The sequence below is a fragment of the Arthrobacter sunyaminii genome (assembly GCF_018866305.1).
GTDB lineage: Bacteria > Actinomycetota > Actinomycetes > Actinomycetales > Micrococcaceae > Arthrobacter_B > Arthrobacter_B sunyaminii.
Genome location: NZ_CP076456.1, coordinates 1,605,550 through 1,663,220 on the forward strand (window position 1 = coordinate 1,605,550; position 57,671 = coordinate 1,663,220).

A 57,671-nucleotide genomic window follows, 5' to 3' on the forward strand; every position below is an offset into this window, starting at 1 on the left:
GCGTTGCGAGGTCCATCCGGGGGATGGTTTCCAGGGTGCCCTCACTCATGCGGATGACGAGCCGCGCCGCCTCCTCGGCCATCTCAGTGAGCGGCTGATGCACGGTTGTGAGGGCAGGGCTGGACCACTGGGCGAGCTGCAGATCGTCATAACCGACGATGGACAAATCAAGAGGCACCCGCAGCCCGAGGGTTCTGGCCGCCTCGATGACGCCAAGTGCCTGGAGGTCGCTTCCCGCGAAGATCGCTGTGGGTCGGTCGGGCAGCGTCAGGAGCTCAAGGGCGATGCGGCGGCCGCCGTCCACCCGGAAGTTGCCGAATCGAACGAAGCGTTCATCGATCTCAAGACCGGCCGAGTTCATGGCGGACCGGTATCCGTCGACGCGGGCGAAGGAGCACATCATGTCGTCGCGGCCGGTGATCGCGGCAATCCTGGTGTGTCCCAGTTCGATGAGATGGCGGGTGGCAACGAGGCCGCCGGACCAGTTCGCCGAGCCGACCGCGGGAACATCGGGGGCCGGATCGCCGGCCGGGTCGATGATGACGAACGGAATGGCGCGGGATTTCAGGGCCGCCTTGGCTTCCGCCGCGAGATCGGCGAAGAGGAGCACCACCCCAACCGGGCGCCGGCGGAGAACCCCGGTGATCCAGGCCGGGGACGGGGAATGGCGGTCACCTGACTCGGTAAGTACAACGCTCAAATCGTTGGCACGGGCGACATTTTCGACTCCCCGAATTATCTCCATGGCCCAGGCTGTCTCGAGTTCGGGGAAAACGAGCTCGATCAGGGTGTCTCTGTTCGGCAGGCCGGGGCGCCGCTGATATCCGTGCTTGCCGAGGAGCTCCTCGACTTTTGCCCGCGTCTGTGCGGACACATCTGATCGTCCGTTGAGGACTTTCGAAACCGTGGAGAGTGAAACTCCCGCCTCAACGGCCAATTCATTGAGTTTGACCTTGCCGCCTGAGTCGGCCATTAGGGTCCAATCTGTATTAGTTAGGGGAAACCCTTGCGTTTAACTGTGCCGCTGCTAGGCTCACACCACATTAGGTGCTTTCGACGCAAATGTCGAAACTTTCGAGAGGCGTTCAAAGATGAACAAGCACGGTATCAGGAAGCTGCTGACAGTTGGGGCGGCGACCGCAATCGCGCTCGGCGGTCTGTCAGCGTGTGGCTCCGGCAGCGGAGGAACAGAAGACGGCGACGTCACCATGACGTTCTGGCATAACTCGACGACGGGCGCCGGCAAGGCGCACTGGGAGAAGACGGTTGCAGCGTTCGAGGAGGCAAACCCCGGCGTAAAGATCGACATCCAGTCCATCCAGAACGAGGAAATGGACGGGAAGCTGCAGACAGCGCTGAACTCCGGCGATGCGCCCGACATCTTCATGGCGCGGGGCGGTGGCAAGCTTGCGGATGTGGTTGCGGCCGGACAGGCCATGGATATTACCGATTCCATCGACGATGCCACCAGGGCCGCTGTGCCCGAAGGCGTGCTGAACGCCTTCGAGGTTGACGGCAAAATTTACGGCATGCCGACCGCCGTGCTGCCCGGCGGCATCTTCTTCAGCCAGGACCTCTTGGCCGAAGCGGGCGTCGACGCGGCGCCGACGACAATGGACGAGCTCGGTTCCGCCGTCGACAAACTCAAGACTGCCGGTATCGCCCCCATCGCCGTCGGCGCCAAGGACGCGTGGCCCGCTGCCCACTGGTACTACTTCTTCGCGTTGCGCTCATGCTCGCAGGACACGATGGACGAAGCGGCCGAGTCGAAGAAGTTTGACGACCCGTGCTGGCTTGAGGCCGGAAAAGAGATGGAAGCGTTCGTGGAAACGGAACCGTTCAATAACGGATTCCTCACCACCTCGGCACAGCAGGGCGCCGGAAGCTCTGCAGGTCTGCTGGCGAACCACAAAGCAGCCATGGAACTCATGGGTGCCTGGAACCCGGGTGTCATCGCATCGCTGACCCCCGACCAGGAACCGCTGGAAGACCTGGACTGGTTCCCGTTCCCCGCCGTTGACGGAGGCGACGGCGCCGAAGGCGCCATGATGGGCGGCGTCGACGGATTCACCTGCTCCGCCCAGGCGCCGCAGGAAGAGTGCACTGCATTCCTGAACTTCTTCATGCAGCAGGAATACCAGGAGGACTACGCGGACGCGTTCCAGACTCTTCCGGCCAATCAGGACGCCCAGGCAGCTGTTACCGACCCGGCGCTTCAGTCGATCCTCCAGGCATACAACGACGCACCGTACGTGACGGTGTGGCTGGACACCCTGTTCGGCCAGAACGTCGGTAACGCGCTGAATAAGGGGGTTGTCGATATGCTCGCCGGTCAGGGCTCCGCCGAAGATATCGTCTCCGCTGTGAACGACGCAGCGGCCAAGGGATAGCAGCAGACAATGACTGAACCTGCAGGCGGCGCTCCGTTGATGACGGACGCTCAGCCGCCGCGGGGCACGGTTAAGGCAGGGGACGGCGCCCGCGCGTCGTCCCCTGCCGCACCGCGGCCCAGGCGGCGTGCAACGGACTGGCGCAAACGCCTCGAGATCACGCTTCTGGCCGGGCCGGCCATCTTCGTTTTTGTCGGCTTCGTCATCTTCCCGGTGGTCCTGGCCGGCTACTACGGCTTCTTCCGTTGGAAGGGCTTTGGGCCGGCCACAGACTTCGTCGGCTTCGACAACTATAAGATCATCTTCCAGGACAGCGCGTTTCACGACGTGCTGCTGCACAACGGGTTCATCCTGGTGCTCTCCCTGGTCATTCAGGGCCCCATTGCGGTTGTCCTCGCGCTCCTGCTCAACCGGAGCATCCGGGGCCGCTCGCTCATCCGGGTCCTCATCTTCGTCCCGTACATCATTTCCGAGGTCATAGTCGGGATCGGCTGGGGCCTCATGCTGCAGACATCCGGTGCCGTCAACGGGCTGCTGGACAGCATCGGGCTGGGAGCGTTCAAGGCAGACTGGCTCTCTGATCCGAAGATCGCCATCTGGTCCCTGATGGTGATCATCTCGTGGAAGTACATCGGATTTGCCGTCATTCTTTTCCTCGCCGGGCTGCAAAGCATTCCCAGCGAATTGTTCGAGGCAGCCGCGATCGACGGCGCCAGCTACTGGCAGACCCAGCGCACCATTACGCTGCCCCTTCTCGGGCCGACCGTGCGGATCTGGGCGTTCCTGTCCATCATCGGCTCGCTGCAGCTGTTCGACCTGGTCTTCATCATCTGGGGACAGTACGTCGCCTCGACAGCCGGGACCTCGACCATGGCCACCTACATGGTTGCCAACGGACGCACATCGGGCAACTTCGGCTACGGCAGCGCTGTCGCCGTCGTCATGTTCCTGATCTCCCTCGTCATCGCATTGATCTACCAGCGGTTCGTTCTTCGGCGGGACACCGCCGGTGCCCTCACGTCAGGAAAGAAGTGATGACTGCTATCGAAACTCCCACGCGCCCGCGCAAAAAGCGTCCGCCAAGGGAGCGCCAGCCATGGGGCAGCCCCGCGACCTACTTCGTCGCGTTTGTCTTCATCTCACTCTGCCTCGGACCCGTCATCTACATTATTCTCGGCGGCTTCCGCGACAACTCGCAGATCACCAATTCGCCCGCGGGACTCCCAAACCCGTGGAATTTCGACAACTACGCGGAGGTGCTTGCGAGCCCGACCTTCTGGCAGCAGGTCGGCAACTCGGCAATTGCCGCGATTGCCACGACCGTTGGTGTGGTGGTGCTCGGGCTGATGGCCAGCTTCATTCTTGCGCGGTACAACTTTGCCGGCCGCGGGGCGATGTATTCGCTCTTCGCCGCCGGGCTCATGTTCCCGATGACCGTGGCGATCACGCCGCTCTACATCCTCGTCAGGGACCTGGGCTTGATGAACAGCCTGGGCGGCGTGATTCTCCCGCAGATTGCCTTCGGCCTGCCGGTGACGATCATCATCCTGGTGCCGTTCCTCAAAGCCATCCCCGACGAAATCGAAGAGGCAGCGGCGATTGACGGTACCAGCCGCCTGGGCTTCTTCTTCCGGATGGTGGTTCCGCTGTCCCTGCCGGGCGTCGTGACGACGGGCATTCTTGCCTTCGTGGCGAGCTGGAACAGCTACCTTCTGCCGCTGTTCATCCTCAGCGACCAGGCGTCCTACACCCTCCCGCTCGGAGTCCAGGCGTTCGCTTCGCAGTATTCGGTGGACACGGCAAAGGTACTCGCCTTCACTTCGCTGTCCATGATTCCAGCACTCATCTTCTTCACGCTGTTTGAGCGCCGCATCGTCGGCGGACTCACCGGCGCGGTCAAAGGATAGGACTTTCCTTGAGCAACACAACATCCACGACGACGGCGCCGGCATGGCGCGACGTCAGCGCATCCGCTTCGGACCGCGTCGAAGCACTCCTCGCCGAGCTCACACTCGAGGAGAAGACTGCCCAGCTGTTCGGCGTCTGGGTTGGCGCGTCCAATGAGGGCGGTGACGTTGCCCCGCATCAGAACGACATGGACGACCTCGTTGACCTCGACGCGCTCCTGCCGAGCGGGCTCGGCCAGCTGACCCGGCCGTTCGGCTCGGCTCCTGTTGACCCGGCACTCGGCGCGCTGTCCCTCCTGCGCAGCCAGCGCCGGATTGCGGCATCCAACCGGTTCGGAATCCCGGCCGTTGCGCATGAAGAATGCCTGGCCGGCTTCGCCACCTGGGGAGCGACAGCCTATCCGGTGCCCCTCGCCTGGGGAGCTTCCTTCAATCCCGGACTCATTGAGCGGATGTCCCGCCGCATCGGGTCAGACATGCGCTCGGTCGGCATCCACCAGGGCCTTGCCCCGGTACTCGACGTGGTTCGGGATGCCCGCTGGGGACGCGTCGAGGAAACCATCGGTGAGGACCCGTATCTCATCGGCAGCATCGGAACGGCGTACGTCCGCGGCCTCGAGTCCGCAGGGATAGTCGCAACCCTCAAGCACTTCGTCGGATACTCGGCGTCGAAGGCCGGCCGTAACCTCGCGCCGGTCTCGGTCGGTCCGCGTGAACTCGCTGACGTGCTGCTCGTTCCATTCGAGATGGTCATGCGCGAAGGAAAGCCGCGTTCGGTCATGCACTCCTATACCGACCTCGACGGCGTGCCGTCGGCGGCTGACGAGTCGCTGCTCACCGGTATCCTGCGCGACACCTGGGGTTTCGACGGCACCGTCGTTGCCGACTACTTCGGGATCGCCTTCCTGAAACTGCTTCACGGCGTCGCAGGTTCGTGGGGCGAGGCGGCCGCTCTGGCGCTCACTGCCGGCGTGGACGTAGAGCTGCCGACGGTGAAGACCTTCGGTGCGCCGCTGATTGAAGCGGTCCGGTCAGGAGCCCTGTCCGAGGAGATTATCGATCGTGCCCTCCGGCGTGTGCTGCGCCAGAAGGTAGAACTCGGACTGCTTGATCCTGACTGGGATGCCACGCCCGGAGCGCTGCGGGACGTCGACGTCGACAATCCGGAAGGCATCCGCGGCACCATCGACCTGGACAACGCCGGTAATCGGGCGGTCGCCCGCGAGATCGCCGAACAGTCCATCGTGCTTTTGAGCAACGACGGGATCCTTCCGCTCGCCGCCCCGCGCCGGATTGCGGTCGTCGGGCCGACGACCGACGACCCCTTCGCCGTTCTCGGCTGCTACTCGTTCCCTGCGCATGTCGGCGTGCAGCACCCTGACACGCCCCTCGGTATCGAACTGCCCACGCTGCTGGACAGCCTCCGCACCGAGTTTCCCGAAGCCGACATCGAATACGTTCCCGGGACGACGATCGACGGAGGAGAAACCGCCGGGATCTCCGCAGCGGTGGATGCTGCAGCGCGGGCCGACGTCGTCATCGTCGCCCTCGGCGACCGGGCCGGGCTCTTCGGCCGCGGCACGAGCGGTGAGGGCTGCGACGTCGAGTCGCTCCGTCTGCCCGGTGCCCAACAGAACCTTCTCGACGCCGTCCTGGCAACATCGACTCCTGCCGTCGTCACCCTGCTCGCCGGACGACCGTACGCGCTGGGATCCGCTGTCACGGGCGCCGGCGCGATCCTGCAAGCGTTCTTCGCAGGAGAAGAAGGAACCGCCGCGCTTGCCGGCATCCTCTCCGGCCGGGTCAATCCGAGCGGACGCCTGCCTGTCAGCATCCCGGCCTCAGAGGGGACGCAGCCGTCCACATACCTGGCCGCTCCTCTGGGGCGCTCCAACGGAGTGTCCAGCATTGACCCGACCGCCGTCTTCCCGTTCGGACACGGGATCGGGTATACGACCTTTGACTGGAGCGCCGGCCAGCACGGGCCGGGAACGATCGGAGTCGACGGCACGGCGACCCTCGGTCTCCGTCTGCGCAACACCGGGGACCGTTCCGGGACAGAAATCGTCCAGGTTTACGTCCACGATCCTGTCGCGTCAGTGGTGCGCCCGGTGCAGCGTCTGGTCGGTTTTCATCGCGTTGACCTGTTGCCGGGCGAATCCGTCGAGCTCTCGATACACATTCCCGCAGATGTCACCAGCTTCACCGGCCGAAACGGGGAGCGGGTGGTCGAACCGGGGGAGATCGTCCTTGGTCTCGGAGCATCCAGCACCGACATGCGCGTCACACAGTCGGTGCAGCTCTCCGGTGAAGCACGTGTCGTGGGCTTTGACCGGGCCTTCCACCCGAGTTTCAAGGAGACCGCACGGGTCGCCCCGTGAGTGTCGATCACCGGCGGATGACTGCGCAGGTCACCGTGCTGGACTCCGCCGGCAACCCTGTGCCCAACGCGGAGGTGACTGTCGAACAGCAGCGTCATCACTTCGCGTTCGGCAACATCGGTTTCGACTTCATCCCGCTTGCCAACAGGGAGACCGGGCAGGAGGCGGCCGCGGAGCCCGTTTTCGGCGGGGCTGCGGCCGCCGCGCTGCCGGATCTCCAGACGTTGTGGCTCGACCTTTTCAACACTGCGACCCTTCCGTTCTACTGGCGGGGATTTGAGCCGACCCCCGGCAAGCCGGACACCCGAAGACTTCTCCGGACCGCCTCGTGGTTCGCTGAGCACGGAGTGACAGTGAAGGGGCATCCGCTTACCTGGCACACGCTCGCGCCCGAGTGGCTCACCGGTTTACCGGTAGCGGAGATCGAGCGGCTGCAACGCGAGAGGATCCGACGCGAGGTGACCGACTTTTCCGGGGTCATCGACACGTGGGACGCCATCAATGAAGCCGTCATCATGCCCGTGTTCACTGCAGAGGAAAACGGTATCACCCGGCTTGCACAGAGCATTGGCCGCTTGCCCATGATTCAACTCGCGTTCGAGGAAGCTCGCGCCTCGAACCCTTCGGCGACGCTCGTCTTGAACGACTTCGATTTGTCGAGCGACTACGAAGCTCTGATCGAGCGCGTGCTTGAAGCGGGGATCACCGTGGACGCGATCGGCCTGCAGACGCACATGCACCAGGGATATTGGGGAGAAGAGGCCATGCTGGCGATGGTCGACCGATTCGCCCGCTTCGGGCTGCCCCTCCATCTGACGGAGACGACTCTGCTGTCGGGGGACCTCATGCCGCCGGAGGTCACCGACCTCAACGACTATCAGATCCCATCCTGGCCGTCGACACCCGGGGGAGAGGCCAGGCAAGCGGACGAGATCGTCCGCCACTACCGCTCACTCGTTGGCCACCCGGCGGTGCAGGCCATCACCTACTGGGGGCTCACCGACGACGGAGCGTGGCTCGGTGCGCCGGGCGGGTTTGTTCGCGCCGACGGCACGCCGAAGCCCTCATTTTACGCGCTGCAGTCCCTGATTAAGGGCGAATGGTGGCTGCCGCGAACGCCGATGCGCACGGATTATGACGCACGCTTGTCGATCACGGGTTTCTTCGGTGACTACGTGATTAAGCGCGACGGGCAGAGCGCACCGGTCTCGCTCTCGCGGGGGAGTGAAACGGCCACCGTCCGATTCCGCTGATGCACGCTTAGGGGCGCTTGGCTGCCGGAATGTAGTAGGCGATCACCAGGAACACCCAGGTGGTGAGGATGTACGGCCAGGTGTAGGTGGGAGCGTCAAGGCGGTGCATCACCACCGTGACCACAGCGGTCACCACGGTTCCAATGATGGCGAGCACCCAGGACACTGAGTTGCTGCGCAGAAAGACCACGGCGAGCGCAATGGCCGTAAGCACGCCGGAGTATCCGGCCAGACCGTTTGCGGTCTCAGTGAGGGACTCGCCCATTGCCAGCGCACACAGGCTCCCCACCACGCTTCCCAGCAGTCCTGCCAGGCCAACTTTCCAGCTGGCCAGGAACAGCCCGAGCAGAATGAGGGCGCCGGACCACTCGTTGTTGATGAGCACCACCTCAGAGACATTCGTCAGCAGCGAGCGTGCGAACGCGAGTGCTTCCGAGTCGATGGTGGCCGACGGCGCTGCGCTCACTCGCAGCGCCTGAGTACTGAGCAGTATCCCGGTTGCCACGATGCAGAACGGTGCCGTGGTGGAGGGCAGGGCATAGATCTTCAGCGGTGTCTTCGTGAACAGGGCAACCACCAGCCACGTCACCGGAGCGCAGAGCAAACCGCCGACGAGCGCAATCGGATAGGCGGCCCACTGACCGCCGATGGCCGAATACGTCCCGGCACCAACGAGGGCGCCGCAGAAGCCCTGCATTCCTGTTGTCACCGAGGCGGGATCGGCCTTGAGCAGGCGTCCTCCCACGGTGTTTCCCGCACAGCCGATCAACACGAGAAGTGCCATGCGCCAATCCGATACGGCGAAGGCAACCAGGATCAGCAGGGCCGTGTAAATGTTGCTCTGGAAGAAAATTTGCGAGAGTCCCTCGCACCAGCCCTTGAGCCAGCCTGTGCCTGAGATAGCCGGGCTCGGTGTGGCTGCTGCTGCGCTGCTCATGTCATGTCCTTGCCCGGGGCGTCATTGCGGCGCTCCTGTTTCTGTTTCCGGCTTCGGCTGTGGGCCTGGATCGGATCCGCCCCGTGCAGCTGCGTCGCCGCCGGCGCCCGCCCCGCTTTTCGCCAGCGCCCATCGCTGCTCCACATGGCCGAAACGCCAGTAGGCGGTGGAGGTGAACCAGACCAGGATCAGCGTGCCCACGACGATGTAGCCCACATTCTCAAGGTCGATGCTGGCCACCCACCCGGTGAGCGGGTCGCGCAGGCCGAGCTTCTCGTTCAGCAGTCCGATCAGCTCAATGCCGCCGATCATGACGGCAATCACCACCGAGAGTCCGGTGATGGTGAGGTTGTAGTACAGCTTGCGAACCGCATTGACGCTCGCCCAGCCGTAGGCCTTCACCATGACGGCGGAATCCAACGTATCGAACAGGCTCATGCCGGCAGCAAAGATCAGCGGCAGGCAGAGGATGGCGTACCAGGGCAGCCCGGTCGCCGCCCCCGTCCCGGCCAGCACCAGGAGGGCGATCTCGCTGGCAGTGTCGAAGCCGAGCCCGAACAGGAACCCGACAGCGTACATCTTCCCCGGTCTATCGATCGTTTTCAGCATCGGGCGGATGAGGCGGGTGATGAAGCCGCGTCCCTCCAAATGCCGTTCCAGCGCCAGCTCGTCGAGGTCGCCGTTGCGCGAAGCCCGCCAGACTTTGAGGATCCCCAGGAACGCGACGGCGTTGATGAGCCCGATCAGCAGCAGAAACACACCGGAAACCAGCGTGCCGAAAACGCCCAGGCCGTTGCGCACCTCATTTCCGTCGTCGCTCAGCCCAACGGCCCAGCTCACCCCCAGCGCCAGCAGCGCTGCCATCAGGAAGACGATGGTGGAGTGGCCCAGAGAGAAGAACAGACCGACCCCTGCGGCCGGCCTGCGCAGGTCCACGAGTTTACGGGTGGTGTTGTCAATCGCCGCGATGTGGTCAGCGTCGAAGGCGTGTCGTACCCCCAGCACATAGGCCACCATGGCAATGCCCACCCCAAAGACGGAGGACCCCAGTTGCAGGTGCAGCGGCTCGACCAGAAAGAAGAACAGGCCGAAACCCGCGATGTGCAGGAGCACCACCGGGATGAACGCGAATACCACCTGTGCCCGGTAGGAGCGCGCCGGCCCCTGCACCTTTGACTGCTTGTCCACCGTCAGACCCCCTCTAGCTCTTTCGGATGATGGGTGCCTGCTGCCCTGTCAACAGTTCGTGCACGGCCGCCGCCGCGGCCGTGTTGGCCGCCGCCACTGCCACGGTGTCATTGCCCACCAGCCGCATCCACACGCCTGCATCTGTGGGCAGCGTGCTCACTCCGAAGATCAGGTCACCCCCGCTGTCGCTGATGGCCCGGTGCAGGGTGTCTGCGAGCAGCGCAGGGGGGACAAGAGGGGTGAAGACATAGAGCATTGCCAGCACATCGTGGTCAGCGAGCACGCCGAGACCCCGCACTCCGGCATCGGCCCCCGGTTCTCCCGTCCCGGGACTGAGCCGCAGGCGGTCCAGGGCAACCAGGCGGCCATCCGGCCGCCGGACCTCGAGATCGGAGGCATACACGTCGTAGGCGTGCCGCTCACCGCGCGCGAGCCGGCCGGCGTACACGGTCTCGCCCAGCAGGAGGGTGGCCGACTCATCGATGACCACCGCCGTCTGCTGGTAAAAGCGTGAGTCAGCGAAGGGCACAACGGGTTCGGGCAGGTATTCCACATACGCGTCCTCTTCGACCGTGATGTTCATGATCGCGGACGCATAGTCGTGCTCCATGCGGTAGACGCGTGTTTGGGTTTGGCTGGTCACATGCGCCGATGTACCGGAACCGAAGCTCAAATCTGTGCGCAGCCGGTCACCGTGCAGAACGCCGCCGCCCGATGACATCATATAGGTATAGGGCATGTCCGGGCGCAGCTGGTTGAAGTACAGCGGGTGCATGATCTGAAGCGGCGATTTCTGGTAGTGCTGCACCAGCTCGGTGCGCCCGCGGTTGCGGGCAAACCCAAGCTGCAGAACGCCAACTTTGCCCGGGCTGCCCACGGGCAGGGTTGGCACCCCGGCATGCCGCAGCACCTCCTCGGGTACCCTCGCCGGCTCGTAGAACGCCGGCTGGAGGCGATATCCGCCCGGGTATGGTGCCCGAAGCCCGTCCTGACCGGCTTGGTCAGCCGCCCGGCGGGGCAGGGGACTTGCAGGGGTGAGCCCGTCATCACCGCTACGGGCATCCCCGGGGGCTTCAGGCAGGGCTCGGGGTTCCGTTGCTCTGAGCGTCATCCGATGAGCTCGGTTCTGGCACCGTTCCACTGGGTCATGATCTCCCGGTGGAGTTCGTCGACGCCGAACCCGGTAAGCGAGTTGGTCAGCACCACGGGCCTGTCCTCACGCACCCGGTGTGCATCGGACTCCATCACGTTGAGGTCGGTGCGCACGTACTGCGCAATATCGATCTTGTTAATCACCAGGATGTCGCTGTCGGTGATGCCGGGACCGCGCTTGCGCGGCATCTTCTCGCCCTCGGCGGTGTCCAGCACGAACACGAAGACGTCGGCAAGCGCCGGCGAGAAGGTAAGCGTCAGATTGTCCCCGCCCGACTCGTAAATGAGGGTGTCAATGTCAGGGAACCGTTCCAGCATTTCGGCACCGACGGCCAGATTCATGGTGGGGTCATCACGCACCGCCGTATGGGGGCAGGACCCGGTCTCCACGCCAACAACGCGTTCGGGATCAAGGATGCCTGCGAGCTCCCGGCGTACGTGGTGGGCGTCCTCCTGGGTGTAGATGTCGTTCGTGATGACGCCGGGAGTGCGTCCGGCCTCGATCAGCAGCGGCACCAGCGCCTCCGTCAGCGCCGTTTTGCCGCTGCCAACAGGCCCGCCGATCCCGATCCTCAATACGTTCTCGCTCATACGTTCCTCAATTCCTTCAAATCCGTTGTTGTATGTCTGCGTTCTCAGCTGGCAAACAGCCGTGCCTCGGCCCGCTCATGCTGGGCGGACATGACGTCGGCCATGGGCGCGCAGCCGCCAAGGTCCGCGAGGTCGCGTTCAAGGGCGGCCTCCGTTGCCTGTTCAATCACGCCGGCCGTTTCCCGCAGGATGCCCTGCGCGTGCCGGTGATCGGTCAGCCGAAGCCGCAGGGCGGCACCGACAAAGCTCGCACAAAAAGCAAACAGGTCCGATGCCACTGCTTCCCGAGTGGCCACTCCGTTGGCTGCATACACCACCGCCGTCACCACCGGCTGGCAGCCGGGCGTCCTGCGCAGCCGCACCCGCTCGGCGTACTCAGCGAGCAGCGGGTGGTCAATTAGCTCCGCGCCAAGGTCGATCAGCTGGTGCCCGCTGCGCACGGAAACCGTGCGCAGCTCGGTGTTCAGCTTCGACGCGAACAACCGCTGATCGACCTCCTGGACGAGCTCGACGTCGTCGTTCACCGCAGCGCGGTGCGCTGCGGCGAGCGCCGTTGCGTCCCCTGGTCCGACGGAGTGCAGCAGCAGGTCGGCGAGCAGCGGCTGCACTCCGTCGCGGGACACAAGCCGTGCCTGGCTAAAGGCCTCGAGCCCGTGGGACATCGTGTAGAAGCCGCTGGGAAATGCCGAGTCCGTGAACTGGAGGCTGGTCAGCAACTGTTGTACATCCGACATGGGCGCCCCTACGCGAGGAAGAACAGCTGGGTCAGCGGCAGGGTCTGCGCCGGTGGAATCGTGGCCAGCGTGCCGTCATAGGTCACGTCGTAGGTCTCAGGGTCAACCTCGATGTGCGGCGTCGCGCTGTTGCGTACCATGTTCTCCTTGCCGAGGCCGCGGCAGCCGTGAACCGGAAGTATCTGGCTCTCCAGCCCGAGCCGCTCGGGAACACCCTTGTCGATGGCCGCCTTCGACATGAACGTCGCCCGCGTGCTCTGCAGCGTCTTGCCCTGGGCGCCGAACATGGGCCGGTAAAACACCGGCTGCGGTGTTGGCAGCGAGGCGTTCGGGTCGCCCATCAAAGCCCAGTTGATCAGGCCTCCCTTGACGATCAGCTTGGGCTTGGCGCCGAAGGAACCCACAGGCCAGAGCACGATATCGGCCATCTTGCCCGTTTCCAGCGAGCCGATGTAGTCGGACACACCCTGTGTAATGGCCGGGTTGATCGTGATCTTGGCGAGATAGCGCAGTACCCGGAAGTTGTCGTTGTCCGCACTGTCTTCCGGAAGAGTTCCGCGCTGGTCCTTGCAGTGGTGGGCAATCTGGAAGGTTCGCATGAACGACTCTCCGATGCGCCCCATGGCCTGGGAATCGGAGGAAACCATCGAAATGATCCCCTCGTCATGGAAAACCGTCTCGGCCGAGATCGTCTCGGCCCGCACGCGGGAGTCGGCGAAGGCTACGTCTTCGGGGATGTCATGCGAGAGGTGGTGGCAGACCATCACCATGTCCAGCAGCTCGTCAACGGAGTTGGCGGTGTAGGGCAGGGTGGGGTTCGTCGAGGACGGGAGTACGTTGGGGTGGCCGGCCACCTTGATGATGTCCGGTGCGTGCCCGCCGCCGGCACCCTCGGTGTGGAAGGTGTGGATGGTGCGGCCGTCGATGGCATCGAGGGTGTTCTCGACATAACCGGCCTCGTTGAGGCTGTCAGTGTGCACCGAAATCTGCACGTCGTAGGCGTCGGCGACGGAGAGCGCGTTGCTGAGGGCGGCGGGTGTGGAACCGTAGTCCTCATGCACCTTGAGTCCGCATGCCCCGCCCTGGACCTGTTCGATCAGGGCCTCGGGCAGTGATCCGTTGCCCTTGCCGAGGAAACCCATGTTCACCGGCATCGCCTCGGCTGATTCCAGCAGCCGGGCCAGGTTCCACACACCAGGGGTGGTTGTGACGCCGTTGGTGCCGTCGGTTGGTCCCGTTCCGCCGCCAAAGAGGGTGGTGATGCCGTTGGAGAGGGCGGCCAGCGCCTGTTCCGGCGAGATGTAGTGCACGTGCGAGTCGATGCCGCCGGCGGTGGCGATGAGATGCTCCCCGGCCAGCAATTCGGTGCCCGGGCCAACCACAAGGCGCGGATCCACTCCGTTCATGGTGTGCGGGTTGCCCGATTTGCCGATCCCGGCGATCTTTCCGTCGCGCACACCGATGTCGCCCTTAACAACGCCGAGCACCGGATCCAGGATGATGGCGTTGGTGATGACCAGGTCAAGCACACCCTCAGCGTCAGTCGCCGCCGGGTCCGCTGCCATGCCGTCACGGGCGGTTTTTCCGCCGCCGTAGACCACCTCGTCGCCGTAGTGGCCTTCGTTGTAGTCCTTCTCAATCTCGATCACCAGATTGGTGTCGGCCAAGTGGACCCGGTCGCCAACGGTGGGACCAAAGAGGTCCGTATATTGCTTGCGCGAGATGATAGCCATTACTTTTTCCCCTTTGATGCGTCGCCGGTTGCGCTGGCACTGGGTGTGGCGCTCGGTTTGCCGTTTTTGAATTCGAGTTCTTCCATTCGTGCCATCGCCCGGATCTTCGTTGCCGCCGAGTCGAGCCCGCCGTCCACGAGGTTGTTGAAGCCAACCACCCGCCGGGTTCCGGCGTACGCGGTGAGCGTCACTTCACGGGTGTCACCGGCCTCCAGCCGGATGCCGGTCCCCGCGGGCACGTCCAAATGCATGCCGTAGGCAAGTTCCCGTTCGAACAGAAGTGCCTTGTTGGCCTCGAAGAAGTGGAAGTGCGAGCCGATTTGTATCGCCCGGTCGCCGGTGTTGCTCACCAGCAGCGTGACGCTTCGCCTACCGGTGTTAATCTCGATGTCTTCGTCTTTGTGGTGATAAGTGGGGCTGCCCAGCATGGTGTTTCCTTCCCTAGCGGCGCGGAGCGGGGTCGCTGCGCACGGCGGTTCGGTGTAGGAGGGATCCGATCAATTCGAACGGATGGGGATGGGATGGTTGTGCGTGTGAGAGTCGGCCGCGCCGTGGTGATGCGTGTGGGAGTGACCGTTGGCCTCCTCAAAAGCGTGCGAGTGGGCGTAACCGTGACCGTGATCTGCCGCCAGGCCTGCCTCGATGCCGGTGCGGCCGTGGCTTAGATTGTGCAGCGCATCGCGGATCCGCTCGCGGATAACACGCAGCACCGCCTGCTCGCTCAGCAGTGCACCGTAGAACTCGGCATCGGTGAAACCACCCTCGCCGAACGGCACGGCTTCCCCGCGCACGCTCGCCACCCGCCTAAAACCTGCGGGGACGACGACGGTCTGCGCGCTGCCGAGCAGCCGCAGCCGGTTCAGTGCCGTCAGCAGTCCGCTTGCGTCGTCGACGGTCGCCGTCTCCACCGGGTTGCCCGCGCCGTGCGTGCGCACCAGATGTGTGATGCGGTGGAGCTCGGCGTCATCGAAGGGGTTGGCAGCATCCGCAAAGATCAGGACAGCCGCCTCCGGTGCACGCCGGCGCACCTCAGTGGCGGCAGCCCGAAGCCACGCCGTGAGATGGTCGCCGGTGCCAAAGGCGTCGGCCAGAACCATTGGGACGGGGGAGGACGCCCCAGCGGTATCACTGGAACTTCGCTGCACGCCGAGCCAGCTAAGCGTCTTCGCGGTATCGGCAACCAAAGTCGGATTGCGGCCGAAGGTCATGGGCAGCACGACGATCGGTGCCGGCTCTGCGCCCGAACCACTCCGACCTCGCCCGCGCAGGTGCGTGAGCGTGTTGTGCAACGGCCGGCCGGCCGGGGTAATGAGAGCACCGGGAACCAACTCCGCCGCGAAGGAGAGATCCGTTCCGTTGTTACTCTCGTGTCCTCCGACCAGCACCACGGCCGCTTGGGACTCGAGGGGCTGAGTCAATTCATACCCCGATGGGATCGTGGCAGGAGACGAGCTTGCTGCCGTCCACGAACGTTGCCTCAACCTGCAGGAGGGGCAGCCGCTGACGCACGCCGTCCATGCACTGGCTTTCTGAGACGATGGTCTTGCCGAGCTCCATCACCTCGGCAACGGTCCGGCCGTCGCGGGCACCTTCCAGAATCGCCTCGCAAATGAGAGCGGTGGCTTCGCTGACATTCAGTTTGGTTCCGCGCTCGCGCCGCTTACGGGCCAAATCGGCCACCTGGTATATGTACAGCTTGTCTATTTCTTTTGGAGTGAGGTCCATTGCTTCACCTTTTGCCGCAGTTGCGATCACTTTGTTTGTGCTCGGCACACCGGCCGAGCTCGCGTAAGGGAGACGCTACGCGCAGCAATTGGCAGCCAACACCCTCATGTCCGGAACTGGGGCGGTACGGTGCAGAGAAATCCCGGCGTTCATTTTGTACGTCGCACAGGCACAAAAAATCCGTGTTCCCCTTGACTTTCCAAAGGGAACACGGATTTTTTGTGGACCGGTGCCAAGCCGGCTCGGGCTTAGGACTCCAGCGTGGCGTCCAGCGAGATCTTGATGCCGGCAAGTGCCTGTGACACGGGGCAGCCGCTCTTCGCGGCCTCCGCGATGTCCGTGAATTCCTCGGCGGTCAGGCCGGGGACCACGGCGGTGACCTTCAGTCGGCTTTCGGTGATGCCGGTGCCGGGAACAAAAGTCACGTCTGCCGAGGTCTCGATGCGTTCGGCGGTCTTGCCGGCTTCGGCCAGTCCATTGCTGAAGGCCATGGAGAAGCAGGCGGAGTGGGCAGCTGCAATTAACTCTTCGGGGCTGGTCTTGCCGTTGGCTTCCTCGGCACGCGCCTTCCACGTGACGTCGTAGGTGCCCAGGCCGGAGCTGTCGAGGGTGACATCCCCTTTGCCGTTGAAGAGGTCGCCGTTCCAGACGGTGTGGGCTGAGCGGACTGTAGCCATGGGAGCTCCTTAAAAGCGGATGGGGCGAAGGCCGGCAGGCGCCGGCGCTTCACCCCATACTATTCAGTGATGTACAGCTGTTACCACATGGTGGCGACGGCGATGTTGACCACCGTCAGGATGCCGACGCCGTTGGCGAGAACCTTGCTGACAGGCTCGCCCTTCTTGTACTTGCGCTGGCCGATGAAGGCCATGACGGCAATGACAAGCGCCAGTGTGAGCTTGACGGCAATCTTGATGTGGTTGACGTCGTAGTCGTCCATCTCAGCCAGGCCCACCAGGAGAAGGCCGGTCACCAGCTGCAGGAGTGCGCCGTGGAACTGCCCGGGCATCACGGTGGGGTTCTTGATCTTGGCAAACCAGAGGCCGACGATGATGGCCGCGCCGAGGATGTGCAGGAATACGAGAAAGCTCTGTAGGAAGTCCATATCTCCAGCTTACGGACACCCTGTCAGCATTTTCGAACTAAGCGGACTGAACTGCGGTAACTATTCGACAACATGTAGAAAAGGGCGCCTCCCTCACGGGAAGCGCCCTTTCAATGGCAGCTCAACGGCAGCGAGCTAAGGACTAGAGTCCCAGGTCTGCCTCGAAGTTGCCTTCTTCAAGCCGTGCCTTGAGCGTCTGCAGGAAGCGTCCTGCGTCGGCGCCGTCCACCAGGCGGTGGTCGTAGGACAGGGACAGGTACATCATGGAGCGGATGGCGATGGTGTCATTGCCTTCGGCGTCCGTCAGGACGACGGGACGCTTGACGATGGCGCCGGTGCCCAGGATGCCCACCTGCGGCTGGTTGATGATCGGGGTGTCGAACAGGGCACCCACGGAACCAATGTTGGTGATGGTGAAGGTTCCGCCGGACAGCTCATCCGGTCCGATCTTTCCGGCCTTGGTGCGCGCACCGACGTCGCCGATGCGCTTGGCCAGACCGGCAATGTTCAGGTCGCCGGCATCCGCGATCACGGGGACCAGCAGGCCCTTTTCGGTGTCCACGGCAATCGCGAGGTGCTCGGAGTCGTGGTACGTGATCTGCTGGGCGTCCGAGTCGTAGGACGCGTTCAGCTTCGGGTGCTGCTTCAGTGCCTCGGTGACGGCCTTGGCAATGAAGGGCAGGAAGGTGAGCTTGGCGCCGTTCTGCTCCAGGAAGGAGTTCTTGGCCGAGGCACGCAGCTTGGCGATGCGCGTCATGTCCACTTCCTGGACCTGGGTCAGCTGGGCAGAGACCTGCAGTGATTCGACCATGCGGCGGGCGATCGTCTGGCGGATCCGCGGTGCCTTGACCGCGGTGCCGCGCAGCTTGGCGCTTTCGTCGCTGATCTTTGCCGGTGCAGCCTTGTCCGAGGACGAGGCTGCTGCGGGAGCAGCAGCGGGGGCCGGTGCGGAGTCCGCAGCCTTCTTGGCTTCGGCGGCTTCCAGGACATCCTGCTTGCGGATGCGGCCGGCTACGCCGGAGCCCTTGACCGTGGAGAGATCCACGCCGTGCTGGTTCGCAAGCTTGCGCACCAGCGGAGTGACGTAGGTACCCTCGGAATCAGCGGCAGCGGGAGCTTCCTGCTTGGGAGCGTCCTGCTTCGGAGCTTCGGCCTTGGGCTCAGGCTTCTTCTCCTCCTGCTTCGGAGCTTCCTGCTTGGGGGCTTCCTTCTTCTCCGGTTCGACGGCCGGAGCTTCGCGCTCGTCCTTCGACGCTGCTGCAACCGGCTCGGCTGCCTTGGGCTCGGCCTTGGCCGGAGCGGCGGAACCGGAACCGATGACGGCAAGGACAGCGCCAACCTCGGCGGTGTCATCCTCGTTCACCCGGATTTCCAGCAGCTTGCCGGCAACGGGGGAGGGGATCTCGGTGTCAACCTTGTCGGTGGAAACCTCCAGCAGCGGCTCGTCCATTTCGACGTCGTCGCCCACGGCCTTCAGCCAGCGGGTGACGGTGCCTTCGGTAACGGACTCGCCCAGGGCGGGGAGGGTTACTTCGGTGCCTTCGCCGTCGCCGGAATCGGCGGAAGCGGAGTCGGAAGACTCGGCGGGAGCTTCCTCTGCCGGGGCCTCTTCGGAAGCGGGAGCCTCTTCGGCTGCGGGTGCTTCTTCAGCGGCGCTGCCGCCGTCGTTCTTTGAATCAGCTGAACCGGAGCCGTCGCCGATGCGTACGAGCGCCTCGCCAACTTCAGCGGTTTCGTCTTCGGCCACGAGGATTTCCTCGATGACGCCGGCCACGGGGGACGGGATTTCGGTGTCGACCTTGTCGGTGGACACTTCCAGCAGCGGCTCGTCTACCGCGACGGTGTCGCCGACGGCCTTGAGCCAGCGGGTGACGGTGCCTTCGGTGACGCTTTCACCAAGGGCGGGTAAGTTCACGGTTTCAGACATATTGTCCCCGTTTCTCCTTATTAGATCTTTTGAACCAGCCGTACCGCTGGTGCTGGTGGTGGAAAGCCTAGTGCACCCGGGGTTTGCGGGCCCGGGTGCACCGGGCGGTAATTCTTTGCTTAGCCGTGCAGGGGCTTGCCGGCGAGGGCCATGGCGGCCTCGCCGAGGGCTTCGTTCTGCGTGGGGTGGGCGTGCAGCAGGCTGGCCAGGTCTTCCGGGTAGGCCTCCCAGTTCACGATCAGCTGTGCTTCACCGATCTGCTCGCCGATGCGGCCGCCGATCATGTGGACACCAACAATGGGGCCGTTCTTTTCGCGGACCATCTTGATCAGGCCGGAGGAGCCCAGGATGGAGGTCTTGCCGTTGCCGGCAAGGTTGTATTCCTGGACCTGGACGTTGTCATCGCCGAGCTTGGCCTTGGCAGCCTTCTCTGTCAGGCCCACGGAAGCGATTTCAGGCTCGCAGTAGGTCACCTTGGGGATGTTGACGTCTTCGACGATGACCGGCTTAAGGCCGGCGATTTCCTCTGCCACGAAGATGCCCTGCTGGAAGCCGCGGTGGGCCAGCTGCAGGCCGGGAACAATGTCACCCACGGCGTAAACGTTGCCGACGCCGGTGTGCAGGCGCTCGTTGGTGATGACGAAGCCGCGGTCCATGGTGAGGCCCGCTTCCTCGTAGCCCAGGTTGGCGGTGACCGGTCCGCGGCCCACGGCCACGAGCATCAGGTCCGCTTCGTAGGTCTTGCCGTCCGCCAGGGTGACGACCACGCCGTCGTCGTTCTGCTGGACGTTGTCGAAGAAGATGCCGGTGCTGAACTTGATGCCGCGCTTCTTGTAGGCGCGCTCAAGCTGCTTGATGATGGCAGCGTCCTCGTTCGGGACCAGCGACGGGAGGCCTTCGATGATGGTGACGTCCACGCCGAAGGAGTTCCAGACCGAGGCGAACTCGACGCCGATGACGCCGCCGCCGAGGATGATCGCGCTCTTGGGAACGGTGTCCATCTTCAGCGCCTGGTCGGAGGTGATGACCTTGCCGCCGATTTCCAGTCCCGGCAGTGAACGGGAGTAGGAGCCGGTGGCCAGGATGATGTTGGCGCCGGTGTAGGTCTCGCCGTTGACCTCAATGGTCTTTTCGCTGGTGAGCTTGCCTTCACCCTCGATGACCGTGATGCCCTTGGACTTGATCAGGCCCTGAAGGCCGCGGAACTTGCCCGCAATGATGTTGTCCTTGTAGGAATTCACGGCCGTCATGTCGATCGAATCGAACGTGGCGTTGATGCCGTACTTCGATGCGGTCTTGGCGTTTTCGGCAATCTCGGCCGAGTGCAGCAGGGCCTTGGTGGGGATGCAGCCGTTGTGCAGGCAGGTGCCGCCCAGCTTTCCCTTTTCGATGAGTCCTACAGAGAAACCCAGCTCCACGGAGCGAAGGGCAGCGGCGTAGCCACCACTTCCTCCTCCGAGGATCAGGATGTCGAATTCTTGCGCAGTTGCCTTTTCGGCCACTTGGACGCTCCCTCGCGTAATCGGTGACGCACATGGGCGCGTCGTTTTAGTGATTTGGGCGGTTGTGATCGTCTCTCACACTATCCCGCCGGCTGGGCTGCATCCACTCAGTGAAGTCCCGCCGGCGGGAAGTGTAAGGAGAAACACCACGCCGATTGCTTATTCCCGGTGGCTCCCGAAGAAGTCCGGTGCTATATGCCTGTCTTAGACGGAGCGGGCGACGACGTCTTCCGCGTAGGCCACCAGCGTGCGGACCGCGACGCCGGTGCCCTCCTTGGGCGTGTAGCCGTACGGGGAACCCTCGTTGAACGCCGGTCCGGCGATGTCGAGATGGGCCCACGGGATCTTGACGCCGTCCACTTCGCCGACGAACTCGCGCAGGAACGATGCAGCTGTCATCATGCCGCCGAAACGCTCGCCGTGGTTGGCGATATCCGCAACCTGGGAATCGAGGGAGGCACGCAGTTCTTCGGGGATGGGCATCGGCCAGAACAGCTCTCCGGCGCGGTCCGCGGCGGCCTTGACGGCGTCGCGCACTCCTTCCTCGCCCATGACGGCCGAGACGCGGTTGCCCAGGGCGATCATCTGCGCACCCGTGAGGGTGGCGACGTCGATCAGCACGTCGGGAGCTTCTTCCGATGCAGCCACGAGGCCGTCGGCCATGACCAGGCGGCCCTCGGCGTCCGTGTTCAGCACTTCCACGGTGCGTCCGCCGTAGGTGGTCATGACGTCGCCCGGACGCTGTGCGGTGCCCGAGGGCATGTTCTCGGCAAGGCACAGCCACGCGGTGACCTTGACGGGCAGGCCCAGCTCGGCGATGGCCAGCAGGGCGTTCAGAACGACGGCGGCTCCGCCCATGTCGCACTTCATGGTCTGCATTCCGGCGGAGGGCTTCAGGGAGAGGCCGCCCGAATCAAAGGTGATGCCCTTGCCCACCAGGGCCAGCTTGGCTTTGGCCCGCAGGGGTGCATACTCGACCTTGACCATCCGCGGCGGCCGGGAGGATCCCTTGCCCACGCCAATAAGGCCGCCGAAACCGTCACGCTCCAGCTTCTTTTCGTCCATCACGGTGATCTTGACCTTGGCGGAGAGCGGCTTGGCCAGGTCCTTGGCCGCAGCTGCGAACGTCTCGGGGTACAGGTGGCTTGGGGGCTGGTTGACCAGGGTCCGGGTGGCGTTGACGGCACGGGCCAGAATGCGGGCACGTTCCAGGGCCGGCTTCAGTGCCTTGTCCTCGGCGGCGGGCGTGACAACAATGATGTTGTTGACCGGCTCCTTGATCTTTGCCTTATCGGTGCGGTGTTCGCTGTAACCGTAGGCGCCGAAGAGGGCGCCCTCTGCGACGGCGGCGGCGTCCGCCACCGTCGCGGCCGGCAGGGCCAGTGCAACGGATTCGGTGCCGGCCAGCTGGCGCACTGCGGATCCGGCCGCACGGCGCAGGGCTTCGGAGCTTAGGGGATCTCCGGCGCTGACCTTGCCTACGCCGGCAAGAACGAGCGTCTGGGCTTCGAGTTCCGGCAGCCCGGGAAGGCGGTGGATCTCATCGGATGCGCCGGTGACTCCCAGCAGGGGCAGCGATGCCGCGAGTGCGGAGGCGGCCTTGGAGCTCAGCGGGCTGTCGATCAACACGGGGCCGCCCGGCGTCTGGCCGATACCCACGACGAGGGCCTGGGCGGGCACCTTCTGCACGTCCTTGGAAGTCACCGTTAGATTTGGCTCGTTCGTTTTCACCACGAAGTTACATCCTTACGTTCACAAAATGTTGGTTGGTGCCGCGTTTTGGGGCGCGGCCCGCGTCCTGCCGGTGCGGTTCCTTGTTACCGATCGTAGTCTCTTGGCTGCGGCGCGTGTTTGTCCGGCGGCGCGGCGGGCAAACACGCAGCGGACAGCGGGTGGGCGGACCCCGCGCAGACGGCGCCTGTGCGCGGGCGGAGTCCGGGAATGAAATGCGGGGACGGGGACGTTTACGCTTGAGAAGACAGCGCATCCGCGCTGACCCGCCGTTCCGGGTTTCACCCGCGGCGGGAAGATCTCCACATTTGTCGAAAGTCCAACGCGCATGGAAGCACAGAAGGGGAAGACATGCTTGATCCGCTGACCCTGTTCAATCTGAATCCGGAGGTGGCCGACGACGCCGCCCTGCACGGATTGCAGCTTCTCGTGGGCTTTACCGGTTTTGCCGAGGCAGGCCACGTGGTTTCCCAGATCCGCGACGAGCTGCTGGAAAATCTTGAGCACGATGTGGTGGCATCCTTCGATTCGGATCAGCTCATCGACTACCGTGCCCGCCGGCCCCAGATCTCGTTCGTGGAAGATCATCTGGCCGACTACGAACCTCCCCAGCTGAACCTGTACCGGATGTATGACGGCCTTGGAGAACCTTTCCTGTTTCTGACCGGTTTCGAACCGGACGTGCAGTGGGAACGTTTTGCCGCGGCAGTGGTGCACCTGGCCAGGACCTTCGATGTGGAAATGATGAGCTGGATCCATTCGATTCCCATGCCGGTGCCTCACACCCGCCCCGTTGGCGTGACCGTCCACGGCAACCGCCCGGATCTCATGGCCGGCATCAGCGCGTGGCGTCCCCAGGCGCAGATACAGGCTGCGGTGGGACACGTTCTGGAGCTGCGCCTCACGCAGGCGGGGTTCGACGTCGTCGGCCATGCCATGCACGTGCCGCACTATCTGGCGGAGGCGGAGTTCCCGCCGGCTGCCGTGGCCGGTTTGGAATACCTGGGCGCCGCTGCATCCCTGGTGCTTCCCACGGACAGGCTCCGTGAAGCCGGACGTGACGTGGAACGCCAAATCGCCCAGCAGGTGGAGGCGTCTGCGGAGGTCAAGGGTGTCGTGGCTACCCTTGAGAAGCGGTATGACGAGTACGCGGAGAGCACTGTGCGCCGTTCGCTGCTCGTGAAGGACAATGATGAGTTGGCGGACGCCGAGGAACTTGGTGCCGCCGTCGAGGCCTATTTGGCGAGCCCGCAGGCGGAAGAGGAGTCCGAAGCGCTGCGGCCTGAGACTACAGCCGATACAACGGAGGACGCAGAAACTGGTGGGAATGCTGATGCTTCCGGGCAAGCTGGGACTTCCGAACAGGCAGACACCTCCGGACCCTTCGATCAGGGGACGGGCCCCAAGAATTAGCCTGGCGGTGCGCAAATGAATTCAACGCGCGCCTGGTTCGTCTGGGGTATCAGTGTCCTGGCCTATCTGGCCGCGGTCACGCAGCGCACCACTTTCGGCGTTGCCGGCCTGGAAGCCACCGCCCGGTTCGAGGCCACGGCATCCATCCTCTCGGTCTTTACGGTGGTGCAGCTGCTGGTGTATGCCGCGCTGCAGATTCCGGTGGGCGTGCTGGTGGACCGGTTCGGCCCCCGTCTCCTGATAGCGGCAGGAGCGGCCCTCATGGTGGGCGGACAGCTGCAGCTGGCCGCGGCGGATTCCGTCGGGGCGGGTATTCTCGGCCGTTCTTTGGTGGGGGCCGGTGATGCGCTGACCTTCATTAGTGTGCTGCGCCTGCTGCCGGCCTGGTTCAGCGGCCGTTCCATTCCGGTCCTGACCCAGTGGACCGGCATCATCGGACAGCTGGGACAAATCGCCAGTGCCGTCCCCTTCGCCTTTGTCCTGCACCGGTTCGGGTGGAGCACGGCGTTTGTGTCGGCTGCTTCCCTGTCCGTGCTGATCCTGGTCCTCACCCTGGTCTTTGTCCGCAACCGGCCTGCCGGGGTGCCGCGTCCGGTGCTTCTTCCGCTGCGCCAGAGCGCCACATCGCTGGCTGAAGCGTGGCGGCAGCCCGGCACCCGGCTGGGAATGTGGACGCACTTCACGATCCAGTTCCCCGGCACAGTTTTCATCCTGATGTGGGGATTCCCCTATCTGGTCAGCGCAGAGGGACTGGAATCGTCCTGGGCGTCTGCGCTGATGACGCTCTTCGTGGTGGTGGCGATCATCTGCGGACCCTGGCTGGGTTCCTGGGTGGGCCGCCATCCGCTCCGCCGCTCCACCATGGTCCTCCTCATTGCCGCTGCCATGGCCAGTGCCTGGCTGGCCGTGCTGCTCTATCCGGGTCCGGCACCGATGTGGCTGCTGGCGCTGCTGGTGGCGGTCCTGGCCATCGGCGGACCGGGCTCGATGATCGGGTTCGACTTTGCCCGTACCTACAACCCCGGCCACCGGCTGGGAACGGCCACAGGCATCGTCAACGTGGGCGGGTTCATTGCTTCCCTGATTTCCATGTACCTCATAGGAGTGGTGCTGGACATCCTGAATGCCCGCGGCTTTAGCGGGGGAGACCTGTATGCCCTGGAGTCCTTCCGCATTGCGCTGGCAGTCCAGCTGCTGGTGATGGCCGTGGGGGTGGTCGGAATTCTCCGCACCCGGGCACGCGTGCGTGCACGGATGGCCGACGACGGACTCAAGCTGCCTTCGCTGCGGCAGGCCATCGCCCGTGAGCGTCAGCGGAAACAATCCGAGCGCGGGGTACGGCAGGCTGTCCGGCAGGAACAGGGGGCGTCCGGGTCCCGGGAGGGTACGGACGCCGGCTGACCGGAGCCGCACGGCTGTTCCTCCACCGCAGGGAAAACGGCGTCCGGCACTCGCATTCGTCCACAACGCAGGCCCCTTCGTTCCCTGTCCGGCGTCCGAACAGGGAACCTCGGACCATGACGAACTCACGCAGCCGGCGGCCCAGGGATCCGTTTCCCGTCAGCGGACCGGCGGACATCCTGGCCTACATTCCGCACAGCCTCGGTTTTACTCCGAAGGAATCGCTGGTCCTCATGACCGTGGACTCCTCCAGATTAGGTGCAACACTGCGTCTGGACCTGCCGGCTTCAGCACTGGATTACTCGGAGTTTGCGGCCAAGGTCAGTGGCATTCTCCGCTCTGATGTTTGCGCAAACGGCGTGCTGATGGCCCTTTATACGGACCGGGCATGGAAACGGCCGGATGCTCCTCCCTACCGAAGGCTCATCCATCAGCTCAGCCGGTGCCTTACCGGCAACGGGCTGCCCATCCGGGACGGGTGGGTAATCTCCTCCACTGCCTGGCGGGAGTATTTCTGTTCAGATAGCGGCTGTTGTCCCTGGCCGGGCCGCCCGCTGCAGGACATCACCAACAGCACGCTGAGTGCGGAAATGGTGTACCGCGGCAGCGCCTACGCGCCAACACTGGAGCAGGCCGTGGCTCTGGATCTTCCCGAGCCCTGGGGCGAACCCGGTGCGGTTGCTGCCGTACACCGTGCCGCTTACGGGCGCCGGCTGGCGGGACACTGGTGCGGATCTTCGCAGTTCGCAGGAACCCTGGATGTCTGGGAGACGGTGATTGAGGGTTCGGAGGCGGCGGCGGGGCAGGCGGGGCTGGCAGGCGAGGGTAATCCGGCGGGGCCCGAAACCACCCGGGGCCGGTACCAGGGAGGTTCCGGTGAGCCGCTCTCTGGTGAACCCGCACCCTCTGGTGAACCCGCACGGGGATTTGCGCTGCTGCGGACGGACCCGGAGACAGCAGGCTTCCTCCTGGCCAGCCTGCGTGCCCGGCCGGTGCGGGACACTCTCCTGGTGATGGCGGCTCTGGGGAAAGACCAGGCACTTGCAGGGGCCGAAGCCTGCCGCCTCCTTTCGGTGGATGGCGCTCGCCCCCTATTGCCGCCGTCCCCGGACGCGGCTGCGCAGACGGATGGCCGGGACACGTCAGGCGCCGGGGCATCCCGCCGTGGATCCGGACAGGCACCCGGCAGAGGGGGGAGAGTCATTGCGGGGTCATCCCATGAGCTGCCCCGCAAGCGCCCCCAAGACGCGGGACGAGACTACCGTGATGTGCTGGTGGGCCAATATCCACAGTCACCGCGGTGGGGTGCCATGGACGCGGCATTCGCTGTTTTTGCTGAACTCCTGGCGGCCGATGCCGCGGACGGCGAAGAGGATAGGGAAGCTTCTTCAGCCCTGCTGAGTCTGATGGGCTGGATCGAATGGGCCCGGGGGAGGGGGTCCAGGGCGCAGGTGCTCCTGACCCGTTGTTTGGAATCGAATCCCGGCTACCGGCTCGCGGAGCTGCTCGAAGAACTGCTGGCCACCGGCGTATTCCCGGTATGGGCGACAAACCAGGGGACGGCTTGGAAGGCAGCGGAGCGCTCTCCGGGTGCTGCCCGGAGATAAGGCGGGGCGTTGCTTGTTGGCTGTGCTCCGGCAGCAAGGCTCACCCGATAGCTGGGGGAGCCCCTGCGCCGTGCATCCGTACAGCCGGGCAAAGGGGCCGGTCATGCTGTCGGCAGCAGGAAATCATGAGACAATGGGAACCGAGACCCGGTCGGGTTCGTGTATCAAGTGTCGCTTCTTGTTCCCAAGGACTGTTGTACAGGGAACAGAAACCACGGCAGATGTGTTCTTCATGAGAGCACCGCTGCTGGTGGGATCGCTTGAAAACAAGCACGGACTTGACAGGGTCATAGTGGTGTTGCCCCCAATGGCGATTCCACAGCCCGCCGTATGAAAGGTTTTCTGTGTCGCCGAGAAAGACAACTGCAGTCGAAGAGACTGACACTGCAAGCAAGCGCACTGCCGTAGACGAAGCCCAGGCTCCGATAGATGCCGCCGCCGGCGATAAGACCGCGGTAAAGACCGTCCGCAAGGCCGCAGCGCGCAAGCCAGCTGCTGCCAAGTCAGCTACCGCTGCAGCCGGCCGCAAGACCCCCGCCAAATCAGCCAAGGCCGCAAAGGCCGCCGCCGCAGCGGAAGAGGAAGAGTCGCACAGCGACGCGGATCCCGCTGAGCCGGAGACTGATGCTGCAGACGCTCCGGAAGCAGCGCCTACAGGCTCGGGCTTTGTCTACTCAGATGCCGACGATGATGACGCCCCTGCCCAGCAGGTTGTCTCCGCCGGCGCAACAGCGGATCCGGTCAAGGACTACCTGAAGCAGATCGGCAAGGTTGCCCTGCTGAATGCTGAGCAGGAAGTGGATCTCGCCCTTCGCATCGAAGCCGGCCTCTTCGCTGAAGAGAAGCTCGCAGCGGATCCCAACATGGACCCCAAGCTCAAGCGGGAGCTTGAGTTCATCGTTCACGACGGCAAGCGTGCCAAGAACCACCTGCTGGAAGCCAACCTCCGCCTCGTGGTCTCGCTGGCCAAGCGCTACACCGGCCGCGGCATGCTGTTCCTGGACCTCATCCAGGAAGGAAACCTGGGCCTGATCCGCGCAGTCGAGAAGTTCGACTACACCAAGGGCTTCAAGTTCTCCACGTACGCCACCTGGTGGATCCGCCAGGCCATTACCCGCGCGATGGCCGACCAGGCCCGCACCATTCGCATCCCGGTGCACATGGTCGAGGTCATCAACAAGTTGGCCCGCGTGCAGCGCCAGATGCTTCAGGACCTGGGCCGCGAGCCCGCGCCGGAAGAACTGGCCCTCGAGCTGGACATGACCCCTGAAAAGGTTGTGGAAGTGCAGAAGTACGGCCGCGAGCCGATCTCCCTGCACACCCCGCTCGGTGAAGACGGCGACTCCGAATTCGGCGACCTCATTGAGGACTCCGAGGCCGTGGTTCCGGCTGATGCCGTGAGCTTCACCCTGCTGCAGGAGCAGCTGCACTCGGTGCTGGACACTCTCTCCGAGCGTGAAGCCGGCGTGGTGGCGATGCGCTTCGGTCTGACCGACGGCCAGCCCAAGACACTGGATGAGATTGGAAAGGTTTACGGGGTTACCCGTGAGCGGATCCGCCAGATCGAGTCCAAGACCATGTCGAAGCTGCGCCACCCGTCCCGTTCCCAGGTTCTGCGCGACTACCTGGACTAATCAAGCCAAATACCAGAACGCCCCCGATCCGCCGAAGCGGGCCGGGGGCGTTCTGCATTTAGCCTGAATCTGCCGGTACCGGATGCACTCATGGAAAAGGCTCCTCCCGCCGGGCGGGAGGAGCCTTCCAAGCTGTACGCGCTGCCGGGGTTTGCCGGCTGCGTCTGAAGTGCGGTCTAGTCTGCGGGGACTGCTTCTGCCTTCTTCATCAGACGGGACGTTTCATCCTGCCATTCCGAGGTCAGGGGGCGAAGGTTTGCCTCCACCGCCCGTGCATGGTGTCCGCAGAAGAGCAGCTCCCCACCCGAGGATTCAAGTACCGCACGTACGTACGCCTGCGCGCCGCAGCGGTCGCAGCGGTCCAGCGTATTCAGTTCACGAGTAGCTACTGCTGCTGTCATGAAAGCCTCCTTGGGGGTGTTGATACTTCATATAACCATCTTTACGCGCCGGTTCTTCGCGCATTGGCGGGTCTTTCGCTCTGCGCGTACCAATCTCATGTCCTCTTGTGAGGAAATTCACCGATGCTGAGTCGCTGGCGGACAGTGTCACCGGCGGGCCTTAACCTTGGTAGTAGCCCGGTTTAATCCGGGTACGCAGCTGGATCGGCGATCTGCCGGCCAACGGTTTCAAAGCCTGAGGAGTTTCAAACACGTGGCGCCCCCGAACACTGAGTACAACGCCCGCCACCTTTCCGTCCTGGAAGGGCTCGAAGCTGTGCGGAAGCGTCCCGGCATGTACATCGGGTCCACCGATTCCCGCGGGCTCATGCACTGTCTCTGGGAGATCATCGACAACTCCGTGGACGAGGCCCTGGCCGGCTACGGCCAGAGCATCAAGGTCATCCTGCACCCGGACGGCTCCGTGGAGATCCATGATGACGGCCGAGGCATCCCGGTGGACATCGAGCCCAAGACCGGCCTGTCCGGTGTGGAAGTGGTCTTCACGAAGCTTCATGCCGGAGGCAAGTTCGGCGGCGGTTCCTACGCCGCCTCCGGAGGCCTGCACGGTGTCGGCGCTTCGGTGGTCAACGCCTTGTCCGCCCGTCTCGACGTGCAGGTGGACCGCGCCGGCAAGGTTTACCAGATGAACTTCCGGCGCGGCGAGCCCGGCCATTTTGCTGACACCGGCAAGTCTCCGAGCCCCGATGCCAAGTTCTCTCCCTTCCTGGAAAGTTCGAAACTTGAGGTGGTGGGCAAGGCCAAGCGCGGCGTGACCGGAACCCGGATCCGCTATTGGGCGGACCGCCAGATCTTCACCCCGGACGCCAAATTCTCCTACACGGAACTGCAGGCCCGGGCCCGCCAGACATCTTTCCTGGTTCCCGGACTGAGGATTACCCTGCGCGACGAGCGCCGCCTGCCCGGAACCCCCGGCGAGGCCGGCCCGGTGGAGGAAGTCTTCCAGCACGACGGCGGCATCACGGAGTTTGTGGAATACCTGGCAGCGGACGCACCGGTCACCGACATCTGGCGCCTGCAGGGCAGCGGCAAGTTCAAGGAATCAGTTCCCGTACTGGATGATTCCGGGCACAGCAAAATCGCCGAGGTGGAGCGGGAATGCGAGGTCGATATCGCGCTGCGCTGGGGCATCGGCTACGAAACGAATATCCGCAGCTTCGTGAACATCATTGCTACGCCCAAGGGCGGAACTCACCAGGCCGGGTTTGAGCAGGCCCTGCTGAAGACCTTCCGCAAGGTCATCGAGGCCAACGCCCGCAAGCTCAAGGCCGGCAACGACAAGATCGAGAAGGATGATGTCTTCGCCGGGCTGACTGCCGTCCTGACGGTGCGGCTTGCCGAGCCGCAGTTCGAAGGACAGACCAAGGAAATCCTTGGCACGTCTGCGGTCCGCGCCATCGTCGCCAAGGTGGTGGACAAGGAAATTACGGCGCGGCTGAATTCCAGCGCCCGGCAGGACAAGGCACAGTCGGCCCTGCTGCTGGAAAAGGTCGTTTCGGAGATGAAATCCCGCATCTCCGCCCGCGTGCACAAGGAAACCCAGCGCCGGAAGAACGCCCTGGAAACCTCCTCCATGCCGGCGAAGCTGGCGGATTGCCGGATTGATGACAGTGAGCGTTCGGAACTGTTCATTGTCGAAGGTGACAGCGCGCTGGGCACGGCCAAACTTGCCCGGTCTTCGGACTACCAGGCGCTGCTGCCAATCCGCGGCAAGATCCTGAACGTGCAGAAGGCCTCCGTTGCGGACATGCTCTCCAACGCCGAGTGCGCGGCCCTGATCCAGGTGGTGGGGGCAGGATCCGGACGGAGTTTCCAGCTGGACGCCGCACGTTACGGCAAGGTCATTTTCATGACCGACGCCGACGTCGACGGAGCACACATCCGCACCCTGCTGTTGACCCTGTTCTTCCGCTATATGCGGCCTCTGGTCGAGGCCGGCCGCGTATACGCCGCCGTTCCGCCGCTGCACCGCGTGGAGGTCATCAACCACGGGTCCAAGGCCAACGAGATGATCTACACCTACTCGGAAAAGGAGCTGCACCAGCTGCTGGCCAAGCTGCAGAAGGAAGGCAAGAACTACAAGGAGCCCATCCAGCGGTACAAAGGTCTGGGTGAGATGGATGCTGACCAGCTGGCGGAAACCACCATGGATCCGCGGCACCGGACACTCCGCCGCGTGCGCATCGACCAGGCAGCCGACGCCGAACGCGCGTTTGAGCTGCTGATGGGCAGTGAGGTGGCTCCGCGCAAGGACTTCATCATTGCGGGAGCGGCCATGCTGGACCGCGACCGCATCGACGCATAAGCGCCGTCGGCTCCCCGGGGCGGGCTGCGGAACCAGCCTCCCCCGGCTCAGAGCCCGGGCTGCCGCCTAGACGATGCCCGGCGCCACCAGCAGCGTGGTGGGAACGGCAAGCAGCAGGCCGGACAGAATGAGCACCGCGGCCCGCTGCCAGGCCGGCAGCGGCGGCAGGGGCGTCAGCAACCTGCTCAGCCGGTGAACCGTGCCGATTTTCTCCGGCTCGTCGGGGCTGCCCAGCAGCGGCGTGCCCCGAATCTCGGCAACGGCCAGGTTTTCCGCAGGCGCCGCGCCGCCGGTTCCCACAATCGCCACGGCCCGAATCAATGTCCCCGGCTGCACCGTGCGCAATGCTTCGTCATCAGCCAGCATCTCGATGAGCTCGTTGACGGACTGTTGGGCCAACTGGGAGGTGGGCAGCCACGGCAGGGCGGCGCGCCAGGCGGCAAACGCCCACAGCAGCAAATGGTGGTGCTGGGCGAGATGGGCCTTCTCGTGGATAAGGACGGCGGAGAGCTCATCATCCGAGAGCATCTCGAGAAGCCCGTCCGAAAGGACAGTGACCGACCGTGCGCCCCCCGGAAGGCAGTACGCCACCGGTACGGGGTGGTTGATGACCAGGGTGGCCGGACGGGTGTCTGAAGGGGAACTCAGCAGGGACAGCATGTCCCGGTGCCTGCGCCGGCCGCGGCGGATCCGGTAATAGGTCAGCAGGAGGGTGAAGATCAGGTGGGCACTGAGCAACACTGCGGCACTGAGCGCAAAGACATGCACCAGGCCCAGCGTGGTGGCTGGCTCGCGGTGCACCAGGATGCCCCAGAGGCTGCGCAGCGCATCAATCAGGTTGTTGCCAAGGGGCTCAAGGCCCCAGGTCAGCATGGCGCCGATCATCGACAGGCCGCCGGCCAGAGCGATGGCCTGCCACAGCACCATCGCAGTGAACGGGGACCGGGCCGGCCATTTGGCGCGCGAAAGGGCAATAGGAACAGGCCACGCCAGCACGAGGGCAAGCGCGGCCAACAGATACGAGGCCCAAAACATCGCGGCGGAGAGGAGTAGCCGCTACCCGGTCAGACGCCGCCGAGCAGGCGGCGGAGGGTTTCCGCCTCGGTCGCCGAGACGGAGCCGACAAAGCGGGCCAGCACGGCCTCGCGGTCATTTACTGAACCAAGGACTTCATGCATCAGCTCAGCTGTATGTTCGGCCTTGGACGTAATGGCGCGGTACCGGTGCGGGCGGATGTTGCGCTCACGCTCCACCAGTCCCTTTTTTTCCAGCCGGGAGAGGACCGTGAGGATGGTGGTGACCGCAAGGCCCCTGCCGTCTCCGGTGCCCGCGGCAGGGTTGGCCTGAGCCAGCAGTTCACGCAGTTCGTTTGCCGTGGCGGCCTCCGGTGACTCCCAGAGGAGGTCCATTGTTGCCCGTTCCAACTCACCGAGGGTAGCCATCTGTGTTCCTGTCCTTCAGCATTAATAGTCTCGAACCTCCGCCGGAGCCTGTTCATTCCGGTCAATACCCCGCAGGGAAGAGGTCCGGTTCTCCAATCTACAGGTTTTTTGTGATCGGTTCTACATCGCGTAGAAATCTTTTTCGAACTCATCTACGATCAGAAACAGAATGATCTTCTACGCTCTGTAGAAATCTGGTTCGACTGAAGGAATCCTCCCGTGGAAGCACTCGATATTGCCCGTTGGCAGTTCGGCATCACCACCGTCTACCACTTCCTCATGGTGCCGCTGACGATCGGCCTGGGGCTGGTAGTGGCAACCCTGCAGACCATGTGGGTCCGCACGGGCAAAGACGAATACCTGCGCATGACCAAGTTCTGGGGAAAGCTCTTCCTCATCAACTTCATCATGGGCATAGCAACCGGTCTGGTTCAGGAATTCCAGTTCGGCATGGCTTGGAGTGAGTACAGCCGCTTCGTGGGCGACGTGTTCGGCGCCCCGCTGGCGCTGGAATCTCTGCTGGCCTTCTTCACCGAGTCCGTGTTCCTGGGACTGTGGATCTTCGGCTGGGGAAGATTGTCCAAAAAGCTGCACCTGGCCTGCCTGTGGATTGCAGTGCTGGCTTCGGTTCTGTCCGCCTACTTCATCCTGGCTGCGAACTCCTGGATGCAGCACCCCGTCGGTGTGGAAATGGTGGACGGCCGCCCCGTGCTCAATGACATCTGGGCCGTCCTGACCAACAACACCCTGCTGGTGGCCTTCCCGCACCAGATCACTGCCGCTCTCTCGGTGGCCGGCGGATTCCTGCTCGGCATTGCCTGGTACCACTTGTGGAAGCGGCGCCGCGACGGCATTGACACCGTCAACGAGGACGGCACCGTGAACATCGGTGAGCGGCCGGAAACCGGCCGCGACAAGGCAGATCACAGCGTCTGGATCAAGTCGCTGCGCATCGGGGCAGTGGTGGCCATGGTGTCCTTCGCAGGCACCGCGATTACCGGCGACCTGCAGGGCAAGCTCATGTTCGACCAGCAGCCCATGAAAATGGCAGCGGCCGAGGCCGCCTGCCACGACGGAACGTCCTTCTCGATCCTCTCGGTCGGCGACGTAGGCGCCAAGAACTGCGACGATGTCAAGGCCGTGATCGAAGTTCCCGGCCTGCTGTCCTTCCTGGCCAACAACAACTTCGACACTGAGGTCAAGGGCGTCAACACCCTGATCCCGGAGTATCAGGAGGCCTACGGCACGCACATCCCGGATGATCCCAAGTACGGTGCGCAGGCCGGCACCGAGATTGACTACCTGCCGGTCATGTCCGTCACCTACTGGGGCTTCCGCATCATGATCGGGTTCGGCGGCATTGCGGCCGCTGCGGCTGCTTTCGCTCTGTGGATCACCCGCAAGGGCACGGTCCCGCAGTCCAAGTGGCTGATGCGCCTGGCCGTGTTCGGCATCCTGGCCCCCTTTGGCGCCAACAGCGCAGGCTGGATCTTCACCGAGATGGGACGCCAGCCCTTTGTGGTCGCACCCAACCCGAGCTTCACCGGCATCGACCAGGTGTTTATGTTCACCGCGGCGGCGGTCTCACCCGGTGTCTCCAGGGCCGAGATGATCTTCTCCCTGGCCTGCTTCGCGCTGGTCTACCTGGCGCTGCTGGTGGTGGAAGTGCGGCTGCTGTTCAAGTTCACCCGCGGCGGCGTTCCGTCCGCCATGCCGGAGCTGCTCAGCAGCAGCGGGCACGACGGCGGTTCCTCCGGCGGCATGGATTCCGCCGGCGGTGACGACGGCAGCGGCAGCGACGGCAGCGACACCGGCGGCTCCGGCGGAACCGGAGCCAAGACCAAGCAGCCCGATGACGTCCTCGGCTTTGCCTACTAAGCGATCTGGAGCACAGAAGTGATTTCGCTACCCACCCTTTGGTTCATTGTGCTGGCCTTCCTCTGGACCGGCTATCTCTTCCTGGAGGGCTTCGATCTCGGCGTCGGCATGCTCATGAAGCTGATGGGCCGCAGTGAGAAGGACCGCCGGGTCATGCTGAACACCATCGGACCTGTCTGGGACGGCAACGAGGTGTGGCTGATTACTGCCGGCGCCATGACGTTTGCCACCTTCCCGCTCTGGTACGCGGCGCTCTTCTCGGCGCTGTACATCCCGCTCGTGCTGGTCCTGCTGGGACTGATCTTCCGGGCGGTCTCCATCGAGTACCGCGGCAAGCACAACGACGACCGCTGGCGCAGCCGCTGGGACTGGGCCATGGCCCTGGGCTCCTTCGTCTCCGCCTTCGGTGTGGGCGCTGCCCTGGCACTGACCACCACCGGGCTGCCGCTGAATGAGAACGGCGACCGGGTGGGCGGAGCGTTCGCCTGGTTCAACGGCTATGCCGTCCTGGGCGGATTCGCCGTCGTTGCCTTCTGCCTGGTCCACGCCTGTGCCTTCCTGGCACTGAAGTCCCGCGGCGACATTGAAATGCGCGCCAGGCGCGCCGTCGTTCGCTGGCTGCCCCTGGGTGTTCTTCCGATGGCCGCCTGGGCGATTGTGGTGCAGCAGCAGAACGGCAAGGCGCTGACCCTGATTCCGCTGGTCATCGCGGTGGCGGCCGTGGTGCTCGCCTGGGCCGCGGCGCGGCGCGGCAGGGAAGGCTGGAGCTTCATCTGGATCGGCCTGTTCCTGGTGGCGGGCGTGTTCACGATCTTCGCCTCGCTCTACCCGAACGTGCTGCCCTCCACCCTGAACCCTGAGTGGAGCCTGACCGTGAACAACGCGTCCTCCTCCGATTACACGCTGACCGTTATCTCCTGGGTCTCCCTCTTCGGCCTGCCCCTGGTGGTGCTCTACCAGGGCTGGACCTACTGGGTCTTCCGCAAGCGCATCACCGCTGACTCCATCCCCGCTGCCCACTCGGTGACCGCTCAGTGAAACCGGTGCTTCCGGTCAGTGCCGCCAGCCGGCGGGCACTGTACCTGCTCGGCCTGCTGGCCGCCATTAAGGCGGCGGGCCTGGTGCTCCTCGCCACGGGTGTGGCTGCCGGAGTGGCCGGGCTTGCCGCCGGCGGTCCCGACTGGCGCTGGGTGTTCGCCAACGGCATCGCCGGAGCGGTGCTGCGCTCACTGGCGGTATGGGGCACCGAGACGGTATCCCAGCGCGCTGCGGCAGGAGTTAAAGAAGAGCTGCGTGCGTCCCTGACCAAGCGCGCGCTCGACGACGGCGGCAACGTTCCCGGCATGGGGTCCGGCGCGCTGAGCGTGCTGATCACCCGGGGACTGGACGGACTGGACAACTACTACGCCAAGTACCTGCCCGCCCTGGTGACCTGCGCCGTCGTACCCCTGCTGGTGGGCCTGCGCATCCTCTCCGCGGACTGGCTCAGCGCGGTGGTGGTGGTCCTGACCGTACCGCTGGTTCCGGTGTTCATGATCCTGATCGGCCTGCACACCGGAGACAAGACCGCCGCCGCAGTGGATGCGCTCAACCGGCTCTCGGACAACATGCTGGAGCTGGCCAAGGGACTGCCCGTGCTCGTCGGCCTGGGGCGCGCGAAGGCCCAGACCAGGGCATTGCGCGATGTAGCCGAGAACTACCGCATCCGCACACTGGAAACCCTTCGAATCGCGTTCCTGTCCGCGCTGGCACTGGAACTGATTGCCACCATCTCGGTGGCACTGGTGGCCGTAGTGATCGGCGTACGCCTGGTCAACGGTTCCATGTCCCTGGAACTGGGCCTGCTCGCCCTGATCCTGGCTCCGGAGTGTTATCAGCCGCTGCGTGACCTGGGCACGGCCCACCACGCCAGCGAAGACGGGCTGGAGGCACTCAAGCGCACCAACGCCGTGCTCGATGCCCCGGCCGCCGCTCCGCTCGTGCCGGTGGCTGCTACCGGCGCGGGTGCCGGCACGTCCTCCGGTCCGCAAACATTGTCCGGACCTCCGCTGTCTGTCGTTGGGCTGACCATCCGGTATGCCGGCCGGCCCCGGCCGGCGGTGTCCGGCCTCAGCTTCGAGGTGCCCGCCGGCAGCATCGCAGCCCTCACCGGATCCAGCGGAAGCGGCAAGACATCCGTCCTGGAAACCCTCGCCGGACTGCGCCGCAACGGCGGCGACACCTCGCTGGAAGGTTCCGTAACCGGCGTCGACCGCGCCGGCATTGCCTGGATCCCGCAGCATCCGGTGCTGGTGGAAGACACCGCCGCGGAAGAGATCGCCCTCTACTCCGGCCTCGGACCGGGGGAGGAAGGGCGGCAGGCTGCGGCAAGCGCGCTCGCCGCTATCGGCGCACTGCACCTGCTGGAAACCCGCACCGCGGACCTGAGCCCCGGCGAGCAGCGCCGCGTGGCCGTTGCCCGCGCACTGGCCCGCGTTGCCTGCCAGCCGCAGGTGCGCGTGCTGCTGGCGGATGAACCCACGGCTCATCTGGACGCGGCCAGCGCCGCCGCGGTCATCGGTGCCCTGAAGAACCTGCGCGGAACCGTCACTGTCCTGCTGGTAGCCCACGACCGGGCAGCCGCGGCCATTGCCGACACACTGATTCCCGTGGATATCGGGTTGCCCGGTGAAACCGGCTTTGCCGCCGCACATCTGCCGGCTGCATCCCCGCAGGCAGCCGCCCCGGCCCTGCCGGCCGGCACAGCCCCGGGTTTCCCCGCTGACGGCGGTGCTGGGCCCGGCGCAGAACACACCGATGTGCGCTGGCAGGACGAGCTTGCGGAGACCGAATCCCATCCCGTGCATCAGCCGCTGTGGAAGAACCTGCTGGTGCTGCGGCCCTGGAGCCCCCAGTTCCTGCTGGCCCTGCTCCTGGGTACCGGGGCGACCCTCTTCGCGGTGTCCCTCACGTCGCTGTCCGGCTGGCTGATTGTCCGGGCCAACGAACAGCCGCCGATCATGCTGCTGCTCACCGCCATTGTTGGGGTGCGGTTCTTCGGCATCGGCCGCGCCGTGCTGCGCTACCTCGAGCGGCTGCGCCTGCACGACGCCGTCTTTCGCGCCACCAACGCCATCCGCATCCGTCTGTGGAACGGACTGCTGCAGCGGCCTGAGGGATGGCGGCGGCTGGCCCGCGGCGGAGGAGCGCTGGAACGGCTGGTGGGGGATGTCGATGAGCTGCGGGACATCGCACCGCGCGTTGTCTTTGCACCGCTGACCGGCTTCTTCACCGCCGTCGCCGCGTGTATCGCCACAGGTCTGCTGTTGCCCGAAGCGCTGGGCGTGCAGATCCTGGTGTGCGTGGTGGGCCTGGTGATTGCACCGCTTGTGGCCGTGGGTGCCGACGCCGCAGCCCGCGCCGCAACCGTGCGGCTGCAGTCGCGGTCCATGGCGGCCATGGCGCGGTTGCTTGACGCAGCATCGGATCTGGAAGCCAACAGCAGCGCCGCACCGGTGTTTGCCCGCCAGCGCGAACTCGATGCACGGGCCTCGGCCGCAGTGCGCCGCAGCGCATGGGCGCAGGGCCTGGCCAATGCGCTCACCGCCCTGGCCTGCTCGCTGGGGGCCCTCTACGTGCTGACCGTGGCCGGGAACATCCCGGCGACGGTGGCCGCCGTCGTCGTGCTGATGCAGCTGGCGCTGATCGAAGCCTTCGTGGCCGTCAACGGCTCCATTCAGCAGTTCTTCGCCTGGCGGACCCTGGGCGACAAGGTGCTGCCGGACCTGGGAACCGACACCGTGGAGCCGGACCCGGATTCCGCGGACGGAGCGCCGGTCCCCGCTGTGGACACCGTTGAGCTGCGCGGCATCAGCTACACCTATCCAGGTGAAGAGACCCCGGTGTTCGAGGACCTGGACCTGGACCTGCGCCGGGGCAGCTGGCTGGCCGTGACCGGTCCCTCCGGCAGCGGGAAGTCAACCCTGCTCGGTGTCCTGCTGGGCTTCCTCACCCCGCAGGAGGGATCTTTCCTCATCAACGGCCGGGCCGCTGCGACATTGCCGCCGGCTGCACGGCGGATGGCCTGGTGCCCGCAGGAAGCCCACTTGTTCGATTCCACCCTGCGCGGCAACCTGCTGCTGGCCCGCGACCGGCGGCTCGCACCCACGGAGGCGGAGATGGTTGCGGCCCTTCACGCCGTCGGCCTGGGTCCGTTCCTCGCCGGGCTTCCGGAGGGACTGGACACCCGTGTGGGCGGCGGAGGACACTTCCTGTCCGGCGGGCAGCGTCAGCGCCTTGCCGTGGCGCGCGCGCTGCTGACGGAAGCCGACGTCGTGCTCCTGGACGAGCCCACGGCCCACCTGGACGCGGAAGCGGGTGAGCAGCTGATGGCCGATTTGGCGGCGGGGCTGCGCGGCAAATCAGTGGTGGTAGTGACCCACAACCCTGCCGATGCCGCCTGGTGTCAGCGCCGAATTGTGCTGGGACAGCCGGTATGTGCCGCGTCACACTCCTAGGAAGTCCCCGGCGCACGTGTCATAGGGTGGAAAAATGAGCATTTCAACACCTCCGGAAATCCCCGGCCCCGTTACGGGCCTGCGCTGGCGTGCCATCACGGCCGAAGACGTTGATGCCTGGCTGGAGCTGGTCCGGCGCATCGCTGCAGCGGACAAGCCGGGATATGTCCAACAGCGTGCGGACCTCGAACACGTTTTGGCGGCCAGTGCGGACAACCCGGCCCGGGACACCCTGCTGGGACTTGACCGCAACGGCGTCCCGCGGGCTTACGGATACCTGGTCCGGACCGAAGGGTCGGACAAAATCCACGGTGCCGGGGGAGTGGACCCGCAGTGGCGCAGGCGCGGCGTCGGCACTGCCCTGCTGCGCTGGCAGCAGCAGCGTGCCCGTGAACGGCTCCTGGAAACCGGACATGAAAAGGGTCTGCTGCGTTTTATGGCAGAGGAGGACAACGCCTCGCATGTAGCTCTGTTCCATGCCGCCAATGCGTCAGTGGTGCGCTACTTTACGGAGATGAGCCGACCGCTCGACGCGGATATCCCGGACACCAAGCTGCCGGACGGCCTGGAATATGTGACCTTCAACGAGGATATTTCCGAAGCACTGCGCGTTGCGCACAATGAAGTGTTCCAGGATCACTGGGGCAGTGAGGAGCGGGATCCCGAGCGCTGGCAGCACAACGTGGAACACCCGCATTTCCGTGCGGACTGGACCTTTGTGGTCATGGATACTGCCGCCGGGGAAATTGCCGGCTACAACATCGCCTCCTTTGATCCGGAGGGCGAAAAGCTCAACGGCTACAGCGAGGGCTACACCGAGCTGCTGGGTGTGCGCCGCAGCTACCGGGGCCTGGGACTGGCGCCGGCCATGCTGGGCGAAGCGATGCGCCGGTACAAGGCGTCGGGCATGGAGCGTGCCGGCCTGGGCGTGGACACGGAAAATCCGTCCGGTGCCCTGGGGCTTTACGAAAGCCTGGGCTATACGCCCACCTTCCGCGAGGTGTTCTTTGACCTGCACGTGCTTCCCTAGGACGCAACAATACCTGCGGCCCACCCGGGTGCCGTCCCGCCCTGCGGGGGACTGATGCCGGCGGCGTCCAATCCTGCTTCCTGCAGCAGCCAGGAAGTGAGGGAGTTGGAGTTCCACATATCCGTGGAACCGTTGATCCGGCGCCCCCAGATATGGGACGGCACAGCCGCAGCACGCGCCAGCAGTCCGGCCGCTGCGGCATCGGTGAGCGGAAAGACCACCGGGCTCGCCACAGCGTACTGCCGGTCGGGGAGTACTCCCTGGGGCCAGCAGCGGACCTCGTAGCGAAACAGCCGGAAGCGTCCCAAAAAGCGCAGACCCACCGGCCCGCTGGCCACTACGCCCCGTGACGGATTGCGCTGCCCCCAGGCCGGAGCCATCTCGATGACCCACTCCCCGGTGGTTCGAACCACTATGAGGGCGCTGTGAAACAAGGGCTGCTCGGGCCGGTGCTCCATGAGAGCGTGGAAGCGTTCCCACCACCTGCTGGTATGGACGACGACGTGCCCGCCGGCGCCAACCGGCAGCCACCACAGCTGAACCGCGGCGTCGTTCATCCCTAAGCCTCGGGGGCAGTCCCGGGCGGCTCTGTGCCGGGTGCCCGCAGCACCCAGATGGACTGGGCAGCGGGAAGGCCCAGTTCCAGCTGTTCCCCGCCCACTGTCACCGTCAGGGTTCCGGCGTAGGCCTGGCGCGAGAGCACGCGGACCTGCACGTCCAAATGCAGTCCCAGCCCGGCCAGATACCGCAGCAGCTCCGGGTCGTTGTCCGAAACCCGGGCGATGGTTACCACGCTCCCGGGCTCGCAGCTGCTGAGCCGGACGGCGGCCAGCGGCGGAAAGCTGCCGTCCCGCGTTGGAATGGGATCTCCGTGTGGATCACGGACGGGGTAACCAAGCCTCCGGTCCAGGGCATTCACCATCTTGTCGGAGACCGCGTGTTCCAAATGCTCGGCTTCGTCGTGGACCTCGTCCCAGCCGTAGTTCAGGTATTCCACGAGGAACGTCTCGATCAGCCGGTGCCGGCGCACCATCGCAACCGCTTCGCGGGTTCCCGCCTCCGTCAGGGCGATGGATCCGTAGCGTGCGTGGGTCAGCAATCCCTGGGCCGTCAGCTTTTTCACGGCTTCGGAGACCGACGACGGCGAATTTCCCACATGCGCCGACAGTGCGGAAATCGTTACCGGTTCGTCGGTCCATTCCTGAGCGGTCCAGATGACCTTGAGATAGTCCTCGGATGCGGCTGAAAGCGAATTGGTACCCACCCCTTTACCTTACGTGTTGCGGTCCGGATCGGCGGGCGGCACCTGCCGCGGGTCAGTCTTCACGCGTACCCGGTGCACCGTTCACTCCGCGCCGGGGTTCCCGGCTCACAATTCCTTCATATCCAAGGCGAAGCGGAACCGGACGTCATTGAGTTCGAGTCTGGCGAGGGCAGTGTTGACGTCCCGTGCCGGCAGTACTTCCACATCTGCGGTGATTCCATGGCGGCTGCAGAAATCGAGCATGGCCTGTGTCCCGGCGATCCCGCCGCTGCCGGCAGAGGCAATACTCTTTCTGCCGATGAGCAACGCCAATGGATCGAACTCCATGGATCCGAGCGCGCCGAGTGCGCAGAGCGTTCCGTCAAGGCCGAGGGCGCGAAGATAAGGGGTGAGGTCGTGAGGAGCGGAGGCCGTGTCAAGAATGAGGTCAAAGCGGTTTGACTGGGCCTGCATAGCGGCTGGATCTTTCGATACGACAACCTCATCGGCCCCCAGTTGTTTGGCGCCGGAGGCTTTTTCCCGGGATGTGGTGAACAGGACGACGTGGGCGCCGAGTGCGTGGGCGAACTTCACGGCGAGGTGCCCCAGGCCTCCGAGGCCAACGATTCCTACGGTCATGCCTGGTCCTGCGTTCCAGCGGACAAGGGGCTCCCATACCGTGATCCCGGCGCACATGAGCGGGGCGACTCCAGCGGGGTCGAGGTTTTCGGGGAGCGGATAGACGAACTTTTCAGTGGCAATGTATTCGCGAGCGAATCCGCCCTGGGTTGTGGACCCGTCAATCCGATCGGTGCCGCCGTACGTCAGAGTGGGGAATTGCTCGCAGTAGTTCTCCTGGCCGGCGGTGCACATGGTGCAACTGCCGCATGAATCCACGATATTGCCGACTGCAACTGAATCCCCAAGACGGAACCTGGTAACGTCCGGTCCTGTTTCCGTGACAGTGCCGACGAATTCGTGGCCTGCCACCAGTGGCTTGTTTCCGGGGCGGTGTATCTCGTTGAGGTCGGAGTGACAGACCCCGCAGAAGGTCACATCGATGGCGACGTCGTTGCTGCGGAGGTCCCGCCGTTGAATGGTCTCGACTGCCAGGGGCTGGTTGGCTGCAGTAGCGGTGAGTGCCGTGGTTTTCCGCATGGGAATCTTCTTTCCGGTGGGAACTGCTGTTGGCGGGCGTCTCAAAAACAAACTGGTTAGTTACTTGATTCGGCGACACTACGCCGTGTGCGGAAAAAAGACAACCAACTAGTTTGTTAGGGTGGATGGATGAAGCCAGGAGACGCTACCCGCGAACGCCTACTTGCTGCCGCAAGCGAGGAGTTCGCGGCATACGGGATTGCCGGCGCCCGGGTGGACAGGATCGCGGCCAACGCTCAGGCGAACAAGGCCCAGCTCTACGCGTTCTACGGCAGCAAGGAGGCCTTGTTTGAAAGAGTCTTCAGTACAGCCCTTGACGGCATCGTCAATGCCGTTCCGATAGACGGAAAAGATCTTCCGGGATATGCGGTGCGGCTTTACAACGAATATCTCGAGCACCCCGAACTGGTCCGCTTGGCGACCTGGGCCCGCCTGGAGCGGCGTCCGGCCGGGCACCTGACTGCCGACGCTGACCGGCTCGATTCGGACAAGCTCGCCAATATCGCAGACGCCCAGAACGCCGGCTATATCGACAAGTACTTCACCCCGTTCGAGGTGCTGACTACGGTTATCGCAATCTCAATGACCTGGTCTCCTGCCAGCACAACGTTCACTGCGACGTCGGCCGACGCACCCGCCGAACATCAACGCCGACGCGACGTATTAACCAGAATCGTCCACAGAACCTTCGCGCCGGCAAACGTAGCTGGAGCCGGCCGGGGCGGATCAGCGGTGCGCTAGAGCGCTACAACCGTTTCGATCTGCGCTTTCGGTCCAGCCGTTCATGCACCTGCCAGAATTCCTCCATGGGCAGAGGGCGGCCCTGGAGCAGATGTTCGAGGTAGAACAGATGTGTCTGCCAACCGGAAAGATAGCCGGGGGCCTCGTCTTCGAGCCCCTCATGAATTAAGTCCAGTTGTGTGGCACCGCCCTCCGGTGCCAACTCGATGCGCAGTTGCGACAGGGGTTCATCGGGGAACTCCCAGGTCAAGGCCAGCCATGCCTCCGGCCCGCAGCCCAGAATCTCGCTGGTGCAGGAATAGTCCTCGGCGTGCCGGATGGTTACCACGGCTCCAACAGTCATTTCTCCGGTGGTCACGGTTCCTATCCAGTGCGGAAGCGCGTCCGGAGAAGTCAGTCCCCACCAAACGCGGTCCGAGGCTGCCGGCAGGGACCAACACACGGAGACGCGCCCGGCCACGGCATCGATCGATCGGCTGGTCAGAGGCATGGCCGGAGCCTAACTCACGCCGTCCCGGCGCACCAGCGTCCACGCGTCGCCGTGCTGTGCGCGGTGCCAGTACTGCCGGGGTCTGTCAATTTCACGGACAGCATCGGTCAACCAGATGGTCCGGTCCGGATCCCAGCCTGCGATCATGGAAGCCCATTCTTCATCGATGTGTTGCACCCGCCCCGCTGTGCTGAGATATCCCAGGATGCTCAGGTGAACGGCGTCCCATTCCCCGGCTACCCGCTCCCAGTCCGGGATCAGCCATCGGCCGTCCCGTCCCGTGACCTGGAACCAGACGTTGCGGCGGGACGCCGTCACCTCCAGCGGGAATTTGCGGCATAGGGCTGTCCAATCGTCCCCGGTTCGTATTTCATATGTCCTGCCGGCGCCGCGGACTGCAATGGTGGTGGCGTCCTCCCATCCCAGGGGATCCTCGATGAGGTTCAGTCCGGCGGGGATCCTGCCGACCGTGCCGACAAGCCCCGGAGGGATGGACCACCAGTCACCCGACATGTTCGAGTCCAAGCCGTAGGCATTTGCCCTCCACCGCCCCTCATCGGCACGTATGTTCCGCCCCCACTGTGCCAATTTCGGTTGGGGAGCCCGGTCCAGCGGCGCCGGATCATCGGGGCCGCGCCAGTCGATGGCCCACTGCTCCATCCGGCGGGCCTCCGTGCTCCGCTGCATCGAGGGCGTGGCCATCACCCGGGCGGCAAGAGGAACGAGTGCTTTCCTGATGATTGGCATCGACGCCAGAACATCCTCGCCCTCCGGAGGCTGCCAATACCGGGCAGCGTCCACTGAGCGCTCAAGGGCCGGCTGAACCAACTCGTCGGTAACGCAGGACAGATCAAGGGTGGCAAGGCGGGCAGCCAGATCACCGGACGAGCCAACGGCAGGCGGGCGCGCGTCGTCGTCATTGGTTTCCTCGGGCGTCATCAGGCCGAACAGCATCCGGGAGGTTCCCTTTCCGGGATCGAGCTCGTACCCCAGCCGAGACACAGAAAGGCTGACGTCCGGATTCAGTTCCATCGCGAGCTCGAGGCACAGACGGCGGCCCCGGGGGCCGGCGAGGAGCGGTTGGGTCTCGGCGTTCATCGGCTTATCCTTGCACGAGCGTTACGCTGCCTCCATGACCGCCCTGATCTCGCATACGTCCTTTGACAGTCTCGATCCGTTCGCCCAGTCAGTGTTCTGGCGCGGAGTGCTCGGTTTCCATGACGATCCGGACGATCCCAACGACCCGAACCATCCCGGCGACGAGGAGTGCATGATCGCCTCCGACGACGGCTTCCAGCGCCTGCTGTTCATCAAGGTCCCGGATGGCAAGCAGGTCAAAAACCGCGTGCATCTGGACCTAAGGCCCGCCGAAGGCACCCGGGACCGGGAACTTGAGCGCCTGCTGGCACTGGGGGCCCGGGAAGTTGCGGATCGGCGTATGGCCGATGGGACGGGATGGGTGGTGCTCGCCGATCCGGAGGGCAATGAGTTCTGCATCCTGCGCAGCGATGCCGAGCGGGAGCAGGCACTTTGACACCCTGCAACATGTGCTCCGAGGTGCTCTGACGCCGTGTCCAGATACCCCCTAGGAGTACTTGACGCCATACCCTATGGGGGTATATGTTCGTTGCAGATCGAATTCTAGGAGCGGACATGAGCACAACCCAGGAACAGGCCCCGGGTGGCCTCGCTGATCAGGACCATTCCGGCGCCCACGGGTACGCCACGGACAAAGAGGCCTACCTCAAGCGGCTCCGGCGCATCGAGGGCCAGGTGCGGGGAATTGCCCGCATGGTGGAGGAGGACAAGTACTGCATCGATATCCTCACCCAGGTTGCTGCCATCAACAAGGCACTGCATGCGGTGAGCCTGGGCCTCGTCAAGGACCACATGTCCCACTGCGTGGTGGGGGCAGCCCGCGAGGCGGACGCCACCGGCAACCCCGAACTGGTGCAGGCCAAGGTGCAGGAAGCCACCGACGCCATCGGCCGCCTCCTGCGCTGAGCTGCGCTGTCCGCCCGCTCCACATATCTCCCTTTACGGAAAGAGGATCCACCGCATGGAAACCACACTGAACATCTCCGGAATGACCTGCGGCCACTGTGTCGCATCCGTTACTGAAGAACTCGAAGCGATCGACGGCGTCGACAATGTCAGCGTCGATCTCAACGCCGGCGGCATTTCGACCGCCGTCGTCACCTCCAGCCGCACGCTTTCCCCTGTTGAACTCGGTGAAGCAGTGGCAGAGGCGGGCTACCTCGTGGTGGAACCCTCCGCCTAGTCTCGCCGGATCCACCCGGCAGCCGATGCGCGACCTGCGATCCGCGCCGCACAGCACTTCCCGGAAGGACAGCACTCCCATGAGCACCGACAACCTGCTCCGGCAACCGCACCCGCGGATCATCGACCTTAAAGTTGAGGGCATGACGTGTGCCTCGTGCGTCGGCCGGGTGGAGCGGAAACTCGGAAAAATCGAGGGCGTCGAAGCCACGGTCAATCTCCCGCTGGAATCCGCACGGGTCAGCGTCCCGGACGGGGTAACCGACGAGCAGATCCTGCAGGCCGTGGATTCGGCCGGCTACAAAGCACACCTGGTGCGGCCCGCCGGAGCTTCCCGTGCCAGCGGCGGAACGCGGGATACGGCAGCGCACGACGGCGGGGCCGGGCATTCCGGGGCAGGCGACCGCTCCGGATCCGCGCATGCCGGCCACGAAACCTCCGGCATGGACCACTCCGGCGAGGACCACATGGAGCACGGCGGAACTGCCGCTGCCCTGCGGCCGCGGCTCATCCTGGCCGCGGTGCTGACGGTTCCGGTGTTTCTGGTTTCCATGATCCCGGCTCTGCAATTCAACAACTGGGGCTGGTTCGCCGCCCTGCTGACGCTGCCGGTGGTGACCTGGTCCGCGTGGCCCTTCCACCGGGCCGCAGCCATCAACGCGCGGCACCTCGCCTCCACCATGGACACGCTGGTGTCCCTGGGCGTGATCGCTTCCTACCTCTTCTCGCTGGGAACCCTCCTGGCGGATCCGTCGCTCACAGCCCACGCCGGCATGACGGATATGCAGGGCATGGCCGACGGCGGACATGCCAACCTCTACTTCGAAGTTGCCGCCGTCGTCGTCACCTTCCTGCTGCTGGGCCGGTATCTGGAAGCCAACGCCAAGGCCCGCGCCGGTGACGCGCTGAAAGCACTCCTGAGCCTGGGTGCCAAAGATGCCACAGTGCTGCGCGACGGTGCCGAGGTCCGGGTACCGGCGCAGGACCTGGTTGCGGGTGACGTCATCGTCGTCCGCCCGGGTGAGAAGATCGCCACTGACGGCATCGTCACCGACGGACACTCGGCTGTGGACGCCTCGCTGATCACCGGCGAATCCGTTCCGGTTGAAGTGGGTCCGGGGGATTCCGTTACCGGTGCCACCGTCAACACCTCCGGGCGGCTGCTGGTTACCGCCACCCGGGTGGGCAGCGAAACTACCCTGGCCCAGATGGGACGCCTGGTCAGCGACGCACAGTCCGGCAAGGCACCGATTGCGCGCCTGGCGGACCGGATCAGCGCCGTTTTTGTTCCCATTGTTCTGGGTGTAGCTGTCCTCACCTTTGTGCTGTGGATGGTTATCAGCGGAGATCTCCAGGCCGCGTTTACAGCCGCCGTCGCTGTCCTGGTCATTGCCTGCCCGTGCGCACTGGGTCTGGCCACGCCCGTTGGCCTGCTCACGGGCACCGGACGCGGCGCCCAGCTGGGCATTCTGATCAAGGGTCCGCAGGTGCTCGAAGACACCCGGACCGTGGACACCATCGTGCTGGACAAGACCGGAACGGTCACCGACGGACGGCTGTCGGTGGTGCGCACACTCACCCTGGAGCCGACCTTTGATGACGCGGAGCTGCTGCAGTTGGCGGGCTCCGTGGAGGCGGCGGGGGAGCACCCCATCGCCGTCGCCATAGCCGCTGCGGCGCAGGAGGCGGTGACTGGCGGCGCACTGACTCCGGTGACCGGGTTCGACTCTGCCCCGGGCGGCGGTGTCCGCGGAACCGTCAACGGCCGTGCCGTTGTCGCCGGGCGCCCCGGCTGGCTGGAGGAAAACGGCGTGGTCCTGTCTGAGGATGTCCGGACGTGGCTGCGGGCCGAGCAGGAAGCCGGATCCACCGCCGTCCTGGTGGCCGTTGACGGCCGCGCCGCCGGCATCATCAGCCTGCGGGACAACATCAAGCCCGGCTCCGTGGCCGCCATTGCGCGGTTGCGGGCTCTGGGACTGCGGCCCGTGCTGCTTACCGGCGACAACGCCGTGGTGGCTGCCCGGGTAGCTGACGCCGTAGGCATTGCGCCGGAAGATGTGCTGGCCGATGTCCGGCCCGAGGGCAAAGTGGAGGCCGTCAAGCGGTTCCAGGCTGAAGGTGCCACCGTGGCGATGGCTGGTGACGGCGTGAATGATGCTCCGGCCCTCGCACAGGCTGACCTGGGCATCGCGATGGGCTCCGGCACCGACGTCGCCATTGAAGCGGCGGACCTGACCGTAATGGGCAACGATCTGGGCCAGGTGGCCACCGCCATCGAGCTCTCCCGTCGCACGCTGGGCACCATCAAGACCAACCTCTTCTGGGCCTTTTTCTACAACGCCGTCGGCATTCCGGTGGCCGCCCTGGGCCTGCTGAATCCAATGATCGCCGGTGCCGCCATGGCCGCCAGCTCCGTGCTCGTGGTGGGCAACTCGCTGCGGCTGCGCAATTTCGGCAAGCAGCATGCATAGGCGCCGCGTCCCTCTGCGGGGTTGGTGAACGGGAGCTCCGCCACGGCGGCTGTCCCGAAAGTTCGGGGCAGCCGCCGGACAAGAACCGGCGTCAGCTCGCAGCCGGATCTTCACCCGGTTCAACCGGCGTGTGGCTCGGTCCGACCTGGTCAACCTGGTTGGTCAACGGAATGCCGGAGCCGTCCCGCCGTCCGTGCTCCGTGGGCAGCGCCCGGGCCACACCGTTGGCAGCGGCAGCCTTCGCCGGACCATGACCGGCCCACGCGACTACGAGGGCATCCTCACCCTTCAGGAACCGGTGTGCCCGCACTCCGCCGGTGGCACGGCCCTTCACCGGGTACTCGGCGAACTCGGTCACCTTCACGGATCCGCCTGGCGTCCCGGGCAGGGTCTCGGTGCCGGTGGAGACGGTAACAACGACGGCGGCCGGATCATTCTGCGCCACCACGCCGAAGAACAGCACATGGTCATCGGCACCGAGCTTGATGCCGGCAACACCGCCGGCGGTGCGTCCCTGCGGACGGACCAGCGAGGCGCTGAAACGCAGCAGCTGGGCGTGTTCGGTGATAAACACCAGCTCGTCGGTGTCCTGCGCCGCCACGCCCACACCCACCACTTCATCCTTGGGCTTGAGCGTGATGGCTTCCCAGTCGTCCCGGTTCAGCGGGTATTCAGGATTAACCCGTTTTACGATGCCGTTCCGGGTGCCCAGCGCAATGATCTCGTTCAGCGGCACCAGGCCAATCAGCTTTTCGCCCTTGGCCAGCGTCATGAAATCCTTCACGGGAACGCCGCCGGCCATGTTCGGCAGGCCCGACGTCGGCGGCAGAGCCGGCATATCGAGGACCTGGACACGGACCATCCGGCCCGACGACGTCACCGCCCCGATCTCGCCGCGCGCCGTGGTCTTCACCACGGAGCGGAACACATCGTGACGCACCCGCTGGCCCGCCTCGGTGAGCGGCTCCTGGTTGGAGGTGCGGGCCAGCTGGCCGGAACTGGTGAGGATGACCCAGCAGGGGTCATCGGCAATCTCCAGCGGCAGTGCCGCCTTGGCGCCCTTGCCGGTGACCGCGGGAGCGGCAGCAACACCCTTCAGCGGTGATGCCGCCTCGGATTCCAGCAGCACCGTCCGCCGCGGAGTGGCGTATTTGGCCGCCACTTCGCCGAGTTCGTCGGAGACCAGGGACCGCAGCCGCTGTTCGGAGTCAAGGATGGCCTGCAGCTCCTTGATCGCCAGGAGCAGGTCATCCTTTTCCTTCTCCAGTTCGATGCGGGAGTACTTGGTGAGCTGGCGCAGGCGCAGCTCGAGGATGTGGTTGGCCTGGATTTCCGTCAGGTCATAGATGGCCATCAGCCGTTCGCGGGCCTGGGCCGTCTCATCCGAGGAGCGGATGATCTGGATGACCTCGTCAATGTCCACGATCGCAATGAGCAAACCCTCGACCAGGTGCAGCCGGTCCTGCTTCTTGCGCAGCCGGAACGCGGTGCGGCGGCGGACGACGCCAAGGCGGTGCGCCACGTAGACCTGCAGCAGTTCCACCAGTCCAAGAGTCCGGGGCTGCCCGTCCACCAGGGTGACGTTGTTGATGCCGAAGGAATCCTCCATCGGCGTGTACCGGTACAGCTGGGCCAGGACGGCGTTGGGGTTGAAGCCGTTCTTGAGCTCGATGACCAGGCGCAGTCCGTGGCTGCGGTCCGTCAGGTCCACCACGTCCGAGATGCCCTGCAGCTTCTTGGAGGTGACCGCGTCCTTGATCTTCTCGATGACCTTTTCCGGGCCCACCATGTACGGCAGTTCGGTGATCACCAGTCCGGTGCGGCGGGCATTGAGCTGCTCCACCTCCACCTTGGCGCGTGTTTTGAAGGACCCGCGGCCGGACGCGTAGGCGTCGCGGATGCCGTCCAGTCCCACAATCCGTCCGCCGCTGGGAAGGTCCGGGCCGGGGATGAACCGCATCAGCTCATCCAGCGTGGCCTCGGGGTTGGCGATCAGGTGCTGGGTGGCGGCAATGACTTCACCCAGGTTGTGCGGTGCCATGTTGGTGGCCATGCCCACGGCGATGCCGGTGGTGCCGTTGACCAGCAGGTTGGGGAAGGCCGCCGGAAGCACCTCCGGCTGCATCAGCTGGTTGTCGTAGTTGGGGACAAAGTCCACCACGTCTTCATCCAGATGGTCCGTCAGGGTCAGCGCCGGAGCTGCCAGCCGGGCTTCGGTGTACCGGGCGGCCGCCGGGCCGTCGTCGAGCGAGCCGAAGTTTCCGTGCCCGTCGATCAGGGGCAGGCGCAGCGCCCAGTCCTGCGCCATGCGGACCATGGCGTCGTAAATGGCGGAGTCGCCGTGGGGATGGAGCTTGCCCATGACCTCGCCCACCACGCGTGCGGACTTCACGTGGCCGCGGTCCGGCCGCAGGCCCATGTCCGCCATCATGTACAGGATGCGCCGCTGGACGGGCTTGAGGCCGTCACGGGCGTCGGGAAGGGCGCGGGAATAGATCACCGAGTACGCGTACTCGAGGAAGGAACCTTCCATCTCGGTGGTGACATCAATGTCGATGATGTTCTCGGCGATTTTCTCGCCGGGTGCTGTTTTGGAGACGGTTTGGCGCCGGGCCATGCTGTTGTCGGGTCCTTGCATTGGTAGGGCTTATACGGGGTTGCAGGGGGATCCGGCGCGGCGGCCGAAGCGTCCTGCAGACAGCGGAGAAAATTTCCCACTACTCTGAGTCTATGGCGGAGCAGGGACATTACCCCGAATATTGGGAAGCTGACGTGGTGTTGCGGGACGGCGGCACCGGGCATTTGAGACCCGTGACACCCGGGGACGCCCAGGCGCTGCAGGAGTTCCACATGCGCCAGTCCCAAAGCTCCATTTACCTGCGCTTCTTCACCTACAAGGCCAAGCTCAGCAACAAGGAGCTGGCCCGGTTCACCAACGTGGACTACAAGGACCGCGTGGCGTTCGTCATCACCATTGGCTCCGAAATCATCGGCATTGGCCGCTATGACCGTCTCGATGACCCCACCGAAGCCGAAGTGGCCTTCAACATCTCGGACGGCCACCAGGGCCGCGGCCTGGGTTCCATCCTGCTTGAGCACCTCGCTGCTGCGGCCCGGGAAAACGGCATCCGCCGGTTCTCCGCCGAAGTGCTGCCGGAAAACCGCAAAATGATCGGGGTCTTCGCTGACGCCGGCTACGAGGTGCGCCGCCACTTCGACGACGGCGTGATTGCCCTGGACTTCAACATCGACCCCACGGACAAATCCCGGGCCGTCATGGAATCCCGCGAACACCGCGCCGAGGCCCGCAGCGTCGCGGACCTGCTCTCGCCGTCGTCCGTTGCCGTCATCGGAGCCAGCCGCGAATGGGGCACCGTGGGCTACCAGCTGCTCGAGCACATCATCGAGGGCGGCTTCACCGGCTCGGTGTACGCCGTGAACCCGGAGGCCTTCGAGCTGGCCGGCATGGTGTCCTACGCCCGGATCGGGGACGTGCCCGAACCCGTGCAGCTGGCCATCATCGCCGTTCCCTACGACCAGGTACAGAAGGTGGTGGAGGAGTGCGCGCGCGCCGGGGTCAAGGGACTGCTGGTGGCCACCGCGGGATTCGCGGACGACGGCGAACGCGGCCTCGCCCGGCAGCGGCGCCTCGTGCGGCACGCCCGGGCCAACGGCATGCGTGTGGTGGGCCCGGCGTCGCTGGGCCTGATCAACACCCGCCCCGGGGTCCGTCTGAACGCCTCCATGGCTCCGTCCATGCCCGAAGCCGGGGGACTGGGCCTGTTCAGCCAGTCCGCCGCCATCGGCGTCCTCCTCTACGCTGCGGCACAGCGGCGCAGCCTGGGCCTGTCCTCCACCATTTCCGCCGGCAACCGGGCTGACGTGTCAGGCAACGACGCCATGCAGTACTGGGAAGATGACACGGACACCCGGGTGGTGGGCATGTACCTGGAGTCGGTCGGCAATCCCCGAAAGTTCTCCCGGATCGCCCGCCGCCTGGCCACCTCCAAGCCGGTGATCGTCGCCAAGTCAGACGTCACGGGGCTGCAGCTGCCGCCGGGCCACGCCGTCCGGACCACCCAGGCCCCCGCCGGAGCGCTGGATGCCATGCTGCGGCAGTCCGGCGTCATTCGGGTGAACACCAACGAACAGTTGATGGATGTTGCCCAGATTGCCGTCAGCCAGCCCCTGCCGGCAGGCAGGGCCCTGGCCATCTTCAGTAATTCCGCTGCCCTGGGCCGGGTGGTGGCGGATGCCGCCGTCGGCCTGGACCTGGAAGTGCGCAGCCTGCAGACGGATCTGGCCCTGGACACCGGGATGAGCGTCGCCCTGCCGCTGCTGCGCGCCACTGTCACCAAGGCGCTCGCCGACGACGCCGTGCATGCCGGCGTTGTAACCCTGCTGCCGTCTCCCGGGCTGACGATGGAGAAAATTGCGCAGTGCCTGCAGGAGTGCGTGGCTGAGTCCGGCAAACCCGTGGTGGCTGCCTTCACCGGAATCATGGACCCCACCGCGCATGTCGAAGGTCTGCTGACCGAAGGGGGAAGGGAGGAGGACGGGCGGCAGTCCGGCCTGCCGTGCTTCTCCAGCCCCGGGGCCGCCGTCTCGGCGCTCGCCTCCCTGGTCCGGTACACCGAATGGGCCGCCCGTGACCACGGGCACTTCGTCGAGCCGGCCGGAGTGGATCCCGACGGCGCCCACGCGCTGGTCGAAAAACTCCTGTCCCGGGTTTCAGGTGACGGGCTCATGCGGCTTTCCGCCGAGGAAACCACGCAGCTGCTGTCCTTCTACGGCGTCCAGCTGCTGCCGTCGGTTCCGTTCAGCACGGGGGAGGAAGCCGTGGCGGCAGCAGATTCCCTGGGCTGGCCCGTGGTCATCAAGACCATGGACGAACACCTGCGCCACCGCCTCGACTTGGGCGGGGTGCGGATGAACATCTCCACACCGGAAGAGCTCCTCACCAACATCGCGCAGATGAAACAGTCCCTGGAGCCTTACGGCAGCTTTGAACTCGAAGTGCAGACCATGGCGCCCTCGGGACAGGGCTGTACCGTGCGGGCCATTGAAGATCCGCTGCTCGGGCCGGTATTGTCCTTCGGCCTGGCCGGAGACGCCGTGAACCTTCTGGATGACTGGGCCCACGGAATTCCGCCGCTGACGGACACGGACGTTGCGGACCTGGTGCGTGCACCGCGTGCCTCCGGCAAGCTCTTCGGTTACCAGGGGCTGCCCAAGGCCGACGTTGCCGCGCTGGAGGACCTGATTTCACGGCTGGCCCTGCTGAAGGACGAGCATCCCGAGATAGCACTGCTGGAAATCAACCCCGTGCTGGTCTCAACCACCGGAGTGACGGTCCTCAGCGCGGACGTCAGGCTCGGCAACCCGCAGCAGCGGACCGACAGCGCCCGGCGGGCAATGCGGGACTAGGCAGGGTCCGGGGGCCCGGCAGGATGATCTCGCAATCCTTCCGCGCGCCATTTAGGTGCTGGGGTGCTCTCTGGGGGAAACTGGAATCATGTCGCCGTTACTTTCCTCTGAACGCCGCAGCCTGGACGCCTCCATGGAGCGGGCCGGCTTTTATCCCACGCTCCTGGCCGACGTCGTCCACGACGCCCTGGACGGCCGGGAACCGCTGTCCCACCTGATTCACCTGGAGACCCACTTCGAGCGCACCGAGGTGCACCGCCACATCACCGTGCTGGTGCTGACCGAGGACATGCTGGTAATCACCCACGTGGATGACCAGCAGCTGGACGAAGCCGGGGAGCAGATGATGGCCCAGGTTTCCACCGAATCGGTGCCGGTGACGCAAATCCGGTCCGTGGTCCTGGGCTACATGTATGCCCAGCCGCAGGACTACAAGCCCTCCGACCAGGCCCGTGAACTGACCCTGGCCATCGCCTGGTCAGGCGGACAGCGCCTGGATATGGGCCCCGCAGGCTGCGCGGACCCGCAGTGCGACGCCGACCACGGCTACACCGGCACCATCGCCCAGGAAGACATTGTCCTCCGCGTCAGTGCTGAGGCCGACGGCGCCCAGGCCGTGCAGAACGCCAAGGACTTCGCCCGGGCACTGCGCAAGGTCAACACGGACACGGTCAACGCCCGCGCCATGGAGCCCGGGGATGCCCGCCAGCGCGTTGCGGGCATCGGCAGCCGGTTCAACCGCAGCCACCACCAGCGGTAAGGGGTTATGAACTCCTCCTCCGGAACAGGCTCCGAATCCGGCAAAGTCACCCGGGAACCGCTTCCTCCCGCCCCCGGCTACGGGCGCAGCAGCGTTGCCGACGTCCTCGCCAGCTCGGCCGCAGTCCTTGGCGTTCCCGGTTTCGAGAACACCCTGAACCTGCCGGCAGCCAAACGCGTCTGCGTGGTCATGGTGGATGGTCTTGGCTGGTCCCTGCTCAAGCAGCGCGGCGGGCACGCGCCGTTCCTGCGCAGTTTTGTACCCTCGGCCAGGGTGCTGACGGCAGCATTTCCCACCACGACGGCGGCATCACTGGCCTCCCTGGGAACCGGACGTCCGCCGGGCGAACACGGCATGGTCGGATACGACGTGCTGGATCCGGACCAGGACAAAGTCGTCAACATGCTCGGCAACTGGGACGCCGGTGTGGACCCCGAGCGCTGGCAGCCCTGCCCCACCGTTCTGGAACAGGCGGCGGAGCACATTCCGGTGGCCTCCGTGAGCCTCCCGCGGTTCGCGGACTCCGCGATGACCCGCGCCGCTTTGCGCGGCGGTGAATTCATCGGCGCGACCGGCGTCCATGCCCGGGTGGCGGCAGCAGCCCAGGCTCTGGCCGCAGCGCCGCGGATGCTGATGTACCTGTACTGGAACGAGCTGGACAAAGCCGGCCACAAGCACGGATCCCAGTCCCAGCAGTGGGGTTTCCAGCTGGAGGAGCTGGACAGCGCGCTGAAACTTCTGGCCTCCCGGCTCCCGGCCGATACGCTGCTGCTGCTCACGGCGGACCACGGCATGGTGGATATCGCTCCGGAACACCGGCACGACTTCTCGGCAGACCCCTCGCTGATTGCCGGTGTGCGGCACACTGCGGGCGAGCCGCGCATGGTGCACCTGTATCTGGAACCCGGGGCAGGCGAGCAGGTTCGGCAGAACCTGATGGACTCCTGGGGCCGCGCCTACGGCAACAAAATCTGGATCGCCACCCGGGAGGAAGCCGTCAACGCCGGTTATTTCGGACCGGTTGTTTCCCCGTCCGTGCTGCCGCGTATCGGTGACGTCCTGGTGATGGCACGCGAGCCGATCGCGTTGTATGACCTGCGGCGGATGAAATCCGCGTCCCTGGAAGTGGTGGGCCAGCACGGTTCCCTGACCCGCGCGGAGCGGGAAGTTCCGCTGCTGCAGCTTGCTGCACCGGCTACCAAGCGCAATCCCGGGGCACAGTCCGGCGGGAGAAAGAAGTAAACCGTGGCCGAGCTAGTTTTCTTTTCCGGGACCATGGACTGCGGCAAATCGACGCTTGCCCTGCAGATGGACTATAACCACAGTGCCCGCGGCCGCGGCGGAATCCTGTTCAGCCGCAATGACAGGGCGGGGGATTCGATGATCTCTTCCCGGCTGGGATTGCGCACCCCTGCGGTGGAAGTCACGGACACCACGGACTTCTGGAACGAAGTGTCAGGCCGCCGCCGGACCGGTCTGCCGGTGGATTACCTCATTTGCGATGAAGCGCAGTTCTATTCAGCGGACCAGGTGGAGCAGTTGGCTCGCGTGGTGGATGAATTGTGTGTGGATGTTTTTGCCTTCGGCATCACGTCGGATTTCCGGACCCGGCTTTTCCCCGGGTCCCAGCGCCTGATCGAACTGGCTGATCGGATGGAAGTGCTCCAAGTGCGGGCTCTGTGCTGGTGTGGCCGAAGGGCCACCCACAATGCCCGCACCGTGGACGGGGTCATGGTGGTTGAAGGGGACCAGGTTGTGGTGGGCGACGTGGGCAAGCATGCTCCCGCCGCGGCGCCGGGTGTCACCGAGGAACCGCTGTTCTCCGCGGAAGCCGTGGAAACAGCGCCGGTCGTGGGATATGAAACCCTCTGCCGCCGGCACTACATGCGCCGGGTCACTGCCCACCAGGCGGAGTCGATCTCCGCTGCTGATGATTCTCCGGCCGACCTGGACGTCTGCGCGGTTCATCCCCGTATCCCCTAAGAAGCTCGGGTTCCGTCACGGCTGCCGTACACGTTCTCGAAGACGCCGGATACCGGCATCGGGGAAACCCGGGACTTCCCGACCGTGAGACATTCGACGCCCCCGATGAGCGTCCGGAACGCCACGTTTATCTCTGCATGGCCGGCACGCTGCACGTTCGTAATCACCTGGCCGTGAGGGACATCCTGAGGATGCATCCGGAGCTGGCCGGAACCCTTGACGAGAGCCGGCGTGTAAAGCACCCTATACATGTAAAGCAGCCTGTACATGGCAAGCGGCTAAACATCGGAAGGGGAGAGCGGGATGGAGACTGGAACGCGCACCAAGTGGGGACAGGCGAGGTTTGGTTCCGGCAGGGTGCCGGCCATGGCAGTCGCTCTGCCCAGCGGGCTGCTCCTTGGAGCAGGCGGAGGATGGCTGGCCGTGGCCACCGGCGTCACAGAGGCGAATCCGGTGCTTGGCTTTTGGGTCTTCGCGTTTTGCCTCACGATGCCCGCAACCCTGCTGGTGTACGTGGCAATTGTTGACCGCAACACCATCGAGGGGGCGGTCGAACGGCCGGATGATTCGATCGAGGCTGGCTGGCAAGACAAAGCGGCGTCCCGTTCCTTCACCGATCTCATCCTGATACTCGGAGTCGCGGGCACTGTTGTCGCATTCCTGCCGGGAGAGATTACGGTGAACCTGAAGCTTGTGCTGCCAGCCGTGCTGATTCTGTGCGCCGTGCTCTTTGGCGTGCGCTATCTGCTGCAGCGGCGCAAAGGCTGACGTGCGCAATCGAGTTAAGGAATTCCGCGCGAACCGTGAGTGGTCCCAACAGCACCTCGCCGATGAGCTCGGCGTCTCGCGCCAAACCATCATCTCCATTGAACGCGGACGGTTTGATCCGTCCCTGCCGTTGGCCTTCCGGCTTGCGTCGCTCTTCAGCAGTACCATCGAAGACCTGTTTATCCCCGACGACTACTCTCCAGGTGCACCCGGAACGTCCCAAGCACCGGTTGCGCCCCCGGCGTGAGGGCTAGTCGCCCTTGGTACCGAAGACGATCTCATCCCAGCTGGGTACCGAGGAACGCTTTGGCTTGATCGGACGGCGGTCTGCGCCGTCCTCGTCCTTGCCGGATTCAGCGGTGGCTGCGTCATCGGTCCGGCTGCTGCCGGAACCCATCCGGTCCCAGGGGAAATCCGTCCGACCGCC

Annotated in this window: 50 protein-coding genes and 1 pseudogene (2 of these 51 only partly in view); 26 read left to right on the forward strand and 25 right to left on the reverse strand. The window is 64.9% G+C overall.

Annotated features, from left to right (window positions below; all coding sequences use genetic code 11):
• Positions 1-973: the 5' portion of a LacI family DNA-binding transcriptional regulator gene (locus KG104_RS07035; RefSeq protein WP_104054666.1), read on the reverse strand. 44 nt of this gene lie to the left of the window's left edge; only the first 973 of its 1,017 coding nucleotides appear in the window; the start codon lies at positions 971-973; the stop codon falls past the left edge of the window.
• Positions 974-1,091: 118 nt separating this feature from the next.
• Between KG104_RS07035 and KG104_RS07040 the strand changes: the two genes are divergently transcribed.
• Genes KG104_RS07040 through KG104_RS07060 form a run of 5 tightly spaced genes read left to right on the forward strand, consistent with a single transcriptional unit; the run spans position 1,092 to position 7,931 of the window.
• Positions 1,092-2,390 (forward strand): ABC transporter substrate-binding protein, encoded by a 1,299-nt coding sequence (locus KG104_RS07040; protein ID WP_104160781.1) that lies wholly within the window; start codon positions 1,092-1,094, stop codon positions 2,388-2,390.
• A 9-nt stretch (positions 2,391-2,399) separates the two neighbouring features.
• Positions 2,400-3,425: a carbohydrate ABC transporter permease gene (locus KG104_RS07045; RefSeq protein WP_372434080.1), complete on the forward strand. Its 1,026-nt coding sequence runs from the start codon at positions 2,400-2,402 to the stop codon at positions 3,423-3,425.
• On the forward strand, positions 3,425-4,297 hold the full coding sequence (locus KG104_RS07050) for a carbohydrate ABC transporter permease (protein WP_104054663.1): 873 nt from the start codon (positions 3,425-3,427) through the stop codon (positions 4,295-4,297). The genes KG104_RS07045 and KG104_RS07050 overlap by 1 nt, the downstream gene beginning before the upstream one ends.
• Positions 4,298-4,305: 8 nt before the next feature.
• Positions 4,306-6,678 carry a beta-xylosidase/alpha-l-arabinosidase gene (locus tag KG104_RS07055; protein WP_207346557.1) on the forward strand — a complete coding sequence of 791 codons (2,373 nt, stop codon included), beginning with the start codon at positions 4,306-4,308 and terminating at the stop codon, positions 6,676-6,678.
• Entirely contained in the window at positions 6,675-7,931 is a 1,257-nt protein-coding gene (locus KG104_RS07060) for an endo-1,4-beta-xylanase (RefSeq protein WP_207346558.1), read from the forward strand. The genes KG104_RS07055 and KG104_RS07060 overlap by 4 nt, the downstream gene beginning before the upstream one ends.
• 7 nt (positions 7,932-7,938) lie before the next feature.
• Here KG104_RS07060 and KG104_RS07065 read toward each other — a convergent pair whose 3' ends face one another.
• The 14 genes from KG104_RS07065 to KG104_RS07130 form a co-directional block, all read right to left on the reverse strand.
• On the reverse strand, positions 7,939-8,868 hold the full coding sequence (locus KG104_RS07065; protein WP_207346559.1) for an urea transporter: 930 nt from the start codon (positions 8,866-8,868) through the stop codon (positions 7,939-7,941).
• 21 nt (positions 8,869-8,889) lie between these two features.
• Complete coding sequence (locus tag KG104_RS07070; RefSeq protein WP_207346560.1) at positions 8,890-10,056, reverse strand: HoxN/HupN/NixA family nickel/cobalt transporter; 1,167 nt, start codon at positions 10,054-10,056, stop codon at positions 8,890-8,892.
• Between the two features lie 13 nt (positions 10,057-10,069).
• Complete coding sequence (locus KG104_RS07075; RefSeq protein WP_216202360.1) at positions 10,070-11,167, reverse strand: urease accessory protein UreD; 1,098 nt, start codon at positions 11,165-11,167, stop codon at positions 10,070-10,072.
• The gene (ureG, locus tag KG104_RS07080) at positions 11,164-11,799 is read right to left on the reverse strand and encodes an urease accessory protein UreG (RefSeq protein ID WP_104054658.1); all 636 of its coding nucleotides are present in this window, start codon (positions 11,797-11,799) and stop codon (positions 11,164-11,166) included. The genes KG104_RS07075 and ureG overlap by 4 nt, the downstream gene beginning before the upstream one ends.
• Positions 11,800-11,843: 44 nt before the next feature.
• On the reverse strand, positions 11,844-12,533 hold the full coding sequence (locus tag KG104_RS07085) for an urease accessory protein UreF (RefSeq protein WP_207346562.1): 690 nt from the start codon (positions 12,531-12,533) through the stop codon (positions 11,844-11,846).
• Between the two features lie 8 nt (positions 12,534-12,541).
• Positions 12,542-14,266 carry an urease subunit alpha gene (ureC, locus tag KG104_RS07090; protein WP_104054656.1) on the reverse strand — a complete coding sequence of 575 codons (1,725 nt, stop codon included), beginning with the start codon at positions 14,264-14,266 and terminating at the stop codon, positions 12,542-12,544.
• On the reverse strand, positions 14,266-14,694 hold the full coding sequence (locus tag KG104_RS18200) for an urease subunit beta (RefSeq protein ID WP_207346563.1): 429 nt from the start codon (positions 14,692-14,694) through the stop codon (positions 14,266-14,268). The genes ureC and KG104_RS18200 overlap by 1 nt, the downstream gene beginning before the upstream one ends.
• 69 nt (positions 14,695-14,763) lie before the next feature.
• Positions 14,764-15,684, reverse strand: coding sequence for a sirohydrochlorin chelatase family protein (locus tag KG104_RS07100; RefSeq protein ID WP_207346564.1), 921 nt, complete (start codon positions 15,682-15,684; stop codon positions 14,764-14,766).
• A gap of 1 nt (position 15,685) precedes the next feature.
• On the reverse strand, positions 15,686-15,991 hold the full coding sequence (locus KG104_RS07105) for an urease subunit gamma (RefSeq protein ID WP_104054653.1): 306 nt from the start codon (positions 15,989-15,991) through the stop codon (positions 15,686-15,688).
• Between the two features lie 248 nt (positions 15,992-16,239).
• Entirely contained in the window at positions 16,240-16,668 is a 429-nt protein-coding gene (locus KG104_RS07110; protein WP_104054652.1) for an OsmC family protein, read from the reverse strand.
• 80 nt (positions 16,669-16,748) lie between these two features.
• Positions 16,749-17,096: a hypothetical protein gene (locus tag KG104_RS07115; RefSeq protein ID WP_104054651.1), complete on the reverse strand. Its 348-nt coding sequence runs from the start codon at positions 17,094-17,096 to the stop codon at positions 16,749-16,751.
• 142 nt (positions 17,097-17,238) lie between these two features.
• Positions 17,239-19,023 (reverse strand): 2-oxoglutarate dehydrogenase, E2 component, dihydrolipoamide succinyltransferase, encoded by a 1,785-nt coding sequence (sucB, locus tag KG104_RS07120; protein WP_207346565.1) that lies wholly within the window; start codon positions 19,021-19,023, stop codon positions 17,239-17,241.
• Positions 19,024-19,142: 119 nt separating this feature from the next.
• Positions 19,143-20,525 (reverse strand): dihydrolipoyl dehydrogenase, encoded by a 1,383-nt coding sequence (gene lpdA, locus KG104_RS07125; RefSeq protein ID WP_207346566.1) that lies wholly within the window; start codon positions 20,523-20,525, stop codon positions 19,143-19,145.
• Positions 20,526-20,729: 204 nt separating this feature from the next.
• The gene (locus KG104_RS07130; RefSeq protein ID WP_207346567.1) at positions 20,730-22,259 is read right to left on the reverse strand and encodes a leucyl aminopeptidase; all 1,530 of its coding nucleotides are present in this window, start codon (positions 22,257-22,259) and stop codon (positions 20,730-20,732) included.
• A gap of 348 nt (positions 22,260-22,607) precedes the next feature.
• Between KG104_RS07130 and KG104_RS07135 the strand changes: the two genes are divergently transcribed.
• The 4 genes from KG104_RS07135 (at position 22,608) to KG104_RS07150 (ending at position 28,311) form a co-directional block, all read left to right on the forward strand.
• Positions 22,608-23,669 carry a proteasome assembly chaperone family protein gene (locus KG104_RS07135; protein WP_104054647.1) on the forward strand — a complete coding sequence of 354 codons (1,062 nt, stop codon included), beginning with the start codon at positions 22,608-22,610 and terminating at the stop codon, positions 23,667-23,669.
• Between the two features lie 15 nt (positions 23,670-23,684).
• The gene (locus KG104_RS07140; protein ID WP_207346568.1) at positions 23,685-25,070 is read left to right on the forward strand and encodes an MFS transporter; all 1,386 of its coding nucleotides are present in this window, start codon (positions 23,685-23,687) and stop codon (positions 25,068-25,070) included.
• 116 nt (positions 25,071-25,186) lie between these two features.
• A complete protein-coding gene (locus KG104_RS07145) occupies positions 25,187-26,677 on the forward strand; it encodes a DUF4192 domain-containing protein (protein ID WP_207346569.1) in 1,491 nt (496 codons plus the stop codon).
• A 344-nt stretch (positions 26,678-27,021) separates the two neighbouring features.
• Positions 27,022-28,311: an RNA polymerase sigma factor gene (locus KG104_RS07150; protein ID WP_104054644.1), complete on the forward strand. Its 1,290-nt coding sequence runs from the start codon at positions 27,022-27,024 to the stop codon at positions 28,309-28,311.
• A gap of 176 nt (positions 28,312-28,487) precedes the next feature.
• Here KG104_RS07150 and KG104_RS07155 read toward each other — a convergent pair whose 3' ends face one another.
• The gene (locus KG104_RS07155; protein ID WP_104054643.1) at positions 28,488-28,712 is read right to left on the reverse strand and encodes a DUF7455 domain-containing protein; all 225 of its coding nucleotides are present in this window, start codon (positions 28,710-28,712) and stop codon (positions 28,488-28,490) included.
• A gap of 253 nt (positions 28,713-28,965) precedes the next feature.
• Between KG104_RS07155 and KG104_RS07160 the strand changes: the two genes are divergently transcribed.
• Positions 28,966-31,077 (forward strand): DNA gyrase/topoisomerase IV subunit B, encoded by a 2,112-nt coding sequence (locus KG104_RS07160; protein ID WP_104054642.1) that lies wholly within the window; start codon positions 28,966-28,968, stop codon positions 31,075-31,077.
• Positions 31,078-31,143: 66 nt separating this feature from the next.
• Here KG104_RS07160 and KG104_RS07165 read toward each other — a convergent pair whose 3' ends face one another.
• Both KG104_RS07165 and KG104_RS07170 read right to left on the reverse strand, forming a co-directional pair.
• The gene (locus KG104_RS07165; RefSeq protein ID WP_207346570.1) at positions 31,144-32,112 is read right to left on the reverse strand and encodes a M56 family metallopeptidase; all 969 of its coding nucleotides are present in this window, start codon (positions 32,110-32,112) and stop codon (positions 31,144-31,146) included.
• A 29-nt stretch (positions 32,113-32,141) separates the two neighbouring features.
• Complete coding sequence (locus KG104_RS07170; protein WP_104054640.1) at positions 32,142-32,519, reverse strand: BlaI/MecI/CopY family transcriptional regulator; 378 nt, start codon at positions 32,517-32,519, stop codon at positions 32,142-32,144.
• Positions 32,520-32,738: 219 nt separating this feature from the next.
• Between KG104_RS07170 and KG104_RS07175 the strand changes: the two genes are divergently transcribed.
• Genes KG104_RS07175 through KG104_RS07190 form a run of 4 tightly spaced genes read left to right on the forward strand, consistent with a single transcriptional unit; the run spans position 32,739 to position 39,923 of the window.
• Positions 32,739-34,397: a cytochrome ubiquinol oxidase subunit I gene (locus KG104_RS07175; protein ID WP_104054639.1), complete on the forward strand. Its 1,659-nt coding sequence runs from the start codon at positions 32,739-32,741 to the stop codon at positions 34,395-34,397.
• 18 nt (positions 34,398-34,415) lie between these two features.
• Positions 34,416-35,435, forward strand: coding sequence for a cytochrome d ubiquinol oxidase subunit II (cydB, locus tag KG104_RS07180; protein ID WP_207346571.1), 1,020 nt, complete (start codon positions 34,416-34,418; stop codon positions 35,433-35,435).
• Entirely contained in the window at positions 35,432-38,893 is a 3,462-nt protein-coding gene (gene cydD / locus KG104_RS07185; protein WP_207346572.1) for a thiol reductant ABC exporter subunit CydD, read from the forward strand. The genes cydB and cydD overlap by 4 nt, the downstream gene beginning before the upstream one ends.
• A gap of 34 nt (positions 38,894-38,927) precedes the next feature.
• Positions 38,928-39,923, forward strand: coding sequence for a GNAT family N-acetyltransferase (locus tag KG104_RS07190; protein WP_237686794.1), 996 nt, complete (start codon positions 38,928-38,930; stop codon positions 39,921-39,923).
• On the opposite strand, the gene KG104_RS07195 is transcribed toward KG104_RS07190, so the two are convergent.
• From KG104_RS07195 to KG104_RS07205, 3 genes are all read right to left on the reverse strand, one after another.
• Complete coding sequence (locus tag KG104_RS07195; RefSeq protein ID WP_207346573.1) at positions 39,920-40,480, reverse strand: hypothetical protein; 561 nt, start codon at positions 40,478-40,480, stop codon at positions 39,920-39,922. The genes KG104_RS07190 and KG104_RS07195 overlap by 4 nt on opposite strands.
• A 2-nt stretch (positions 40,481-40,482) precedes the next feature.
• On the reverse strand, positions 40,483-41,187 hold the full coding sequence (locus KG104_RS07200; RefSeq protein WP_207346574.1) for a metal-dependent transcriptional regulator: 705 nt from the start codon (positions 41,185-41,187) through the stop codon (positions 40,483-40,485).
• 105 nt (positions 41,188-41,292) lie between these two features.
• Positions 41,293-42,324, reverse strand: a complete 1,032-nt coding sequence (locus KG104_RS07205) for an NAD(P)-dependent alcohol dehydrogenase (protein ID WP_207346575.1) — start codon at positions 42,322-42,324, stop codon at positions 41,293-41,295.
• 129 nt (positions 42,325-42,453) lie between these two features.
• Here KG104_RS07205 and KG104_RS07210 point away from each other — a divergent pair, with 129 nt between their 5' ends.
• Positions 42,454-43,065 carry a TetR/AcrR family transcriptional regulator gene (locus KG104_RS07210; protein ID WP_207346576.1) on the forward strand — a complete coding sequence of 204 codons (612 nt, stop codon included), beginning with the start codon at positions 42,454-42,456 and terminating at the stop codon, positions 43,063-43,065.
• A gap of 4 nt (positions 43,066-43,069) precedes the next feature.
• On the opposite strand, the gene KG104_RS07215 is transcribed toward KG104_RS07210, so the two are convergent.
• Positions 43,070-43,555 (reverse strand): SRPBCC domain-containing protein, encoded by a 486-nt coding sequence (locus tag KG104_RS07215; RefSeq protein ID WP_207346577.1) that lies wholly within the window; start codon positions 43,553-43,555, stop codon positions 43,070-43,072.
• 9 nt (positions 43,556-43,564) lie between these two features.
• A complete protein-coding gene (locus KG104_RS07220; RefSeq protein ID WP_207346578.1) occupies positions 43,565-44,653 on the reverse strand; it encodes a hypothetical protein in 1,089 nt (362 codons plus the stop codon).
• 34 nt (positions 44,654-44,687) lie between these two features.
• Here KG104_RS07220 and KG104_RS07225 point away from each other — a divergent pair, with 34 nt between their 5' ends.
• From KG104_RS07225 to KG104_RS07240, 4 genes are all read left to right on the forward strand, one after another.
• On the forward strand, positions 44,688-45,089 hold the full coding sequence (locus KG104_RS07225) for a VOC family protein (RefSeq protein WP_207346579.1): 402 nt from the start codon (positions 44,688-44,690) through the stop codon (positions 45,087-45,089).
• 119 nt (positions 45,090-45,208) lie between these two features.
• On the forward strand, positions 45,209-45,559 hold the full coding sequence (locus tag KG104_RS07230; RefSeq protein WP_104054631.1) for a metal-sensitive transcriptional regulator: 351 nt from the start codon (positions 45,209-45,211) through the stop codon (positions 45,557-45,559).
• Positions 45,560-45,614: 55 nt separating this feature from the next.
• Entirely contained in the window at positions 45,615-45,836 is a 222-nt protein-coding gene (locus KG104_RS07235) for a heavy-metal-associated domain-containing protein (RefSeq protein ID WP_104054630.1), read from the forward strand.
• Between the two features lie 79 nt (positions 45,837-45,915).
• On the forward strand, positions 45,916-48,306 hold the full coding sequence (locus tag KG104_RS07240) for a heavy metal translocating P-type ATPase (protein ID WP_207346580.1): 2,391 nt from the start codon (positions 45,916-45,918) through the stop codon (positions 48,304-48,306).
• Between the two features lie 91 nt (positions 48,307-48,397).
• Here the strand turns inward: KG104_RS07240 and KG104_RS07245 are convergent, their stop codons facing one another.
• Complete coding sequence (locus KG104_RS07245; protein WP_207346581.1) at positions 48,398-50,923, reverse strand: DNA gyrase/topoisomerase IV subunit A; 2,526 nt, start codon at positions 50,921-50,923, stop codon at positions 48,398-48,400.
• Positions 50,924-51,036: 113 nt separating this feature from the next.
• Between KG104_RS07245 and KG104_RS07250 the strand changes: the two genes are divergently transcribed.
• The 7 genes and pseudogenes from KG104_RS07250 to KG104_RS07275 all read left to right on the forward strand — a co-directional run bounded on the left by KG104_RS07250 (position 51,037) and on the right by KG104_RS07275 (position 57,491).
• Entirely contained in the window at positions 51,037-53,733 is a 2,697-nt protein-coding gene (locus tag KG104_RS07250; protein WP_207346582.1) for a bifunctional acetate--CoA ligase family protein/GNAT family N-acetyltransferase, read from the forward strand.
• An 88-nt stretch (positions 53,734-53,821) separates the two neighbouring features.
• Complete coding sequence (locus KG104_RS07255) at positions 53,822-54,493, forward strand: DUF5998 family protein (protein ID WP_104054627.1); 672 nt, start codon at positions 53,822-53,824, stop codon at positions 54,491-54,493.
• Between the two features lie 6 nt (positions 54,494-54,499).
• The gene (locus KG104_RS07260) at positions 54,500-55,735 is read left to right on the forward strand and encodes an alkaline phosphatase family protein (protein ID WP_207346583.1); all 1,236 of its coding nucleotides are present in this window, start codon (positions 54,500-54,502) and stop codon (positions 55,733-55,735) included.
• A gap of 3 nt (positions 55,736-55,738) precedes the next feature.
• Positions 55,739-56,476 carry a thymidine kinase gene (locus KG104_RS07265; protein ID WP_207346584.1) on the forward strand — a complete coding sequence of 246 codons (738 nt, stop codon included), beginning with the start codon at positions 55,739-55,741 and terminating at the stop codon, positions 56,474-56,476.
• Positions 56,449-56,625, forward strand: a pseudogene (locus KG104_RS18050) (hypothetical protein); the annotation flags it as partial. The gene KG104_RS07265 and the pseudogene KG104_RS18050, both read left to right, overlap by 28 nt.
• 154 nt (positions 56,626-56,779) lie before the next feature.
• Positions 56,780-57,244, forward strand: coding sequence for a hypothetical protein (locus KG104_RS18055; protein WP_237686795.1), 465 nt, complete (start codon positions 56,780-56,782; stop codon positions 57,242-57,244).
• A 1-nt stretch (position 57,245) separates the two neighbouring features.
• Positions 57,246-57,491 (forward strand): helix-turn-helix transcriptional regulator, encoded by a 246-nt coding sequence (locus KG104_RS07275; RefSeq protein ID WP_207346585.1) that lies wholly within the window; start codon positions 57,246-57,248, stop codon positions 57,489-57,491.
• 3 nt (positions 57,492-57,494) lie between these two features.
• Here KG104_RS07275 and sepH read toward each other — a convergent pair whose 3' ends face one another.
• Positions 57,495-57,671, reverse strand: partial view of a septation protein SepH gene (gene sepH, locus KG104_RS07280; RefSeq protein ID WP_207346586.1) — the 3' end only. It continues 1,302 nt past the right edge of the window; 177 of the gene's 1,479 nt are visible here — the last part of the coding sequence; its start codon lies off the right edge, out of view — the gene reads right to left on this strand; the stop codon is at positions 57,495-57,497.

Coding starts and splice junctions, on each gene's coding strand:
- KG104_RS07220 (WP_207346578.1), bottom strand. CDS start 44,653: ATGAACGCCGAGACCCAACCGCTCCTCGCCGGCCCCCGGGGCCGCCGT.
- KG104_RS07165 (WP_207346570.1), bottom strand. CDS start 32,112: ATGTTTTGGGCCTCGTATCTGTTGGCCGCGCTTGCCCTCGTGCTGGCG.
- KG104_RS07190 (WP_237686794.1), top strand. CDS start 38,928: ATGAGCATTTCAACACCTCCGGAAATCCCCGGCCCCGTTACGGGCCTG.
- KG104_RS07110 (WP_104054652.1), bottom strand. CDS start 16,668: ATGGCTACAGTCCGCTCAGCCCACACCGTCTGGAACGGCGACCTCTTC.
- KG104_RS07040 (WP_104160781.1), top strand. CDS start 1,092: ATGAACAAGCACGGTATCAGGAAGCTGCTGACAGTTGGGGCGGCGACC.
- KG104_RS07045 (WP_372434080.1), top strand. CDS start 2,400: ATGACTGAACCTGCAGGCGGCGCTCCGTTGATGACGGACGCTCAGCCG.
- KG104_RS07250 (WP_207346582.1), top strand. CDS start 51,037: ATGGCGGAGCAGGGACATTACCCCGAATATTGGGAAGCTGACGTGGTG.
- KG104_RS07230 (WP_104054631.1), top strand. CDS start 45,209: ATGAGCACAACCCAGGAACAGGCCCCGGGTGGCCTCGCTGATCAGGAC.
- KG104_RS07205 (WP_207346575.1), bottom strand. CDS start 42,324: ATGCGGAAAACCACGGCACTCACCGCTACTGCAGCCAACCAGCCCCTG.
- KG104_RS07245 (WP_207346581.1), bottom strand. CDS start 50,923: ATGGCCCGGCGCCAAACCGTCTCCAAAACAGCACCCGGCGAGAAAATC.
- KG104_RS07115 (WP_104054651.1), bottom strand. CDS start 17,096: ATGGACTTCCTACAGAGCTTTCTCGTATTCCTGCACATCCTCGGCGCG.
- KG104_RS07155 (WP_104054643.1), bottom strand. CDS start 28,712: ATGACAGCAGCAGTAGCTACTCGTGAACTGAATACGCTGGACCGCTGC.
- KG104_RS07255 (WP_104054627.1), top strand. CDS start 53,822: ATGTCGCCGTTACTTTCCTCTGAACGCCGCAGCCTGGACGCCTCCATG.
- KG104_RS07225 (WP_207346579.1), top strand. CDS start 44,688: ATGACCGCCCTGATCTCGCATACGTCCTTTGACAGTCTCGATCCGTTC.
- sucB (WP_207346565.1), bottom strand. CDS start 19,023: ATGTCTGAAACCGTGAACTTACCCGCCCTTGGTGAAAGCGTCACCGAA.
- KG104_RS07235 (WP_104054630.1), top strand. CDS start 45,615: ATGGAAACCACACTGAACATCTCCGGAATGACCTGCGGCCACTGTGTC.
- ureC (WP_104054656.1), bottom strand. CDS start 14,266: ATGGCTATCATCTCGCGCAAGCAATATACGGACCTCTTTGGTCCCACC.
- KG104_RS18055 (WP_237686795.1), top strand. CDS start 56,780: ATGGAGACTGGAACGCGCACCAAGTGGGGACAGGCGAGGTTTGGTTCC.
- KG104_RS07140 (WP_207346568.1), top strand. CDS start 23,685: ATGAATTCAACGCGCGCCTGGTTCGTCTGGGGTATCAGTGTCCTGGCC.
- KG104_RS07065 (WP_207346559.1), bottom strand. CDS start 8,868: ATGAGCAGCGCAGCAGCAGCCACACCGAGCCCGGCTATCTCAGGCACA.
- KG104_RS07260 (WP_207346583.1), top strand. CDS start 54,500: ATGAACTCCTCCTCCGGAACAGGCTCCGAATCCGGCAAAGTCACCCGG.
- KG104_RS07215 (WP_207346577.1), bottom strand. CDS start 43,555: ATGCCTCTGACCAGCCGATCGATCGATGCCGTGGCCGGGCGCGTCTCC.
- ureG (WP_104054658.1), bottom strand. CDS start 11,799: ATGAGCGAGAACGTATTGAGGATCGGGATCGGCGGGCCTGTTGGCAGC.
- KG104_RS07195 (WP_207346573.1), bottom strand. CDS start 40,480: ATGAACGACGCCGCGGTTCAGCTGTGGTGGCTGCCGGTTGGCGCCGGC.
- KG104_RS18200 (WP_207346563.1), bottom strand. CDS start 14,694: ATGCTGGGCAGCCCCACTTATCACCACAAAGACGAAGACATCGAGATT.
- KG104_RS07105 (WP_104054653.1), bottom strand. CDS start 15,991: ATGGACCTCACTCCAAAAGAAATAGACAAGCTGTACATATACCAGGTG.
- KG104_RS07075 (WP_216202360.1), bottom strand. CDS start 11,167: ATGACGCTCAGAGCAACGGAACCCCGAGCCCTGCCTGAAGCCCCCGGG.
- KG104_RS07085 (WP_207346562.1), bottom strand. CDS start 12,533: ATGTCGGATGTACAACAGTTGCTGACCAGCCTCCAGTTCACGGACTCG.
- KG104_RS07170 (WP_104054640.1), bottom strand. CDS start 32,519: ATGGCTACCCTCGGTGAGTTGGAACGGGCAACAATGGACCTCCTCTGG.
- KG104_RS07145 (WP_207346569.1), top strand. CDS start 25,187: ATGACGAACTCACGCAGCCGGCGGCCCAGGGATCCGTTTCCCGTCAGC.
- KG104_RS07050 (WP_104054663.1), top strand. CDS start 3,425: ATGACTGCTATCGAAACTCCCACGCGCCCGCGCAAAAAGCGTCCGCCA.
- KG104_RS07210 (WP_207346576.1), top strand. CDS start 42,454: ATGAAGCCAGGAGACGCTACCCGCGAACGCCTACTTGCTGCCGCAAGC.
- KG104_RS07135 (WP_104054647.1), top strand. CDS start 22,608: ATGCTTGATCCGCTGACCCTGTTCAATCTGAATCCGGAGGTGGCCGAC.
- KG104_RS07240 (WP_207346580.1), top strand. CDS start 45,916: ATGAGCACCGACAACCTGCTCCGGCAACCGCACCCGCGGATCATCGAC.